Genomic DNA, 56,379 nt, shown 5'->3' with positions numbered 1-56,379 from the left:
ACGAAAACATTCTCATTTACTTATACCATCCATTAAAATACTATAATATTCATAGTTTCATCAATGGGGTGGAATTTGATAGTAATGGTAATATCGCTTTGGATAAGTTGTGGTGGTGAATACAAAAAAGAGCACTTTCTTAAAACCAAGAAAGTGCTCTAATTTCATTATTTAATATTAATTTTCTCAATCACAACGTCATTCACTGGTTTGTCTTGCATGCCAGTTGGTAGGTTGGCGATTTCGTCTACTACGTCCATGCCTTCGATTACGTGACCGAAAACTGTGTGGCGTCCGTCTAACCATGGTGTTCCGCCTTGTTTGTAGGCTTCGATAACTTCTACTGGGAAGCCAGCTTGTTCCATTTGGCCAAGCATGTCAGCAGGCATATCTGGTTTTTGAACGATGAAGAATTGGCTGCCGTTTGTGTTTGGACCGGCGTTTGCCATGGATAAAGCTCCGCGTAGGTTGAAAGCTTCTGTAGAGAATTCATCTTCAAAAGATTCGCCCCAAATGCTTTCGCCGCCAGTGCCGCGGCCGTCTGGGTCGCCACCTTGGATCATGAATTCAGGAATAACACGGTGGAAAATAAGGCCATCGTAATAGCCGTTTTTGGAGTGTGTAACAAAGTTTTCTACTGTTTTTGGTGCAATTTCAGGGAACAGTTTGATGCGGATAGTTCCTCGGTTTGTAATCATTTCTGCTTCGATTTCGTTAGGTGCCACTTCTTTTGATAATTGTGGGTAAGTCATATTGTAAAAACTCCTTCTTTTGTTTAAATTTATTGTTTACTAACGTAGCCAAATAATAAGCAAATTAACAACGACAGCAATCAGATACAGTACTAGTATAACAGCTGAAACCCAAATGACAATTTTTTTAACCAAAAATGCACATCCTTCACTTTATTTTTCATTCGCTACCTTTTATTCTATAATGAAAAGGATAGTTTTAACAATAATACGAATAGAGATGATTCTTTTATGACAACTCGAACACGGAATTTGTACATCTTAATGCTGGCAAACTTGTTGATGTCAGCCAGTATGACAATGATTATGCCGTTTTTATCTCTCTACATCGAAACTTTTGGTGATTACAGCAATGCGTATGTGCAAAGATGGGCCGGTTATATTTTTGGCGTAACATTTTTGATTGCCTTTATCTTTTCGCCGATTTGGGGGCGGATTGGTGATAAGCATGGTTATAAAGGGATTTTGATTCTGACTTCAGTCGGTTTATCAATTTGTATTTTTTTGATGGGATTTGCGCATTCTGTCACTTACTTGCTAATTTTGCGGATTTTCATGGGGGTTGTAACTGGTTTTATTGGTGTGAGTAATGCCTTTATTGCGCGACAAACGCCTCGGAATGAAGCTGGGAAAGTTCTCGGTACGCTTCAACTAGGCGGTGTGACTGGTATGCTTTTTGGTCCGCTGATTGGTGGTGCGATGGCGGATTTATTTGGTTTTAAAGATACCTTTACGATTACTGGGATTGCAATGATGGTTGCGGCCTTGATTGTCGCTTTTGGTGTCAAAGAAATTCGGACAGAGGAACAAAAAGAAGCTGCCAAAGTGGTCTATTCTCGTCGTGCGGTATTGAAACAAATTTTCACGCTGCGAGTTCTGTTTACGGTCATGGTCATTACTGCGTTGATCCAAATTGCTAACTTTAGTGTTCAACCATTACTTGCGCTTTACGTTGGTGATATGACAAAATCGGATAATATTGCGTTCTTGTCGGGGTTGGCGTTTTCTGCAACTGGATTTGGGAATTTAGTGATGACACGGAAATGGGGGCAGCTCGGCGACAAATATGGGTATGAGAAAATACTGAATATCTTATTGATTATGGCGGCAGTTTTCGTTATTCCACAGGCATTCGCGACCAATCTTTGGGTATTTATCTTCTTCCGCTTTTTATTCGGGATTGCGATTGGCGGGATGGTGCCTTGTACGACGGCGTATATCCGGCTTGCGGCACCTGGAGTTATGCAAGGTGAGATGCTTGGTTACAATCAAAGTGCTCGTTTTCTCGGAAATGTGATTGGGCCAATTCTTGGTGGGACGCTTGCTGGTTTTACTGGCATTCCAAGCGTTTTCTTATTTATGAGTTTTATGTTTCTCCTTGCGTTTTTCATTTTGCTTTATGCGCTTCGTTCCGACCGAAAGCGACATGTTAACGTCGATTAAACTTTCTCAAACCCGAGATTTTTCTTGGGTTTGTTTTTTTGTTCTTCCTATTTAATTGTTTTTTAAATTTCCGTAAATTGATTTATAAAGTTAAGTTTCCTGCCTTTTTTTCAGATAAAAAAGTATGTTATAATAAAAAATATAAAAGTACGGCGTTTATTTGGGTACTCGTGAATAGTAAGGTTGTTGAATTTTGATGATTTAGCCTGATTTTCTAGAATTTTAGTTATGGCTATGTTTCATTAAATGTAAGTACTTGCTTAAAAAATAATGGTTTCCTGTTTTTATTTTCACATTTCCGGGATGAGTTTCCGTATAAAAATTCTTCGAGGAGGAGCCGATTTTGTCATTTCTTCATCTAGCAATTGTTCTGCCATTTATTGTGGCACTGCTAATTCCACTTTTTTACCGGTGGACTAAACAAGTTCATACTGGCTGGTTAGTACTTCCGATTCCAGTGATTTTGTTTATTTACTTCTTAACATTTATTCCAAAAACGATGGACGGGGCTACAATTGTTTCGATGCCTTGGATTCCGCGACTTGGGATTAATTTTACAGTAGTGGTCGATGGGCTAAGTTTGCTGTTTGCGCTACTTATTACTGGGATTGGTTCACTCGTTACCTTTTACTCTATTTATTATTTAGGGAAAAAGAAAGAACGACTTAGCAATTTCTATACATTTTTATTTATTTTTATGACGGCAATGCTTGGGGTTGTCTTGAGTGATAACTTGATTGTACTGTACCTGTTCTGGGAGCTGACTTCGATTAGTTCGTTCTTATTGATTGGGTATTGGTATCACCGGGAGCGTTCGCGTTACGGAGCTCGTAAGTCAATGATGATTACGGTTTTCGGTGGATTAATGATGCTTGGTGGATTTATTTTGCTTCATATTATGAGTGATTCATTTTCGATTCGAGCGATTATTCGTGATGCGGATGTAATTAGTAATAATAGCTTATTCATTCCCGCGATGATTCTTGTCTTGCTTGGTGCGTTCACGAAATCTGCGCAAGTTCCGTTTCATATTTGGCTGCCGGATGCGATGGAAGCACCTACTCCGGTTAGTGCCTATCTTCACTCGGCTACGATGGTTAAAGCTGGGATTTATATTGTGGCTCGGTTTACGCCACTGTTCGCGAGTTCGGGTGTCTGGTTTTGGACGGTATCACTCGTGGGGATTACGACTCTTTTCTGGGGTTCACTTAATGCCACGAAGAAAAATGATTTAAAAGCGATTTTGGCTTACTCAACGATTAGTCAGCTTGGCCTCATCATGGCGCTTCTTGGTGTCGGGGCTGCCTCGCTTCACTTTGATACGCTCAGTGATGATATTTATGTGATGGCGATTGTCGCGGCTGTGTTCCACCTATTTAATCACGCAACATTTAAAGGTAGCTTGTTTATGATGGTTGGGATTGTCGATCACGAAACTGGTACGCGGGATATTAGGCGACTTGGCGGTTTGATGCGAATTATGCCAATTACGGCGACGATTGCGTTTATCGGAACGTTCGCGATGGCTGGGATTCCACCTTTTAACGGCTTTTTAAGTAAAGAAATGTTTTTTGAAAGCATGGTAAATATTACGCAATTACAGTTGTTTGATGCGAGCACTTGGGGAGTTCTGCTTCCTGTTGTAGCTTGGGTTGCCAGTGTGTTTACGTTTGTTTACAGCATGATTATTTTCTTCAAAACATTTACTGGAAAAGTGAAACCTTACTTATTACCGAAAAAACCACATGAAGCGCCATTTGGGCTGCTTTTACCGCCGATTATTTTATCGATTTTTGTGGTTGGGATTGGTCTCTTCCCTAATTTAATTGCAGAGCCGATTTTGGAACCTGCTGTAAGAGCGATTGTTCCTGGACTTTCTACTGATTTTTCGATTCATATTAGTTTATGGCACGGATTTACGCCAGCCCTATTAATGACGTTTGGCGTTGTGGCGGTTGGGATTGTCTTGTTCCTTACACATAAATACTGGAAACCTTGGATTACAACACGTGTTCCAAAAGCACTTCGAATTGGAAAAACGTATGATAATGGGATGTATTATTTAGAACAAGGTTCCTACCGGATGACGATGTTTATTATGACTGGTTGGCTTAGAACTTACTTGAATTACATGTTATCTGCCTTTATTTTAATGATGGCTTCGGTCATGATTTTCACGCAAGCACTTGATTTCAATTTTTCAAGTATGACAAAAGTGACGGTTGTTGATTTTGTTTTAGCGGCAGTAATTTTAGTGACGTTGGTTGGGATTGTCTTTTCCAAGTCGCGGATTACTTCGATTATTTTATTGGGAGCTATGGGTTACACGATTAGTATTTTCTTCGTTATCTCCAGAGCGCCTGACCTTGCTTTGACACAGCTTATTATTGAAACTATTTCAGTTGTGCTTTATCTACTTGTGTTTTATCACCTTCCTCAGTTTAGTAATATTGAGGAAAAGCCGAAATGGTTATCAATGAAGACATTTTTAAGTATCGGGGTTGGTGTGATTATCACGCTTGTCTCTCTTTCAGCGTATAATACAACTTTTTACGATTCGATTTCGAAATACTATGTGGATAATGCTTACGTGGAAGCGGCGGGACGAAATATTGTTAATGTTATCTTAGTTGACTTCCGTGGTTTTGATACGATGTTTGAAACAGCTGTACTTTCGATTGCGGCGATTGGGATTTACGCGATGATTAAATTACGACTGACGAAACGAGGTGAGAATGATGAAAACGAATGACGTTCTACTGAGAAATGTAACGAAAGTAGTAGCTTTCATTATTTTCTTATTCTCGCTCCATTTATTCTTTGCAGGACATTATAATCCTGGTGGCGGGTTTGTGGCCGGACTTACAACGGCTGGCGCGATTACGCTAACATTACTTGCTTATGATACAAAAACGGTGGCTAGTATGCTTAATATTAATACGATTATGCTCACTGGGGTTGGTCTTGTTTTTGCTCTAGGTACTGGGATGATTGGGATTTTCACGGGAGATCCTTTCTTAACACATAAATTTGGTCATGTTGATTTGCCCATTTTAGGAGATACCGCGTTACACACGGCGACTTTGTTTGACCTTGGGGTTTACTTAGTTGTTGTCGGTGTAACACTTACGATAATTCAAACGATTGGGGAGAGTGACTGATGGAACTATTAATGTCTATTTTAATCGGCTTGATTTTTGCCGCTGCTGTCTACTTAATTCTCTCTAAAAGTTTGCTACGGATTATTATTGGAACAGCTGTCCTAAGTCACGGCGTCAATTTGCTTGTGCTTACGATGGGTGGACTGAAAAAAGGTCGCGTGCCAATTCTTGGTACACCTGGAGCGGGAACGTATAACGATCCCCTTCCACAAGCACTTATTTTGACTGCGATTGTTATAAGCTTTGGTGTAACTGCCTTTTTCCTTGTTCTTGCTTATAGAGCGTATCAGGAGCTTGATAGCGAGAGTGTATCCAAGACGAGAGGACATGAAGCCGATGATGAATAATTTAATTTTAATGCCGATATTGATTCCTTTCCTTGGAGCAATTACGTTAATGCTACTGCCAAAACGAGTGATTGTTCAACGGGTATTCGCCCTTATTTTTAGTGGTATCTTGGTTGTAGCGAGCCTTTTCCTTGTATTTTATATTCGCGAAAATGGGATTACAACCTTGAATATTGGTAACTGGGCGGCTCCTTTTGGGATTACGATGGTTGGCGATATGTTAGCTGTCTTGCTTACGGCAACGACGAGTATTGTTTTATTCTGTGTGGTACTTTATTCCTTTTATACGATTGGGAAGCCACGGGAGAAATTTTTATATTATCCAGCGATTCTCTTTATGATTGTTGGGGTTAATGGTTCGTTCTTAACTGGTGATATTTTTAATATGTTTGTGTTCTTTGAAGTTATGTTGATGGCGTCTTATGTGTTGCTTGTCATTGGTGGGACGCAGGTTCAACTTAAAGCGACGATTAAATATTTGCTGATTAATGTGGTTGGTTCTGGATTTTTCGTTGTAGCGATTGCGCTGCTTTACTCGATGATTGGAACGCTTAACATGGCGGATATTTCGCAAAAAATCACGGACTTAAATGGTGCAAATACAGGAATGATAAGCGTTGTCGCGGTTCTGTTCTTGTTTGTATTCGGTCTGAAAGCAGGTCTTTTCCCGCTTTACTTCTGGCTTCCAGGGTCCTACTTCGCTCCACCGATTCCGGTGCTTGCTTTGTTCGGCGGACTTTTGACGAAGGTTGGGGTTTACGCGATTATTCGGACGTACACGCTCTTCTTTAGTTCACTGACTGACTTTGTTGTTCCGCTGCTTGGGATTCTCGCGATTGTGACGATTATTCTTGGGGTTATTGGGGCAATTAGTTACTATGATATGAAAACGATTGTGATTTATAATATTATGATTGCGATTGGTGTTATTTTATTCAGTGTTTCGATTATGACACGCGAATCGATGACTGGCGCTGTGTTTTACTTAATTCACGATATGATTATCAAAGCCGCCCTATTCCTTATTGTTGGGATTGTGATGGCGATTACTGGATACTCTAGCGTGAAAAAATTCAGCGGCTTAATGAGCGTGAAACCGTCACTTGGTTGGATTTTCTTTATTGCCACACTTGGCCTTGCTGGAATCCCGCCACTTAGCGGATTTATCGGAAAACTGCTCATTGTTGAAGGAGCATTCTCTGCTGGCCAAATCGTTGGCGGGATTATCATTTTACTTTCGAGTTTATTCGTTCTTATGTCTTTAATCAAAGTCTTTACAAAAGGCTTTTGGGGCGAGAAAAAAGGCGTATTCAATTTACAAATTCCGTATAAAAAAATGCTTGTACCGGTAGTTATTCTACTTGCAATTTCGATTGGTTATGGTGTGTTTAGTAACGCAATTTATCCGTTTATTGAACAGGCGGTTGACCCTCTTGTTGACCCTTCTGTTTATATCCATGCGGTGATAAAGGAGTGATAAAAGATGGCTTTTCAACTTATTCTTAATATAATACTTGCTTGTTTGTGGATGTTTCTTGAGTCATCGTTTAGTTTTGCGACATTTATCATTGGCTTTATCATTGGGATATTCTTGCTGTTCTTTATGCGGCGGTTCCTTGGTTCGAGATTTTACCTTTTCCGCTTATTTGCCCTTATCAAACTGGTTTTCCGCTTTTTACATGATTTAATTGTTTCTACGGTTCATGTAAGTCGGATTGTTTTAAAGAAAGATATGAACATTCGACCGGGGATTTTCAGATATGATACGACGCTTGAAACAGACTGGGAAGTAACGATGCTCGCTTTACTCATTACGTTAACACCCGGGACGCTTTCGATTGATATTTCGGATGATTATAAAGCAATTTATGTTCATTCGCTTCATGTCCCGAATATTGAAGAAGAAATTGCGACCATCCGTAAGTCTTACGAAGGTGCGATTATGGAGGTGTTCCACGGATGATTATTCAAATTGCTTTATCCATTGGTTTACTTCTCTATTCGATTTCGACCTTCTTATATCTTTACCGTATTTTAAAAGGACCGACAACTTCTGACAAAGTGGTGGCGCTGGATTCTATCGGAATGAACTTGGTGGCAATTGTTGCCCTACTTTCGATGTTTTATGATACGCATGCCTTTTTAGATGTTATTTTACTCATTGCCCTTCTTGCTTTTATTGGAACGGTTTCCTTTGCCAAATTTATTGAGAAAGGAAAGGTGATTGACCGTGAACGTGATAATTGAGATTATTATTTCTGTGATGATTTTAATCGGCGGTTTGCTAAGTATTCTTGCGGCAATTGGTGTTATTAGGCTACCAGATGTTTACACAAGAACGCATGCGGCTGGGATTAGTAATACATTTGGCGTTAGTTTACTTCTATTTGCAACGGTTGGTTACTTTTTCCACTCAGGTGAAGGTTTTAATGCGCGAGTACTTCTGGCCGTCTTGTTTATTTTCTTAACAACGCCAGTGGCTTCTCACCTTATTAACCGGGCCGCTTATGATACGGGTGTTCCGCTTGCGATTCGAATTCGTGACCAATTGCGTTCAGTGAAAAAAGACGATATCAAGAAAAAGAAAAGTCTTATTATTCGCCAAGAACAAATTGAAAAAGCGCGTCAAGAGCGCGAAGAATTGGAAGAACGAATGGAATGGGAACGACGCGAAGAAAAGATTGATGAGCGTGAAGATCAAGAAGAACAAGAACGTGAACGCGAGGAGCAAACGATTGAAGAACAGTCGGATGATTCCGAGCATGAAATCATCGAACAAGATGAAAGTGAAACAGAATCAGACGACGATAAAACAGAGAAATAAAAGAAGCATGGCGCGAGTTCATATACTGAGCTCTGCCATGCTTTTTATTTTCGTTTCTTTTTAACTGCAATGGTACATCTGCTGATACAGATTAATCTATCGTTTTCATCAGTTATATTGATTTCCCATACTTGCGTGCTTTTGCCAAGATGGACTGCTTCTGCGGTTGCAGTCACGAGTCCCGCTTGTTTCGATGCTAGATGGTTGGCGTTAATTTCTAAACCAAAGACGATTTCATCAGCTTCAATTGAATTTGCAGCACCAATACTAGCGGCATGTTCTGCTAAAGCAACGGAAACTCCACCGTGCAAATAGCCAAATGGTTGATGCACTTTTTCGGTTATTTCTAATTGGATGACGGCTTTTCCTTTTTCTACTGAAATAATTTCAATACCAATAGTTTCTTGAAATCCCATAAGTTCCCTTCTTCCCGAATTTGATTTATACTTTATTATATAAGAGTTAGAAGAAAAACTCTAGAAAAGGTTTTTAACAAGCTCATTGTGGTAAAATAAGAGTAGACTTTTTGACAGGGGAGATTTGATGTCGATATTTACGAATACACCATTAATTGCATCTATTATTGCGATAGTTTTTGCCCAGGTGGTAAAGGTTCCGATCCATATTTTAGTTTACCGGAAGTTCAATGTCGGATTAATGTTTTCCACTGGCGGCATGCCTAGTTCTCACTCGGCTGCTGTTACTGCCTTAATGACTACCCTCGCAATTGAATACGGACTGGATTCGCCTTATTTCGCGATTGCTGTTGTATTTGGTATCATTGTGATGTTTGATGCGACTGGCGTTAGAAGACAAGCTGGCGAACAGGCTGTTGTTTTAAACAAATTAGTAACGGATTTTCAAGACTTCGTGGAACATGCCAAAGGACTTGCGGCACCTGAACAAGAAGAAAAAACGAAGCATTTAAAAGAATTACTTGGTCATAAACCAATGGAAGTTTTCTTTGGAGCATTGACTGGGATTGCGATTGGATTTATTTTAGAAATATTTATGTGATCGAAAAGCTGGCTCATTGTAGTCGGCTTTTTTTGCATCTGATGGTTGTTTATACCTTGATGTTAAAGGGAAAATCATGATATCAATGGATTTTTACAAAGGGGTTGGAATGGTTGAAAAAGTTAACACTGGTATTTGTCGTTTATACTTTTATCCTTGGAATTTTAGTGGGCGTTATCGCGGCATTATTTTTAGCAGTCGTTCACTTTGCCACGACATTTTTATGGGATTACCTTCCTAATCAGTTTAATTTTTCATGGTATTATCCTCTACTTATTGGCTTGATTGGTAGTTTTTTTGTAGGGATGGTTCAGCTCAAACTTGGGGACTATCCGCGTTCAATGCATGATAATATTGCCGAAGCGAAAAAAACTGGACGGATTGAATACCGCAAAGTTCTGCTTCCAACAATACTCAGTGCTTGGATTATTTTAACTTTCGGAGCGAGCGTTGGTCCGGAAGCTGCTTTAGTTGGTATTGTTGGTGGTGCGACAACTTGGATTATCGACCATTTAAAACTATCTATGGCGCATAAAGAAGAGCTTGTTAGTTTAAGTGTTGGCGCGATTATTTCTAGTATTTTCCATGCGCCGTTTAGTGGATTGGCAGAGGAAATCGATGAAAGTAGCCAAACGAAGAAAATTCCTAAAAACTCTAAATTAGTATTGTCACTTATTATCTCTTTTAGCGCGCTCGGGTCCTTCCTTTGGCTGAAATCCTTTTTAAAAATGCCGGCGAGTATTTTTGCGATTCGGTTACCTGATATGGGATGGTCTTGGTGGTTTATTTTACTTTTTATCCCGACGATTATTCTTGGTTGGCTCTTTAGCGTTTATTTTCAGCAGCTGCAAATTTATATCGCCAAAGCGGCTTCTGTGATTAAAAATAAAATGGTCGCGGCTATTATCGGCGGTCTAAGCATTGGCTTGTTTGGAATTATTTCTTCATTCATGTTATTTTCCGGCGAACATCAGCTAATTGAATTAACGACTACTGTGCAAAATTATTCGATTCCCTTTTTACTTATCATCGCACTGTTAAAACCTGTTTTAGTTGCTATTTGTTTAGCAACTGGCTGGAATGGTGGCGCGATTTTCCCAGCAATTTTTACAAGTACCGTGATGGGATACATAGCAACATATTGGATTGATGGATCGACTGGATTTTTAATTACTGTTTTTGTGACTGCTTGTTGCACGAAAATCGTTGGCAAACCTGTTCTAACTGCATCGATCCTATTGTTTATTTTCCCGCTACAATTCTTCCCGTTTATTCTTCTGACTGCGTTTATCGTCAATAAAAATTGGTGGACAAGTATTAGAAAAGTTGTTCGGGCATAAAAAAGCAGAAATTCGTAATGAATTTCTGCTTCTCGTCAAGAACAATCCCAGTTATACAGAATGTTGGAAAAGTCTCGGTTGATTAAATCTTGCTTGTTGATGAAGAAGTTGCCGACACCGCAGTCGCCCCACATAATCGCCATTCTACTTTCATCAAAATCCTCAGATGCCAATTGGAATAAAAGCGTGTCATGGTGTGGATTTTCTGAATACATCCGCGGGTCTTCTTGGGTGAAAAATGGATAGCCACCTAGTTGACTGCAGTCTTTTCCAAGTTGGTATAACGCTTCAGATTTATCTTCATCTTCCGCAAAAATTTGGTCTGCTAACTCATAAAAAGTGCTTCCAAATTCATTTTCGAAATCAAAGCTATCTTGTAATAATATTTGGTCCGACACTAGGCCAGTAATTTTAAACTCGCCGTTTACCACTGGGTAAAAATCACTTTTTGCCACATCTTCAAAAAAGGCATCTTGTTCTTCTGCAGTCAAACTTTCGCTTCCTAGATCATCAAAGAAAAACACCCGAAAACCTTCTTGACTCGTTGGGTTTTCAAAATTAAGTCCGTACAAATCATCTTGATAATCCACATAAAAAGCAAGCAAACCAAATTCCGGATAATTTTCCATTTGTGGCATTTCCGAAAAATTAATTTGTGCTAATAGCGAAAGAGGCTTACCTTCTTCGGTCACTGGATAACCTTGCTCTCTCGGCAAGTAACCGCGCCCACCAGCTTTACTTTGAAGCAACGACAGCGTCCCCATATCTTTAAATTGCAATTCTATCCGCTCTTTTTCTGTTTCTAAAAATCGTTCTGCCCATTCACTAGGAAGTATATCAAAAAGTTCTTCCATGATTAACCTTCTTTCTTTTTTGTAACGTAGCACGGTTTTTTAACAATCCCAGTTATAAATAACATTCGAAAAATCACGATTGATTAAATCCTGTTTATTAATAAAGAAGTTGCCGACTCCGCTCATGCCCCACATTATATTTATTTTGGCACCTGGCTCTTCGCTATACACGCTAGCTAGTTGAAACAGCAACGTGTCATGATACGAATTTTCTGTACGCATACGCGGATCTTCTTGCATGAAGAACGGATAACCACCAAGTTGACTACCATCTATTGCAAGGTTAAACAGCTCATCCGCTTTATCTTCATCTTCACCAAAAATTTGCTCCATTACGTCATAAAAATCACTACCAAATTCTTTTTCAAACTCTTGGATGTCATTCAGCAAAAGTTCTTTCGATACTCGCCCAGCAATCTTATACTCCCCTTTGACTACTGTATAAAGGTCCGATTTATCAATACCTTCAAAATAAACATCTTGCTCTTCCGCAGTCATGCTCTCTTTTTCTAAATCCTCAAAGAAAAATACACGGAAACCATTTTGTTCTGCTTGATTATCAAAATTAAGACCATATAAGTCATTTTGATAATTAACATAAAAAGCGAGCAAGCCAGACTCTGGATAATGTTCCATTTTTGGCATTTCCGCAAAATTTATTTGTGCTAAAAAGGAGAGTGCCTTGCCTTCTTCATTCACTGGATAGCCCTGTTCTTTCGGCAAATAGCCACGTCCACCAGCTTTACTTTGCACTAAAGAGATTGCGTCTTCATTTGTAAAGCTCAACTCAATACGTTCTTTCATTGTATTTAAAAACTTCTCTGCCCATTCATTAGGAAGTATCTCAAAAAGTTGTTTCATGGACGTACCTTCTTTCAGTTTTTCTTCATTATAACATAACAAAAAAGCAATATCTGCATTCACAGATATTGCTTTTAGAAACCTTATTTATAAAATTTAAACTTACCTTTACTTGCCAGAACGCCTGAACCACCAATAAGTAGTAGCGCGCGGTCATCAATGACTTTTTTCATGACGGAAGCTGGATAGCCTTTAAGATTTTTACCGAAAACAACACCAATTGCGTCGTTATCTCCTAGAGAGCATACAGTTCCTTTTTCATGATAAACAAAGTCTTGTAGGTCTGTTTCGCCTTGAACTAATTTAGCTAAGTTCACTGCAGCCACATCGGCTTGTTGCATGGCGATTTGGGCAGTTGGCGGGAATGGACGGTCGTTTGCTGGGTTGATGATAAGTGAGCAGTCACCAACAATTAAAATTTCTTCGTTACCTGGAACGGTTAAATTGTTGTTTACTTTCACACGACCACGGCCAGCTTCAAAACCAGACGCTTCGATAACGCTATTTCCGCGAACACCAGCAGCCCAAATAATCGTTGCCGCTTTGATTTCGCGAACTTCATTTTCACTTTCGGCATATTTTACGCCGTCAGCTGTAGCTTCTTTGACTGGTTTACCAACATGGAATTCTACGCCGCGATCTTCCAGTACACCCACACCATAATCAACTAATTTAGCATCAAATTGTGGTAATACTTTTGGAGCAGCTTCCATGCAGTAAATGCGAACTTTTTCGCGTGGTACATCATATTGTTTCACTAGTTCTGGAATGCGATTAGTTAATTCCCCAAGAAACTCAATTCCAGTAAAACCAGCGCCACCAACGATAATTGTTAGTAATTCATCGCGTGGATCTGTTTTCCATTTAGCAAATTGCGCTTCAATGTGCGCACGGATTTTTTTGACGGATTCTACACTTGTAATAGTGAAGGCATATTCTTTCAAACCACTGATGCCAAATGTTTCTGCTTCTGATCCAAGTCCAATTAATAAATAATCATAGCTGATATCGCCATTTGCATCTAGTGTGACTGTTTTTTCATCTTTATTAATTTTTACTACTGTATCTTGGATAAATGTCGTTTTCGTATCGTTAACGACTTTGTCTAATGGATACATTAATTTTTCTGGTTCAATTGTTCCAGCTGCTGCTTCATGTAACCAAGTCGTTTCGTGGTGATAGTCATTCTTATTCACTAGAACGATTTCGGCTTCCAAGTTTCTTTGTTGTAGCTTGCGTAATGTTTTTAGTCCCCCGTATCCTGCTCCGAGAATGACAATTTTTGGTTTACTCATCTGTTATCACATCTACTTTCCCTTATATTTTTCTTCACAAAAAAAATTGCATTAAGAATTTCTTACTGCACCTATGTAGATTGCGCTAAAAATCTACCGTAACCAATAAAAAAGCGAAACTGGTAAGTACCAATATATTCCCTATTTCACTGCTTACAAACTATATCATAGACTTTTTAACTTTCATTTTCAAGGAAGCGAACTCAAGGGTTTAAGCTTCTTTGGAGCATGGTTCGAGTGGTATACGATTTTTTTCACAATAAAGCTCTGAGATGACTTGGCTTTCGCAAAAATCTGTTATTTCATTAGCAATTGGTCTAGTTCATTTTTCTGATTTTTTCATTCCCGCAATCCCGTAAACATTCTTTTTCAACAATATATGCTAAAATATGCTTATTGCAACTTTAGCGATTTCATAGGGGAATTAGGAACTAGGGGGTGATGTATTTTGGATGAAAAAACAAAAATTTATGATATCACGATCATTGGTGGTGGACCGGTTGGGCTATTTGCTGCTTTTTATGCCGGAATGCGCAATGCGAGTGTGAAAATAATAGAAAGTTTACCGCAATTGGGTGGACAACTTTCTACGCTTTATCCTGAGAAATATATTTATGATATTCCAGGCTATCCTTCTGTTCGCGCACAGGAACTTGTTAACAATTTGATTCAGCAAATGAAACCATTTGACCCAACAATTGCACTAGGAGAAGCTGTCCAAAGCGTGGAAAAACAGGTCGACGGCACATTTGAAATCATCACGAAGAAAGATACACATTATAGTAAGGCGATTATTATTACTGCTGGGAACGGCGCATTTGAACCAAGACGTCTGGATCTGCCAGAAGCAGAACAATACGAAGGCAAGAATATTCATTACTTCATTAATGACCTTAGCCGCTTTTCTGGTCGCCGCGTTGCTGTTTGTGGTGGTGGAGATTCTGCGGTCGACTGGGCGCTCATGCTTGAAAAAGTGGCAAGTTCTGTCGCAATCGTTCACCGTCGTAGTGCTTTCCGTGCGCACGAGCATAGCGTGAACAATTTAGAAAAATCATCTATTGCGATTAAAACACCATTTATCCCAACCGAAGTGCTCGGTAACGGCGATAAATTAACGCATATTACATTGCAAGAAGTCAAAGGCGATACCACGGAAACGCTCGAGATTGACGATTTCATCATTAACTACGGTTTTGTTTCTTCACTTGGCCCGATTAAAAATTGGGGCTTAGAGCTAGAGCGCAACTCGATTATCGTTAATTCGAAAATGGAAACGAGTATCCCGGGTATTTACTGTGCGGGTGATATTTGCACTTACGAGGGTAAAGTAAAACTAATTGCAACCGGTTTTGGTGAAGCTCCAACTGCCGTCAATAATGCGATGAATTTCATTGATCCAAAAACACGCGTGCAACCAATGCACTCCACATCTTTATTCGAATAACAACCGAAACCACGAGGCGACTTGTGGTTTTATTTTTTACTCACCGGGAAAAGTTCTTTGTAGATATTTTTTAGGAGGAGATTAGCAATGAATGTACTCGTAATTGGCGCAAATGGCAAAATCGGCCGTCTTTTAGTCGAAAAACTTGCAATGGAAAAAGGCTTCTTCGTCCGAGCAATGGTTAGAAAAGCTGAACAAGTAAGCGAGCTTGAAAAACTTGGCGCAAAACCGATTATCGCCGATTTAAAAAAAGATTTCCATTATGCTTATGATGAAATTGAAGCCGTCATTTTCACAGCTGGCTCTGGTGGTCACACGCCCGCTTCCGAAACTATTAACATTGACCAAAATGGCGCGATTAAAGCAATTGAAACCGCCAAAGAAAAGGGTGTGCGCCGTTTTATCATTGTTAGTTCATATGGCGCCGACAACCCAGAAAATGGCCCCGAATCACTCGTCCATTATTTAAAAGCCAAACAAGCAGCCGATGAAGCATTGAAACAAAGCGGCCTTGATTACACAATCATCCGCCCAGTCGGCCTTTCTGATGACCCAGCCACTGGCAAAATCGCCGAAGTCTCCGGAAAACCTAAGACAAACATCCCGCGAGCTGACGTTGCCAATTTTATCAGTGAAGTTTTAACGGAAAAAGCTAGTTTCTACAAAACCTATACTATCGAAAGTGGCGACACACCAATCAAGCAATTTTTTAACTAATAAAAAGCGATGAGCCCAATTTTGAGCTCATCGCTTTTTTCTATATTAAAACGGATTTTCTTCCAAAAATGTATATATATTCGCAACCAATTCCTCCGCCGTTTCCCCGCGAACCACTTCCCCGTCCACTAAAGCAAACAAACTCGTCGCGCATAAATCACAATATGTCAGACAATCATATTCAATCACGTCTAAATTATCATCCGCATCTAATTTCGCAAACGCAGCATCTGCCCCACTCGCCAAATTATTCACGCAAAATTCCACAATCGGATTCATTTCCCCTTGCCTCCTAGACTGTTACATTGTTGCCAAGTAACCACGGTCGGTCATTACTTGATAAATATCTTTCAACCGAGGATTGCCTTCAGCGATAATTTCACCGTCAACCACAATCACTGGATACATATAATCTTCATCGACAATTTTATTTGCCATATCCGCTAAAGCTACTTCATTCGGCGGATTAAAAATATCGACATACTCCACCACAAACGGCTGCCCAGAAAACTTCCGACCAATCGCAGCTCGAAGCCATTCCTCTGTTTCCTTCGAGGATGGCGCTCCGACACAACTAGCACAAATTGTCGTTGAACCATACACATATAATTTCGCTTCATTTACCATCACGCTTCACCTCACTATCATTGTACAAAACCCTCCTCCAAAAAGCGACTAAGCTGTTTCATTTAGTATAACTATTAAACTTTATGAATTTTTATAAAGATATGAATTGACACAAATTTCAAGATATATTATAATATTTCCAATACATTGCAAATCTTTAAAGCAGTAGTGTATTAACATGATAAACCATCTATTGGTTGTACCCGTGATTTCACGGTCAACATATAAGTAACACTCCCTTTAACAATCGGGCGCGCAACCCGATTGTCTTTCAACCTTACCAGTTGAAAGAGCACGTTCCTTTCTGAGCCTTAGGAACGTGTTTTTATTTGGGCCGTTCGAAGTGCAACGAGTTACGGCCCAAATATGCATGCGAGCGCAGCGATCATGTAATCCTTCCTGTAAAGTGCGCCCTCCACACAAACAGAACTCCCCCATCACAATCCATCCACCATCAATCGAAAATCCGCATTCCCATTCGCCCGTTCGAAGTATAACGAGTTACGGCCCAAATATGCATGCGAGCGCAGCGATCATGTAATCCTTCCAGTAAACTGCGCCCACCACACAAACTATCATCCTCCATCACAATCCATCCACCACCTACCGAAAACCCACATCCCCATTCGCCCGTTCGAAGCAAAGCGAATTACATCCCAAATATACATACAAAAAAACTCACCTTTCAATATTTTCAAAAAATTTTAAAACCTAACAACTAATTTATATGCTCTATATATTCAAAAACCCCCTCTCCACACCGCTCATCAAAACCAAACCCTCTCTCCCGCCTACATTCCCACCCTAAAAAACCCTCAAAAACAAATATGTCCAATTTTTGAACTTCACTCTATTTCCAATAAATTTCTTTTAAAAAACCCATGATTTCTCGAGAACCCACATGATATTATAACGTTGTTTAGAGATGTATTCGTTTCAAACTACATTTCCCAACTAATTTTTGTTGCTGAAATAGTCCGTTTTAACGAATAACTAATTACGAATACATTCAAAAAAAAGGAGGAAATTAGACATATGCAAAAAGCAATAAAAATAATGTTAGTTTTATTTTTAATCACAACCGTATTTTTACCTTTTAGTAATGTACGAGCAGCATCAACTGATGTAGTAAATATCCCGGATTCATATTTAAAAGAAGGTCTTAAAAATATCGTAGGAAATCCGTTCTTAACAGAATTGACTGAAGCAAACCTTGAGACGATTACTATAGCGGATATTTCCTATATGTATAGTTCACCTGGGTATCCTGTCACTGGATTAATTAGAGATTTAACTGGACTCGAAAAAGCAGTCAACATGACCAATTTATATTTTTCAAACCAAACAGAAATCACCAATTTAAATCAGATTAAAAACTTACCTAATCTGAAAAAAATCGTTGGTGTTACTACTGGATTGAATGACATTAAAGCTCTTGGCGAAATGCCAGCACTCGAGGAAGTAGAACTAGGCGGGGATTATATCACTGATTTCACTCCCTTACTTGAAAAAGAAAACTTAAAATCATTTTCTTATAACTCGTATGCTTGGTTAGATCCAGCATATCACCAAATCAATAATGAAGAATTCACAAAATTTGCAAACCTCAAATCACTTGAGAAATTAGATGTAACTTGGAATAATATTAGCGATTTAGCAGCATTAACTGCAAATGATCACATTACAAACTTAAATCTAAGTTACAACAAGTTCACTAATGTAGCTCCAATTGCTACGATGAAAAAACTTAAAGTCCTTTATTTAAACAATAACAACCTTACTTCAATTGATTCGTTAAATACACTAAGAGGATTATCTATTGCTTACGCTGATAATAATAACATTACTGATTTAAGTAAGTTAAAAGATTTTTTTGAAGGCATGGATGTCGTTGGAGATTATAAAGGTTTACAAGTTAATAGCCAAACTATCACACTTCCAACTATTAATATTAAAGAAGGGGCAACAGCTATTTCAAATAACCCTACTTTAGATATTGATGGCAAAAAAATGCCTGTTTCTAGTATTTCTGACGGTGGAACAGTATCGGCTGATAATAAAACAGTCTCTTTCTCTAACTTACCAATTGGAACGAAGACTGTGACTTACAATGCGACATTCACAGCTACTTCCGCTAAAGGAGTACCGCTTAGTTACTCTCTTAAAGTATCACAACCAATTACGGTATCCGAAAAAACCAATTCATCTGTAAACGTATTTTACAAAGATGAAAATGGCAATGAAATAGCTACAAGCGAAACAATTTCTGGTAAATCCGGAGAAAATTATCAAACAACAGAAAAAACAATTACTAACTACAAATTAAAAGAAATTGAAGGCCCACCTTCAGGACAATTTGGCGATAGTGATACAGCAGTCACTTACGTTTACGAAAAAGCGGATGGTGCACCCGTTACCGTGAAATATGTCGATGGCAATGGCAACGAACTAGCTACTTCTGACACACTGAACGGCAAAATCGATGCTCCTTACCAATCTACAGCTAAAAGTATCACTGGTTGGGCAGTTAATACTACACCTACCAACGCTACTGGCGTATTTACAAACGCTAATCAAACAGTCACTTACGTTTATGAAAAAGCAGACGGCGCTCCCGTTACTGTGAAATATGTCGATGGTGATGGCAACGAATTAGCTACTCCTGATACATTGAACGGTAAAATCGATGCTCCTTACCAATCTACAGCCAAAAGTCTTTCTGGTTGGACAGTCAAAACTACTCCTGCCAATGCTAATGGCGTATTTACAGACACTAACCAAACAGTCACTTATGTATACGAAAAAGCAGATGGCGCTCCCGTTACTGTGAAATATCTTGACGGCGATGGCAACGAACTAGCTACTTCTGACACACTGAACGGCAAAATTGACGCACCTTACCAATCTACAGCTAAAAGTCTTTCTGGTTGGGTAGTCAAAACTACTCCTGCCAACGCTAATGGCGTATTTACGAACACTAATCAAACAGTCACTTATGTTTACGAAAAAGCGGATGGCGCTCCCGTTACCGTAAAATATGTCGACGCGGACGGCAACGAATTAGCTACTCCAGATACATTGAACGGTAAACTAGATACATCTTACGCGGCAACAGCTAAAAACTTGAGTGGTTGGAAGCTAACAGCCACACCAGCCAACGCTAATGGTGTATTTACAACGGATGCTCAAACAGTCACCTTTGTATATGTTAAACAAGAAAACGATCCTAAAAAAGAGGATAAAACACCTATTAAAATTAGCGAAAACAAACCAACAGCAAATAAAGTAACTACAATCAAAAAACAAACAAAATTACCGAAAACCGGCGATAATCAACAAGATAATATATTGTTCGGATTAGTTGGTACATGTTTCGTTCTCTTAGGAATTTACTCTATCTCTAAGAAAAACAGCTAAAATAAACAGCGAAAACTCTCTTATTAATTGAATAAGAGAGTTTTTGTTTGGTAATTACTTCATATTGGACTTCTTTCGACCTTAGAAAAACCCAATTTAATTCCTTTAAATTTCCCCATATCCTGTTATAATAGAAAATATAACAATGCCTCACGAAAGGAGAACTATACCCCATGGAAGAAATTAGTTACGCCGAAGTTGATAAAGCTTTAAAAAAGTTCCGTCCATTTTTAGTTCGTGATGGCGGGGACTATGAACTTGTAGAAGTCACGCAAGATGGTATCGTAAAAATTAAACTACTTGGTGCATGCGAAACTTGCCCCAGTTCTGATATGACTTTAAAAATGGGAATTGAATTAACTTTAGCAGAAAAAATCATCGGCTTTAAAGAAGTTGTTCAGGTTTTTTAAAACAAATATTTTGGCGGCCAAACTATCGGTCGCTATTTTTGTATAAAAAGGTTTAGAAATCCTGTAAACGTCTATCATACAATATACATACAGTTTTAAGGAGGTAAGAAAAATGGTAGAAAAACAAAGTGCTTTGGAATCAAAAGCGCGCAGTTGGCTCATCGAACGTGGCGTAGAAATTGACGATATCGCCGAACTCGTATTATTTTTACAACAAAAATACCATCCCGGGTTAGAATTAGAAATCTGCCGTCAAAATGTCGAGCATGTGCTTCGCAAACGGGAAGTTCAAAATGCTGTTTTAACCGGTATACAGCTTGATGTCATGGCCGAAAAAGGCGAACTCGTCCAACCACTGCAAAATATCATTAGCGCCGATGAAGGTCTGTACGGAGTCGATGAGATTCTCGCACTTTCCATCGTCAATGTATATGGCTCGATTGGATTTACCAACTACGGCTATATCGATAAAGTAAAACCTGGAATTCTCGCAAAACTAAATGAACACGATGGTATCGCCGTTCACACATTCCTTGATGACATTGTCGGCGCCATCGCTGCGGCTGCCGCAAGTCGTCTCGCTCATAGTTATCACGACGACATCGTAAATTAAACAAAAACCAGTAAAACTAGAGGTCATTCCTCCGATTTTACTGGTTTTTGTTTGCTTAATTTCACTTCCACTTGGCGAATCGAGTTTTTATTCATCGAGCGTACAATAAAGCGATATCCTTCATGCTCAATCTCGTCGCCCGCCTCTAGATCAAACCGTCCGAGCAACATCCACCCCGATAACGTATGAACACCCGGCCCTTCAATCGGAACCCCAAGCGCTTCCTCCACTTCAAGGAGCGGCTCAGACCCTTCAATAATAAAATGATTTAAAGCGACTTTGCGAATCCCTTTTGGCCCTTTTGCTTCTTCCATATCACCAACAATCACTTCCATCACATCTTCCAGCGTTACAATCCCGGAAGTCCCGCCATATTCATCCGTCAAAACAACAAACGGCTCACTTTCTTGCTGCATTTTCACAAGTAATTCTTCTAAAATCGTCCCTTCAAATACCTCTAAAACTGGCGTAATAAAAGGTTTAATCGACTGCGTGACAATCGCTTCATCTTTACCAAGCCCAGCCATCACTGCGCTGACCCGGAGCATCCCAATAATATGATCCTTGTCTTCATCTTCAGTTACTGGAAAAATATGATATGTATGCTCAGACGTTAATTTCAACAAATCTCGCACTGTCGCCGTTTGGTCAATCGCAATCACCGACATTCGCGGTATCATCACTTCTTTCGCCGGCACATCGCCAAGTTTAAAAATATTTTTCATATAGCGAAATTCTTGTGGATTTAAAAGCCCTTGTCTATAGCTATCTTCAAAAATGATTTTAAGTTCAGTCGGTGTCATTTGGTCCGCATCAATCGTTTGCTTTACCCCAAACATCCGCGTAATTAAATTCGCCGAGTTATTTAACAGCCAATTGAGCGGAAAAGTCAGACGGTACCAATAAACAAGCGGACGTGCGATAAACAGCGCTACTTTTTCCGTGCTTTGAATTGTAAAAGTTTTTGGCGCAAGTTCCCCGAGAACGACATTTAAAAAAGTAATTAAAATGAATGAAACAAAAATCGAAATCGGCTTTTCAACTGATTCTGGCACTGGCAACATTAAAAATAATGGCTCCAACCAACCACGCATCGTTGCCTCACCAACCCACCCCATAGCAAGCGCGGCGAGTGTATTCCCTAACTGACAGGCAGCCAAATAATCATTCATATTAGAAGTAACTTTTTTTACATATTTCGCTCGCGGGTCCTCTGAGGCTACTAGCTGGAGGACAGTAGGTTTCCGAATTGCGACAATAGCAAATTCACTTGCCACAAAAAACGCCGTCGCTGCAATTAAGAATATCACAAAAAAATCATTAAATACGTCCATTCTGCATCCTCCTTGTCCTCATTCTATACCCGTTTTTAGCGTTTGAACCACAAGTCGGCAACTGCCTCCCCGTCGATAATTTCATCTGTTTTCTCAAAACCATATTTCGCATAAAATTTCTCCGCAACATGGTTATCTGGCTCATACGATAAACGCAGTCGCGCTGGCTTTTCTGGTAAGTTTTTCACCATCTCGATAATTTGCTCTAACGCATCCCCGCCGTAGCACTTACCTTGATGCTCTTTGCCAGTCATAAAACGCACCAGCCAAAACTCGCCGTCTTCCGTATCTTTTCCGTACATCGCATAACCTACGGGCGTATTGTCCGCATAAATAACAAGCGAATGATACGTTTCTTCAAAACTTGCTTCAATAATGGAATACCAGTTTTCTGCGACAAATGTTTTTTGATGCGGATGCACTTGTAATTTCGCCGTTTCGTGAAAATTGTCTTTGGTTACTTTTTGAATTGAGACCATTTCCTAACCTCCCACTTATTAAAAAAAGAGCAGAAAAATTCCGCTCTTCTAGTTAAATTTCCAATCTGTTAGCTTTGTTACAGCATATGTAGGCTGGATTTCTTTTGTAAGTAGTGCTTCTTTGGAGGTAAAGCCGGTGTGGACGATTAATGTGTCCATGCCATAATTGATTCCCGCCATAATATCCGTTTCGTAGTTGTCGCCAACCATGATTGCTTCGTCTTTTTGGACACCGAGTTTCGCAAGTGCCTGCTCCATAATGATCGATTCAGGCTTCCCAATAAAAATTGGTGCGGTTTCTGTGGCCACGGAAACAACCGATGTAATCGAACCATTTCCCGGAAGCAAACCGCGTTCAGTTGGAATGGCTGCATCACCATTCGTCGAAATAAACATTGCGCCACCACGAACCGCAAGTGCTGCCTTCGAAAATTTCTCATAATCAACTTCTCGGTCAAGTCCCACAACAACAAACGCCGGATTACTAGAAGTTATTTCAAATCCATTATCCGTTAGTTCTTGTTTTATTCCACGTTCACCGATAACGTAAACCGATTTTTCGCGTTTTTGTTCTAACATAAATTGTACGGTTGCTTGGGAAGTCGTGAAAACATCGTCACTTACAGCTTGAATTCCCATGCCAGTTAAATGTTCTGCTACTTGCCCAGGTGTTTTTGTTGAATTGTTTGTTACAAATAAATACGGAAGCCCCGCACGTTTTAAGTTTTCGATAAAAATGATCGCCTCAGGAATAACTTCTGCCCCGCGATACATCGTGCCATCTAAATCAATTAAATACGCTTTATAATTCTTCAATTCCAAACTACCTCATTTACTATTTTACTTTTTTAATAACAAAATAAGCACAACCAAAATTGCAGTATTCATAAATATATTCTTTTAACGTGCTAATCTTGTTATCGTATGCGGCTTTGCGATTGTCGTCTTCGAAAAAACCTTTCAGCCGAAGTTGATCGTAACCCCAGTCGCCCACTATATAATCATAGCGCCCAAGAATATCGCTAAACCGTTCGTTTAACTTTTCCTCGTCAAAAGCATCGCGATAATTGGTGATAATCTCGTAGTTTAAATCTTGAATCGTAATCGTCACTTGTCTTCCTCCTGTCCGTACATTTTTTTGAGTTTCCATTTTAAAATATCTCGGAGTAATTCCGGTGTATATACTTCTTTTCGTTTAATTTGCTTCACTATCGGAAAAAATGGCGCGAATACAAACGTATCATGCGTCGCAATTCGGTATTCCCGTGTTTTATCAATCGGTTTATTATCAAAAAGAGCCACTTGATTTTCCGCGTCAAAACCAGCTCGGTCCATCAAAACGGTACCAAAATACTCGCCGCGGAAGCCGAATCCTCTAAGCGGAATATCTTGCAGTTCCGCTTTTTTTCGGTAAATGCCGTCAATAAGTATCTCGAGCTCCTCGCCAGTCATCGTTAAAGCAATCGCGTTGAGCGGATGAGGTAACATTTGGTGAATATCAAAATCCGTTACAATTCCCGCTTCAAAATCTGTCATAAAAATGCCCGCGTTCATCACAAACGTTCCCGAACCAGTCCATTCACAAACAGCCTCGTTCAAAATGTGCGCAATTTCGGAGTCATCAAACCAATTATGCGCTAACTTCCCGGGAATCGCAACTACTTTTTCAGAGAGTTCGGCGCGCCCTTTATCAAAGAAACCTTGAATTTCACTAGCTTCATTCGGAGCAGCAGGCAAATCTTCTGTTTTAAATGTGGTTGCCGTTTTTGAGATAAACTGATTATTGTCATCTAGCTCAATATCAATTTGCCCGATATGTTCGCCCCATCTTCCCGCCGCAGCAAGTAACGCGTTCCCCTCCACTTTCCCAGTTTCAAGTAAATGATGCGTATGTCCGCCCAAAATCACATCAATTTCAGGGATCTCAAGTGCAATTCGTTCATCCGTCGGCAAACCGAGATGGCTAAGCAAAATGACCAAGTTCGTATCTGCTTCCAAACCAGCCATTTGTTTTTTTATCGAGCTGATTGGTTCTTCAACACCCCAGCCCATTGCCTCATAATATTCCCGAAATGGCGCCGTCGCACCAATAATAGCAATTTTAATTTGATCTATTTCTTTATAAACAATCGACTTCACCCAGTCTGGCTGCTTTGTTCGTTCTTTATCCGCATAAAAATTACAGCAAACCACCGGAAACGCCGCATGCTTATATAAATTTTCCAAATCTTCATGTGCCAAAGTCGTTCCTTCATTATTACCAAAAGTCACCGCATCATACGGCAACTGGTTGAGTAAGTCCGTATTCGCAAGCCCGTTCGTTCCTTCAGTAAGCGGATGAACCCGGTCCATAAAATCACCAATATCAAAAAAGAGCGCCGACTTATTTTCTTTCTCTGCAGTCGTCCTTTTCTCTTTTAAGAAATTAAAAATACGTGGCCAATGTTCCAAGTGACTATGAACATCATTCGTATGCCATAAAGTTAAATGTTTCATTAATCCATCCACTCCTCACTTATAACTATTGTAGCTTAAAATAACTTTTTTTACACGCACTAGGACTGGATGAATTGTTCCCTTTTCATTTTATGTTATGATAGGATATATTGTTTTAAAAGGGATGTGATTTTTTTGGATATTACGCAAACAGTCGAAATTCTTCTAATCTCTGTTTTTGCAGGGGTTGTAGGCTCTTTGCTCGGTCTTGGTGGCGGAATTATCGTGACACCTGCCTTGACACTTATTTTCGGGATTGATATTCAGTATGCGATTGGTGCGAGTATTATTTCGGTTATCGCAACAAGTAGTGGCTCCGCAATTGCTTATATCAAAGACGGCATTACGAACCTACGCGTTGGTATGTTTCTCGAAATCGCCACAACAATCGGTGCAATCACCGGGGCTTTCGTCAGCGGACTGCTCTCGGCCACGGCACTCTACATCATCTTCGGACTTTTACTTCTTTATTCTGCGTTCAACATGATTAAAAAGGTCGGTACAGAATTTCCTACCAATGTGAAACCAGACCCGCTCGCTACAAAACTAAACTTACATGATTCTTATTACGATAAATCTTTACGGCAAAATGTTGACTATCAAGTTGCAAACGTCCCGGCTGGTTTTGGTGTGATGTATGGCGCCGGAATCGCGAGCGGCTTACTTGGCATCGGTAGTGGTGCTTTTAAAGTCATGGCTCTTGACGTCTTTATGAAAATGCCGCTTAAAGTGAGTAGTGCGACGAGTAATTTAATGATGGGTGTAACCGCGGCGGCCAGTGCGACTGTTTATCTTTTCCAAGGTGACATTCAACCTGCAATTGCTGCTCCAGTTGCGATTGGCGTTCTTGTCGGTGCAACACTTGGAACACGCATCATGCAACGTTTAAAAAGCAAAGTCATTCGGATTATTTTTATTCCCGTCATCTTATATGTTGCCTTCCAAATGATTTTAGAAGGATTGGGGTGGATTTAAATGGCCGAGAAAAAAGAAGAAATGTACCGCGTGGAGCTAATTGTTAGCGCGCTGTTACGAATTGGCGTTGTCCTCAGTGCAATCATTATCGTTTTCGGACTCGTTATGCTATTTATCACCGGCGAAAGTGGCTATCCGGGGGAAACTTACCCGACTTCACTTACGGCGATTTTCAGCGGGCTAGGGACGCTTAAACCATATGCGATTATGATGTTTGGCCTCTTTTGCTTAATTTTAACGCCCGTCCTTCGTGTCGTTGTATCGTTATTTACTTTTTTGAAGGAAAAAGATTACTTGTACGTTGGGATAACTGGGATTGTATTGATTATTTTAGTTATCAGCTTTTTCATTGGGATAAAAGCATAAAAAAGATGGCGCTTCGCTGGCGCCATCTTTTTTTATTCCGCAAATAAATCCATTTGCATCGGAGCCAAGCCTTGAAACTCGACTTGGAGTGCCTTTTGTAAATGTTTCGCATTATCAGCCGCATCCCCGCCGCTGTTATTATTAAAAATCACGACAACTTCTTTGGACAACTTTTGCAAATGTTCCACGTATTTAACCCATTCGTTAATTTCCTCTTCATTGTAACGGTAAAGCGTGCGAACCTCGCGCCACTCAGGACTGTTAGCTTTCATCCAGCCATACTGATTTCGACCGTGAAGCCTTACTAATGTCATATCACTATTCGTCTCGCGAAGCACAATCGGCACACTGCCCGCCCCGACTTGCGGCTCATCGACAACTGTATGAATAAAGCCTAATTCGCGCAACAAATCCAGCGTCTTTTCGGTATTTTGCTCGTTGTACCAAGAATTATGGCGAAACTCAACCGCTAGTGGCAAATCGCCCATTTTCGACGAAATATATCTTAAATAAGTCACATTTTCTTTCGTACAATTAAAATACGGCGGAAATTGAAATAAAATCGCCTGTAGTTTACCCGTTTCACTTATCGGCGCAATCATATCCATATAAGCCGTATACATTCCATTTTCACTATCAAAATACTGCGACCATTCCTTGTGTTTCGTCATCGCCGAAAAAGCCTTAATCACAAACCGAAAATCATCCGGAGTTTGCGCCGCCCAGTTCGCTGTTGTTCGCGGAGAAGGAATCGCATAAAAACTCGTATCAACCTCCACCACAGGAAAATGTGCCGCATAATCAGCCAAAGTTAATTTTTTCGTTTGCAACAAAGAATCATGATCACTCCACCCAGTTAACCCGATTGTAACCATCAACCGCCACCCTCTCTATCGTTATGATTTATGTTTATTATAACGCAAAAAGGTGGGAGAAGCCTTTAATTTGGTCCTCGTTTTGGCTTGGATATAACAAAAAAACTTCAACCGTCTAGCAGTTGAAGTTTCTATCATAATTACCACTCGCGCTCTCTAAGTAGTTCTTCAATATCGATATCTACCTTATAATGAGCTAAAATCGGGATGATTGTTTCAGCAATTGAGTCTCTTGCTCCTGTTTCTAATTCACTCTCGTTTTCATAAAACTCATCTTGCAACGCATTAATCGCTAAAGTCATTTCATCAAATTTAGCTTGAATTGCTTCTGTATCATGATTACCTTCTCCTAAAAATTGAACCTTATCTAAAATAAGTTGCTTAATTTTATCTACTAGAAACGGTGGAAAGAATGGATCTTGATACATTCCCTCTAAATATTTAAATTCTGCCATGGTTATCAGTCCTTTACTAAGTTGTTAAGGAAAATATATCATTTCGTTCATAAAAATACAAGCCAGATTTGTTCCCTGCCATTTTTGGATTTCATCAAAAAAAGACGAACTAAAAAAGTTCGTCTTCTGCTTTATTTAACCAATCGAGCCTTCCATTTCAAACTTAATCAAACGGTTCATCTCAACGGCATATTCCATTGGTAATTCTTTCGTAAATGGTTCAATGAAGCCCATAACGATCATTTCTGTCGCTTCTTCTTCGCTTAAACCACGGCTCATTAGATAGAAAAGTTGTTCCTCGGATACTTTGGAAACCTTAGCTTCGTGTTCTAATGAGATATTGCTGTTTAGAATTTCGTTGTACGGGATTGTGTCAGATGTGGAAAGGTTATCCATAATTAGCGTATCACATTCGATATTCGAACGTGCACCGTCTGCATTACGGCCAAAATGAACAATTCCGCGGTACGTTACGTTTCCGCCTTGTTTCGAAATCGACTTCGATACAATCGTAGAGGACGTATTCGGCGCATAGTGCATCATTTTTGCTCCGGCATCTTGACGTTGACCTTTACCAGCAATCGCGATAGAAAGCGTTGTTCCGCGTGCTCCTTCGCCTCGTAAATGTACTGCTGGGTATTTCATCGTTAATTTCGAACCAATGTTACCATCAATCCATTCCATAGTCGCATTTTCTTCACAGAAAGTACGTTTTGTTACTAGGTTATAAACGTTATTTGCCCAGTTTTGGATGGTTGTGTAACGGCAGTAAGCGCCTGGTTTTACAATGATTTCCACGACAGCTGAGTGAAGGGAATTCGTTGTATAAACGGGAGCCGTACAGCCTTCCACGTAGTTGACGCTGGCATTTTCGTCGACGATAATTAATGTCCGTTCAAATTGCCCCATGTTTTCCGAGTTAATGCGGAAATAGGCTTGAAGCGGCGTATCGACTTTGATACCTGGTGGTACGTAGATGAATGATCCACCAGACCAAACAGCTGAGTTTAGCGCTGCGAATTTGTTGTCGCTTGGTGGAATTACTTTTGCGAAGTATTCTTTGAAAATATCTTCGTTTTCTTTTAAAGCTGAATCGGTATCTTTGAAGACAATTCCTAAATCTTCTAGGTCTTGCTTCATATTGTGATAAACAACTTCGGATTCATACTGCGCAGATGCCCCAGCTAAATATTTTTGTTCAGCTTCAGGGATACCCAGTTTGTCAAAAGTACGCTTAATTTCTTCTGGAACTTCATCCCAAGAACGTACGGTTTGTTCGGACGGTTTCACGTAGTAAGTGATGTCTTCAAACTTCAGTTCTGACAGGTCGCCACCCCAAGTCGGCATTGGCATTTTATAAAATTGCTCTAAAGACTTCAAACGGAATTCTAGCATCCATTCTGGTTCTTCTTTAATATTCGAAATTTCTCTTACTACTTTTTCTGTTAATCCGCGTTCTGTACGGAACACAGAGGTATCTTTGTCATGGAATCCATATTGGTATTCGCCAATTTCTGGAATTTCAGTCATGTCGTATCCTCCTTTTCGCTACTTATTTTGTTCCTTCTTTTTCAAAAATCGCTCTCTCCATTGCTTTCCAAGAAAGAGTCGCACATTTGATTCTTGCTGGGAATTTTGCAACTCCGGCAAGTGCCTCGACGTCGCCGTGTTCATCAATTGTTTCATGGTCGTGACCTTGAACCATTTCTGAAAATTCGCGGGACATTTTTAGTGCTTCTTTCTCGGTTTTCCCGATAATGCTTTGCGTCATCATCGAAGCAGAGGCCATCGAAATCGAACAGCCGCTACCAGTGAATTTTGCCGCAACGATTTTGTCACCATCCATTTTTAAATGAAGATGAATTTGATCACCACATGTCGGGTTGTTGAGGTCGATTGTTACATCGCTATCTGAGAGCTCTCCATTATTGCGCGGATTTTTATAGTGATCCATAATGACTTGTCTATAAAGCTGATCTAATTTCCGGCTTGTCATAATCCAAAATACTCCTTTGTTAACTTGAGGCCATCTATAAGCGCATCAATTTCTTCTTTTGTATTATAAATATAAAAGCTTGCGCGAGCTGTGGAAGAAACATCAAGCCATTTCATCAACGGTTGTGCACAGTGATGACCAGCTCGAATCGCAACACCGTCTTCGTCCAAAATAGTCGCAATATCGTGTGGGTGAGCGCCTTCTAAATTAAAAGTCACCAAACCACAACGTTTACTCGCATCTTTCGGCCCGTAAATGGTAATGCCTTCGATTTTGCTCATTTCTTCTATCGCGTAGCTGGCTAATGCTTGTTCATGTGCATGAATGTTTTCGAGTCCGACTTCTGCCAAGTAATCAATAGCCGCACCTAGCGCAATTGCTCCGCCAATAATCGGTGTTCCGGCTTCAAATTTCCAAGGTAGTTCTTTCCAAGTCGAATCGTATAATTCAACAAAATCAATCATTTCTCCGCCAAATTCGGTAGGTTCCATCGCATCAAGCAATTCACGTTTGCCATACAAAGCGCCAATGCCAGTAGGAGCCATCATTTTATGCCCTGAAAAAGCATAAAAGTCAGCATCTAAATCTACCACATTTACTTCCATGTGCGGCACAGCTTGCGCGCCGTCAACGAGAATCACTGCTCCAAATTTATGAGCCAGTGCTGCGATTTCCTTAATTGGCGTGATTGTCCCTAGAACATTAGAAACATGTGCTAGCGCAACGATTTTCGTTTTCTCGCCAATCGCTTTTTTCGCTTGATCAACAGAAATCGTTCCATCTTCTTCTAGCTCGATATATTTCAAAACCGCGCCTTTGCGTTTAGCTAGTTGCTGCCACGGAATCAAATTAGAATGATGCTCTAAATAAGAAATAACAATCTCATCGCCAGCTTCAATATTTGCTTCACCGTAACTGTCTGCAACTAAATTAATCGCCGAAGTAGTACCTCTTGTGAAAATAATTTCCGCTACTTCACGCGCATGAATAAACTTGGCTACTTTAGAACGAGCTGATTCATAAGCATCTGTCGCTCTAGCCGCAAGTGTATGCACACCGCGGTGAACATTAGCATTATCAAACTGATAGTAATGTGTTAAAGCTTCGATAACTTGTTTTGGCTTTTGTGAAGTGGCAGCATTATCTAAATAAGCTAGCGGTTTTTCATTTATTTCTTGATCTAAAATTGGAAAATCCGCCCGAATTTTTTGGATATCAATCATTTAACGCACTTTCCCTTCGATTACTTCACGAAGCATCGTTTTTACGCTTTCGATTGGTAACTGACGAACAACAGGATCTAAGAAGCCATGAATAACTAGTCTTTCTGCTTCTTTTTGAGAAATCCCGCGACTCATCAAATAGAATAATTGTAACGGATCAACACGTCCAACAGAAGCCGCATGTCCTGCTACTACGTCATTTTCATCAATTAATAAAATTGGGTTCGCATCACCGCGCGCTTCTGGGCTAAGCATGAGTACACGTGATTCTTGTTGTGCATCAGACTTAGAAGCGCCATGTTTAATGTGGCCAATTCCGTTAAAAATAGTTGTCGCTCTTTCTTTCATAACACCATGAGATAAAATTGTACCGTTTGAAGCTTTACCGTAATGTGTCACGCGCGTTGTTACATTTTGCGTTTGCTTACCGCGACCAACAGTCACCGTTTTCACATCGGCAGAAGAGCCATCTCCCATTAGGTTTGTTACGTTCTCATTAATTGTATCGCCATCGTTCATTAGACCAAGCGCCCATTCAATTTGGCTATCTGTTCCAATGTGTCCACGACGATTCACATAAGCAGTAACTTCACTTGCAAGATTATCCACACCACCAAAAGTAATCCGCGCATTTTTCTCAGCAATGACTTCTTCGACAATGCTAACAATCCCTTTAGGCTCGTTATTAACAGTGACATAGTTTTCCACATAAGTGACTGCACTATTGTCATCCGCCACAAGCAACACGTGATTAACTAGTGGAGATTCTGCTTTGTCTTGAACGAAAACAGCTTGAATTGGTGCTTTCACTTCAACATTTTTAGGAACGTAAAGGAAAATCCCGCCGTTCACTAAAGCCGCATGAAAAGCAGTCAATTTGTGTTCGTTCACTTGTACTGCATCTTTCATGAAGTATTTTTTCACAAGTTCAGGATGGTTTTTCACAGCCGAAATAATATCTGTAAAAATAACGCCTTGGTCGACTAGTTCTTTCTGCAACTGAAGTCTCGCAGGTCTTTCATCCATTTGAACGTAAAAATTGGCTTCTTTATTATCTAAATCAACTAAATTCGCTACTTTTTCCGGTAAAGTTTCATTCGTTACGCCCTCTTTAAAAGGTATAAATGTCTCAAACTTCGTGAAATTCCAGCGAGTAATTTTTGTTTTATCCACAAAAGGCAAGTCCAGTTCCCCGTAAGCTTTAAAAGCATTGCGACGGATTTCTAAAAACCAATCCGGTTCGTTCGCATTACTTGAAAAAGCGTGGATAAAATCATCTTTAATTGTCATATTTTGTGCCATGATTTTAACCTCACTTCCTTATTGTTGGTCTACTGCTTCTTCTTCCTCAAGTTCAATACCAAGCTCTTGCTTAATCCAGTCGTAACCTTCTGCTTCTAAACGTTTCGCAAGCTCAGGTCCACCTTCTTTAACTACTTTACCTTGCATCATTACGTGAACAAAGTCAGGCGTAATGTAGTTCAGTAAACGTTGGTAATGGGTTATGATTAAGCAGCCGAATCCTTCACCGCGCATTTCATTTACACCTTTAGAAACAACTTTAAGCGCATCGATATCAAGACCAGAGTCAATTTCATCTAAAATCGCTAATTTTGGCTCAATCATTAATAATTGCAAGATTTCATTACGTTTTTTCTCTCCGCCTGAAAATCCTTCATTTAAATAACGTTCTGCCATTTCTTCAGCCATATCTAAAATTTCCATTTTTGCATCTAATTTACGAATAAATTGCATAACTGGAATTTCGTCGCCTTCTTCGCGACGGCTGTTGATTGCTGCACGAATGAATTCAGCGTTTGTAACACCGCTAATTTCACTTGGATATTGCATCGCTAAGAAAAGACCAGCACGAGCGCGTTCGTCTACTTCCATTTCGAGTACATCTTCCCCATCAAGCGTGATTGTTCCTTGTGTTACTTCATATTTTGGATGCCCCATAATAGCTGAGGACAACGTAGATTTACCTGTTCCATTTGGTCCCATGATAGCATGGATTTCGCCAGTTGAAATTTCAAGGTTAACGCCCTTCAAAATTTCTTTCCCTTCTATTTCAACGTGTAAATCTTGAATCTTTAAAGTTGCCATAAAAAAAGTCCTCCCTAGTGTAAAATTTGCATAATCCTAGTTTAGTATAATTCTAATCTGATTACAACTATAAAAACCAGTCTTCTTCGCATTCTCCCCTTCATTCTACTATTAATAAGGGTTTTTTTCCAGTTTTCTCGCATTATCATTATTTCTATTTTATTTGAGAATCGATAACAAAAAAGTTACATCGCATAACAGCAATATAAGACAGGCCTTTTTCACCATAAAAAAGGGATTGTATATCTTATTTATATATGGTATTGTTGTAACGTAACAAAATTGAAACATAATAACTTTTTTGTAATAAACGATTAATTATTGAAGGAGAATTTAAAATATGAAGAAAGCAATAATGGCTGCGACCATCTTTGTATTGCTTTTAGCCACTTTATCTGGGTGTAGCTCCCCTAAGTCCGACTTCACTGCTGCCTTACAAAAAACAGCTGAAAATCGACAATATACAACGAACGTAACATTCCAAGTGAACGACCTTTCTGAGGATTACGTAGAACAACTTGGACCTAAAATCGACTTAAACCAACTTAAAAAATCAAACATTCAATATAAAATTTCCGTTGATAGCGATTCCGCCTCTTCATATAGTGCATACACGCTCCACTGGAAAGGCGAACAGCCTCTTGACTTAACTGTACACGCATTGCAAAACAGCGATGACGGTAAAGCATATATTCCAGTAGCGGATATCTATGACGATTCTGATAGCGTATCGAATTTGCTACCAGACTCCGCAGCGAAAATTTTCAATCAAGTGCTTGAACAAAACAAAGACTTAAAACCAAAATACTTAAATTTATTCGAAACGATTCAAAACTTTTCCAATCAAACAATTGATACCGAAACAGTAGACCGCCAAGCAAAAGAATTGAAGAAAATTGAAGAAGATGCCGGCATTGCGATTTATACTTACTTAAATGACCTAGACGATCAGCATTTCACTTCTAAAGATAACGGCGATGTTGTTCTAAAATTATCTAAAAATGAAATCAGCGACTTAATCAATGCCGTTTTCTCAGAGCTTAATGATAACGGAAATATTGTCGCACTAATTTCAGAAATTAATGGCAGCACGCAAAAAGCAGCACAGAAAAAATGGAATGCGGCACAAAAAAGCATTCAAACATCCTTAAAAGAACTAACAGACAACAAAGCACAAACATTAGATTTCAATTTAACATTAACGCCTGACAGCAAAAAAGGCTTTAGTAAAGCGACTATCACCACTAAATTTGAAGATACTAAAACAAAAGACTTAATGAACTTCACCACAACGGTTGATATGCTCGACTACGAAAAAGTTCCTCCAATGCCAGAAGGAAAAGACATTGTTTCCAAAAAAGAACTAGATAAAGCCATTTCAGATGGCCTAAAATTATATTTAAGTAGCGCACAATAAAAAAAACCATTTACCAACTCGGTAAATGGTTTTTTTCTATTTTATTTATCAACAGGAACAACAGCGCCGTCCCATTCTTTCGTAATATAATCTTGAATTTCTTTCGAGTGTAGTACTTTCACTAGCTCTTTAATGTTTTTATCATCTTTTTTCTTCTCAGTAGTTACAACGATATTCGCGTATGGAGAGTCTTTGCTTTCGATTGCAATAGCATCTTTAGAAGGGTTTAAGCCTTGGTCTACAACAAAGTTCGAGTTAATAGCTACAACATCGCCTTCTTCGTTATTATAAGCAGTCATCAAGTAAGCTGGGTCAAAATCGTATTTGAATTTCAGATTTTTCGGATTGTCTTTAATATCATCAAATGTCGCATCTTGTGGTTTCACGCCATCTTTCAGTGTTAAAAGTCCGTTATCCACAAAAATTCCAATTACACGAGGCCAGTCAGATTTCGAGTTAGAAAGCAATACTTGCGCGCCGTCTTTTAGATCTTTAATATTTTTTACTTTTTTAGAATAAAGGCCCATTGGTTCGATGTGAATTGCTCCAACATCAGCAAATTTGTAACCTTTTTCTTTTTCTTCTAGTTCAAGATATGGTTTATGTTGGAAGTAGTTAGCATCTAAATCGCCTTCGTCTAGGGCTTTATTAGGCATAACGTAGTCTGTATATTTAACAATTTTCAAGTCAATTCCTTTTTCTTTCAAAATCGGTTTTGCTTGTTCTAAAATTTGGGCATGTGGTGTATTCGAAGCTCCCACTACCAATTTGTTATCGTCTTCTTTGCTAGATGAAGCTTTATCTGAGGAGCTGCCGCAAGCTGTAAGTACTAAAACTAAACTTAATGTGAAAATGAAACCAAGAACCTTTTTCATGAAATTCTCTCCTTTTTTGCGGGGATTCCGCGTTTTTTTATATAAATTTCTTCATATACATTAGTTAGCGTTTGTCGGTTCGTTTTGTCAGGAAGTCGCCGATAAACTGGAAAATAAAGACGATAATTAAGATAATAATGGTCGCAAGTACGGTTACATCAGGTTGGCCACGTTGGAAGCCTTCTAGATACGCCGCATTTCCGAGACCACCAGCACCAATGACACCTGCCATGGCTGTGAAACCAACGAGCGAAATTGCTGTCACTGTAATACCAGAAATAATTGCTGGCAAAGCTTCTGGGATAAGCACTTTACCGATAATGGTAAACATGTTTGCACCCATCGATTTTGCTGCCTCGATAACCCCTTTATCTACTTCACGAAAGGCGATTTCTACCATCCGACCATAGAACGGAGCAGCCGAGATAATCAAAGCTGGTAGTGCTGCTTTTGGCCCGATTACCGTTCCGACAAGCGATTTTGTCATCGGTAAAAGTAGTACGATTAAAATAATAAAAGGGATTGAGCGGAACACATTGACTAATATTGCTGTTACCCAATAAAGAATGCGCGCTCCGGCATGTTTTTTGTTGTTTGTTAAAAATAGCAGTAAACCTAATACAATCCCTAGTAAGAAAACTGCAAACAATGAAGTTAGCGTCATATAAAGCGTTTCTTGGGTTGCGACCCACATCATTTGAAAATCAACATTTGGAAATAATTCTTGTAATTTGCTCATCGTTCTAACACTTCCGTTTCTACTTTAAGTTGACGTAGCTGTGTTAGACTCGCATTTATCGCATCATCTGTACCTAAAATCTGTACGTAAAGCGTTCCGTATGCGCCGTTTTGCGTTTGCGTTAAGTTGCCGTGAAGGACATTTAGCAACACATCATTTTCTTTTGCTACTTGGGATATGACTGGTTGGGTGGCATTTTCGCTCATAAAGAGTAGTTTGACGATTTTGCCTTCGGAGTAATTATCTAGGAGTAAGTGGATGAGTTCTTCGGTTTCGTCTGAGTCAGTAACTTGGCGAACGAAGCGCTGCGTTACTTTTTCTTGAGGGTGGCGGAAAACATCTAATACGTCGCCAAGTTCGACAACTTTTCCGTTTTCCATTACTGCGACGCGATTACAAATTTTTCGGATCACATGCATTTCATGGGTGATAACGATGATTGTTAAGTTGAGGCGTTTATTGATATCTAGGAGGAGTTCTAACACTTCATCGGTTGTTTGTGGATCGAGTGCGGACGTTGCTTCATCACAAAGCAACACTTTTGGGTTATTGGCAAGTGCTCTTGCAATGCCGACCCGTTGTTTTTGACCACCGCTTAGTTCCGCTGGATAGGCGTTTTCTTTACCTTCCAAGCCAACAAGACGGATGAGTTCATTTACACGGAAACGTCTTTTTTCACCGCGCACACCTGCGATTTCTAGTGGAAAAGCAATATTTTCTGCAACGGTTCGTGACCATAATAAATTAAAATGTTGGAAAATCATCCCGATTTGTTGACGAGCTTTTCTTAGCTTTCCGCCGCGAATTTGGCTAATCAGTAGATTGTCGACTTCGACCGTTCCTTCTGTCGGTAGTTCCAGCCCATTAAACATCCGAATAAGCGTACTTTTTCCCGCTCCGGAATAACCAACTACACCAAAAATCTCGCCTTGTTCAATTTCTAAATCGACATGGTCGACTGCGAGAACTTTGTTGTTTCTAGACGCATATTCTTTTACAACGTTCTGTAACGTAATCATCTCTATCACCTTTTCTACATTCTGATATACAAAAAAGCCTCTCTGCTGATGAGCAGAAAGGCAGCATTTTTTCAAATGGACTAGCTTCCTTCTCATCTTTCAGAACAACTCGCTGTTCTGCATGACTTAGCACCTTAAACACATAATGAATTACTGTTTAGGTTGCTGGGTTTCATAGGGCATTTCCCTCCACCACTCTGGATAAGATTTCTACATATTATTAAATCACTTCATTTGTGACTATAGTGACGTTTCTTGTTTTTTCATATTACCTTGTCTAGTAAACTTTGTCAATAACTTTTTTACTTATATTGATTTATTTGTAAGTTATTTCACTAACTATACAACTATTTCCCAATTCATCTTCACTAGCCATTTGAGAGGCTATTTTGATTTGGGCTCTATTTTGATATTTTAATTCGCTATTATTCACTTGAACTATGTACATAAATACCGCAATCACCGTGATGCAAGCAACAACAATTAAAACAATATGTTTTTTCATTTTCCTCTCCTCCGTGATTTATATTCTACCGAAAGAACATAAATCACGAGGAAAGAAACATTTAAGAATTGTTAAAGATTAAATCAGTGGCAATTTGACGATAAAACTGGTTTTGCGGTGTTTACTTTCTGCAGTAACAATCCCACCATGTTTTTCGACGATAGACTTAGCAATCGCAAGCCCTAAGCCCGTGCCAGTTGTGGTCCGGTTTTTATCTACTTTATAAAAACGTTCGAACAAGTATGGTAAATCAACATTCGGTATTTCTTCGCCGTAGTTCGTCACGCGAATAACCGCCATATTATCTTCTTTTTTGGCACTTACATCAATTTGCTTATTGCCTTCTCCGTATCTAAGGGCATTCGAAAATAAGTTCTCAAATAAGCGCATGATTTGGTTGCCATCGCCGCCGATAATTAATTTGTTGGCATCAAAATGTTCGACAATCTGCATATTCCGTTCTGCTGCTCGACCATCGTATTCCGCCACTAACTGTCTGAGTAATTCAACAATATCCAACTCATCTTTCTTCAATCGGTATTCCACGCTATCAAGCCGCGTATAAGAAAATAAATCATCAATCAATTTATGCAAATGGCGCGCTTTTCCGTAAACAAGTTCTGTATAATAACGCAGCTCAATTTCATCACGATAACGATCTTCATGAATATAACTTAAATAGCCTAAAATCGAAGTAAGCGGCGTCCGCAAATCATGGGAAACATTCGTAATTAAGTCATTCCTAGCTTGCTGAGCTTGCTCTTCTTGCTGCATTAATTTTTTCTGGCGTTCTCGCATATTTTCAATGTTGCGTTCAAGTTCTTGGATTTCCGGCACAAAGCTCTCGGTATCGACCGGTTTTCCGTCATTTAGTGCAAAATTGATTGTCCGTAATTGTTTTTTCAAGATTCTTTGACGCATGAAACGATAGAAAAAGGAAAAGAACAAACAAGCAATTAAAAAGATAATCAAAAATTTCAGCGATAGCATCCAAAAAGATTGCATGATTCGCGTATATTTATTCGTTCCAAATAATTGCACGATTGCTTGTGATACTTCCCGTAAAAAAAGTGAATCATCACGGATGGAAATGCTCCATAAGTAGATAGTTTGGATAGTAAGCAAAGCCAAAACCCAAGAAATAACTGCAAAAAAAGTCGCCTGCCAAATATTCATCACATGGCTAATTTTCGTAAACAACATTTCCAGTTTAGATTTCAATTTTGTACCCTACTCCCCAAATGGTCTTAATCACATTTTCGCCGCCCATCGCCTCTCGCAATTTATCGCGCAAATTACTGATATGAACCATGACCGTTTTACTTGCCCCAAGTGCTTTTTCTTGCCAAATTTTCTCAAAGATATATTCCGAACTAAAGACGCGACCAGGTTCACTTGCTAGTAAAAATAAAATATCAAATTCCGAAGTCGTCAAATGTAGTTCTTTTCCGCTAACGGTTACCACATGTAGGCCACGATCAACCACAATAGGTCCGATAATGACTTTATCTTGGCTAACTGGCTCCACTTGGCTCATTTGCTGCATTCGTCTTAGAATCGCTTTTACGCGTACAGAAAGCTCTAATGGGTTGAACGGTTTGACCATATAATCATCCGCTCCTGTTAATAGCCCCATAATTTTATCGTTGTCTTCTGCTTTGGCACTCAGCATTAAAATGGGCGTTAAAATCCCATTATCTCTCATTAATCGGCATACTTCTAAGCCGTTCATTTCAGGCATCATTATATCTAATATCACTAAAGTTGGCTGTTTTTCTTGCACTAAACGCCATACTTCCGCACCATCGTACGCTTGATAAATCGTATATCCTTCATTTTGTAAATATAATTTCACTAAATCAACAATTTCTTTATCATCATCCGCAATTAAAATAGAAGTTGTCATACTCATTGTCCTTTCCATTCTTATTTCTACCTATTGTAACACTTTAGCAACAAATCGAATAGAAAGAGCTTGTATCAAACTCTAGTAAAAACGCGTTCTTCTTCTGGCTCTAGGTGGATAAGAACCTCCGCTTTCGCATAAAAATCCATAATCTCTGCCTCAATTTCATCACAAAGCGAATGCGCACTTTCGATTGTCATCGTGGAAGATACGACTAAATGAAAATCAATATATTCCTCTGCTCCTGCCCGTCTTGAGCGAAAATCATGAAATTCAATAAATTTTGTTTTATGCGCTAAAATAATCTGCTTAATAGCTTCTTCTTCGTCCACAGATAAGCGTTTATCCATTAATGGCGGGAAAGACTCTTTTAACAGTTTATACGCCTCGTACATAATGTAAAACGCCGTTAAAATCGCAATGACCGGATCTATCCAGAGCCAGCCAGTTATGTATACAAGGAATAAACTAATCGCAATACCAAGCGATGTAAAAACATCAGTATATAAATGTAGCGCATTGGATTTCATCGCAACCGAATTCGCTTCATCCGCAGCTTTTTTAATCACACGTGACACAATAATATTAATAATAGCACCAAATAGCATCACCATAATACCAAGCGCCGGAAAACGAATTTCGTGTGGATTTACTAGTTTATTAACGGATTCAATAATAATCCAAATACCCGCCACGAAAATCAGTAAAGTTTCAATTGTCCCCGCAATATTTTCTGCTTTTCCATGTCCATATGGATGATCTTCATCAGCCGGTTGATTAGAAATCCGGATGGAGAAGAAAGTAATGATTGACGCAAATAAGTCCATGGACGAGTGAATCCCCTCAGAAATCACTGCCACTGAACCCGTGAAAAAGCCGACAATCAGTTTAAGTACAACAATAACAAAATTACTACACACAGATAAAATAGTAAGATTAGAATGGTTCATAGAAAAAGCCTCCGATATATTATGTTTCACTAAAAATCTCTCTTTATAAAACACGTAATTTAACAACTTGAACATCTTACCACAAGCAGCAGAATTGTGTCTATAGCAATGTTTTTAGCTAAATACAGGTCTATATCGGTTGCGAAACTTTTTTGCGTAAGGGCAAATTTTAACACAGAAAAAATTCCTGTATTACTTGCTATACAGGAATTCAAAAATAGCAGTTGCATCGTGCAATTGATAGCTCAAATCTGCTGGCTGACCGTTCTTGAATTTGACCAGCGCCGGGACAGAAGTGATTTCAAGGGTTTGCGCAATATCAGGCACGTAATTTAAATCAACTTTTGCGACTTCATAATTTATCCCATCTGCCTCCAAAACTACGTCCACCAACCGACTTGCTATCTGGCAGCTGCCACACATCGGCGTAAAAAAGAAAACGACAAAGTCCGCGCCATTTTTTTGCGCTGTTCTCAAAGTTTCTTTTTCCCAAATTTCCAGAAAGAACGCCTCCTATCAAAAAAGGCCAGCTTCGGTTATCCCAAGCCGGCCTCCTAAAAATTAATCTAATACTTTTTCGTAATCATCACTTGATAAAAGAGCCGTTACGTCAGCTTCTTCTACTTCCTCAAGTTTTAAAATCCAGCCTGTGTCGTATGGATTGCTATTAATTAATTCTGGCTCATCTTCTAACGTTTCATTAACAGCAACTACTTTACCAGTTACTGGTGCGTAAAAATCAGATACTGTTTTTACAGATTCAATGCTCCCAATCGAGTCGCCTTTTGCTACAGTATCGCCAACTTCTGGCAATTCAACAAACACGATATCCCCTAATTGATCTTGAGCAAAGTCAGTAATCCCAATAACATAACTACCATCGTCCGCTTTCACCCATTCATGTTCTTCTGTGTACAATAAGTCTTTTGGTAAACTCATTCTCAAAACTCCTCCTTTTTCGTGCGATTATCTATATTGACTATTTCCAAGTTGCTTCAAAATCTTCTTCTTTAAAACCAAGCGTCACTTCTTTGCCATTCGTTGTTAGTGGTCGTTTGATTAGCATACCATCTGAAGCAAGCAATTCATAAGCTTCTTCCGGCGAAAGTGTATCGAGTTTATCTTTCAAGCCAAGTTCACGATATTTAATCCCACTTGTATTAAAGAAACGACGGATTGGAAGGCCGCTAGCTTCATGCCATTGTTGTAATTCCTTGGCAGTCGGGGTTTCTGTTTTAATGTCTACTTCTTTAAAATCAACATGTTCATTCTCAAGCCATGCTTTTGCTTTCTTGCAGGTGCTACATTTTGGATACCAATAAAAATTAATCATTTTGTCTCTCCCTCCGATTGCATTCTATTACTATCATAGTGCATTTTTTCGGAAAGTACAAATAGCAACACTTAGAAAAAACCAGATGACTTGGAAGCGCATTCATTTGACTTTCAAAAAATACAAAAGCCATTTTCGACTTCTGTATTTTTACTTCTATGATACTTGATTTTCTTGTTTCACTTCGAACATTGATTTCTTAAAGTTAAACCTTATCCCGAGCACGAGCCCGACTGCCATCATATTCCCGAGCAGGGCACTACCACCGTAACTAATAAATGGAAGTGGAATACCAGTAATCGGAAGCAAGCCAATATTCATCCCAACATTTTCCAGTACGTGAAACATCAGCATCATAACAACACCCGTACAAATATAAGAATAAAATGGTACAGCGACATCGAGTGCGACACGAATAATTTGGTAAATGAGCAAGAAATAAATTGCCAGTAAAATACTAGCGCCAATAAAGCCATAATCGCCGGCTACAATCGTGAAAATAAAGTCATTGTGGTTTTCCGGGATAGCGATTGCGTCATATCCCGCACCGTTTCCAGAAATCTGTCCGGAACCAATTGCCGTCATCGCTCGCAGCACCTGATAGCCCCCGCCTTGAGGGTCATTTTCCGGATTGATCCACGTCGTAATCCGCTCAAATTGATACGGTTTGAAACCAAGACTCGTCAGCCAATTTTGATGATAAATAACCATCCAAATCAGCGCCGTCCCAATCGCCGCAATCGAACCAAACAGCGGCACGATAATTTTCCAAGTAATCCCAGAAATAAGTATCATTCCCGACATAATTGCAATAAACACGAGCGCCGTCCCTAAATCGGGTTGCAACATAATAAGAATAAGTGGAACCAGTGTAAACACGCCGATTTTTGTTAGTAACCAAGCATCCAATTTAAAATTATGAACCTTATACGTCCGGTTATGATCCCAAATAACTTTCGCTAAAACGACAATCAAGATAACTTTTACAACCTCAGATGGCTGAATGTTCCCTAAAAACGGAATAACAATCCAGCTTTTCGCACCTTTTACTTCCTTCCCAAAAAGCAACACAAATACAAGTAAAAATAGACCTAGTCCATAAAAGTAATAAGCCCATTTCGTAAGCCGGTCATAATCTAGTTGCATCACGACAATAATCGCAAAGGTCGAAACCACGAACCACATACCTTGCTTAACAACAAAGTTTGCGTCGTATTGATTATTTGTTAATTGCGCACTATAAATGGACACCAAACTGATTATCATAAGTAACATCATCGATAAAACAATCCCGTAATCAATGCGTCCAGCTAGTTTATTTTGTTGATTCATTATTTAATTACTCCTTACTGGTTGGTTTGATAAACAAAACTAACTCTTTCTCCCAAACAGTTTAAAAAAGAAAATCACATAAAACGATTTACTTTCCCTAAGTTAACTTCTGGAGCATTATATCTCGCCGATAACACGAGCCCAAGTGCCATAAACGCGCCAAGAAGTGAGCTTCCCCCATAACTGACAAAAAGTAGTGGAATACCGGTGATTGGAAGAAGACCAATCGTCATCCCGATATTTTCTAAAACGTGAAATAAAATCATCGAGCTAACACCCGTACAAATATACGAGTAAAAAGGAATATTTATATCTAAAGCCACTCGAATTATTTGGTAAATCAGTAAAAAGTATAACATAATAAGTACACAGCCACCAATGAAACCGAAATTCCCACCAACAATGGAGAAAATAAAGTCATTATGGTTTTCCGGAATCGCAATCGCCTGATTACCAATCCCATTCCCTTGCAGTTGCCCCGAACCAATCGCTTGCATCGAACGCAGCAGCTGCATCCCATCACCAAGCGGATCCTCTTCCGGCCTTAACCAAGAAGTGATACGTTTAAATTGGTACGGTTTGAAGCCTAATTTTTGTAAGAATCCAGGGTTGTACATAACTAAATAGATTAAAGTTCCGCCAATAACAGCAATAGAACTAAAAACTGGTAATAATATTTTCCAAGTCACACCACTGATAAATACCATACCAACAATAATCGCAATAAAAACTAAAATTGTTCCAAGGTCCGGTTGAAGTGCTACAAGACCAAGCGGAAGAATAGAAACAATACCTATTTTTAAAAGTAATTGCATATCTAAACTTACGGTATGTAATTTATATTTTTTATTATGGTCCCAAATTACTTTTGCAAGTGCTAAAATCAAAAAACTTTTCATTAATTCTGATGGTTGCAGACTTCCAAGCGATCCGATACTGATCCAACTCTTAGAACCTTTTCGCTCGTCACCAACAATTAGTACAAGTACAAGCAGTAAGTTACCAATTCCATAAAGATAGTACGCCGCCCATTGCAGCTTATCATAGTCGAAAAAAAGTACAATAACAACAACTACTCCAGTAGAAATAACAATCCAAATAGACTGTTGCAATAAGAAATTATTTGTATATTGGTCGTTTACTAACCCCGCAACATAAATCGCTACAAGACCAATGACACAAAGCAACATCATTAAAAATATAATCGAATAATCTACTCGAACCGCCTTTTTTCTATTTCTAGCCATTGTTTTCCGCCCTTTTATGTTTAAATTTAAATGTAAAGAGGCTGCTATTCTTAAAAAGAGCAACAGCCTTCATCTATTATAATAAAGTTTACCTTGGATAGGAAGCTTTTTCACCAAATTCTAATCTTCTTTCTGTTTTCTTTAATATTCAAATCGGGTCGAAGCAAGCGGATGAATATGCTGTTTACCGTCTTTTTCGGTAATATCCGCAGTAATATGGAAAACATCACGAAGCAGTTCGGTAGTGAAAACCTCTCTAGGCCTCCCATTTTTGACTAATTGTCCATTTTCACACACAAAAACATAATCACTGTAAATCGCCGCTTGATTTAAATCATGTAAAACGAGCACGATAGTTAAATTATATTCTTTATTTAAATGCACGAGTAAGTCTAACAATTCCAGTTGGTGCGCAATATCCAAGTAAGTAGTTGGTTCATCTAGTAGCAAAATTGGTGTTTTTTGTGCGAGCGCCATTGCTAGCCAAGCGCGTTGACGTTCCCCGCCTGACAATGAATGTAGCGGTCGATAAGCCAGCTCTTCTAAATTACACACCTTAATTGCCCACTGAATTACAGCCTCATCCTCTTCTTGCAAAGTGGACAACCAACTCCGGTGTGGCAAGCGACCGTAAGCAACCAAATCATGCACCATCACATCGACTAAACCTTCTGGCGCCTGTGATAGCATCGTCATTTTCTTCGCTAAGTCTTTGGAAGGTATCTCAGTAATATTTTTTTCATCCAGTAAAACTTCTCCACTATCTGGTTTCAAAAGGTGCATCATTAAACGAAGCATAGTCGATTTCCCCGAGCCATTTGGACCGATAAGTGTGGTTATTTTACCTTCTGGAATGCGAGCACTTACATCTTTCATTTCAAAATCTCGTTTACGTGCGAAAGAGACATTTTTCAGTTCTAATGCTGGTTTCATGAAGCAACCCTCCCTCTTTGAAGTAAGAATAAGAAGAATGGTGCGCCAATCATCGCTAGCAAGATTCCCACTGGCAGCTCAATCGAACCAAACCAACTTCTCGCCGCTGTGTCAGCAAAACCAACTAACAACGCCCCGCCGAGTGCCGATAGTGGCAGTAAATACTTGTAGTCATTACCGATAATCAGACGGAAAATATGCGGCACTACTAGTCCAACAAAGCCAATCAACCCGGCTACGCTGACCGCAACCCCACTTAGAAAAGCCGCTAACATAATAATGAAAAAGCGATGTCGTTCTACAGAAAAGCCAAGCAATTTCGCTGCATCGTCCCCAAGTAACAACACATTAGAAGAACGAATCGCAAAACCACTTAAAACAAATCCAACCAACATATACGGCCAAATCATATCCAAATGATACCAACTTTTTCCAGAAAGCGTCCCCGTCATCCATGAAATAACACTTTGGACCCGATTACTATAAAGCACCATTACGCCAGACGTCATCGCCCCAATAAAGGCATTAATCGCCACACCGGACAAAATGACACGTAACGGCGAAACACCGCGATCCCACGCTAGTAAATAAATCAAAATCGCCGTACCAAATGCTCCTAAAAACGCCCCAATTGGAACAAAAGAAGCTAATGCTGGAAATGCTAGCGTCATCAAAATCGCTACAAATCCACCGCCCGCTGAAACCCCAATTACACCCGGGTCAGCTAACGGATTTCGCATGACACCTTGCAGCAAGCAACCAGCAATCGCCAGCGCCGCCCCTACTAAGAAAGCAATTAATAACCGAGGCAAACGCAAATTCCAAATCAATTGATTAGCTAAATCACTTCCGCCACCAGTCAAAGTTTGCCAAGCGTCACTATATGTAACTTTCACGGACCCAGTTGTCAGTCCGTAGAAAAAAGCTAAAATAAGTAAAACAATTACTACAATAAAAGTTATCCGTCTACGTTTTCGCCGCGGATCGTGCGCCTTCACAGTTGTCATTAGTTATCCACCTTATTTATTTCATCTGTCATATAATCCAATGCTTGATCAATTTTTATACCAGGATTTGTTCCGAAAAGTTCGGCCGGAAGTACGACAATATGATCATTTTTAACGGCGCTTGTTGAGTTCCAAGCTTGGTTTTGTTTCATTTCTTTCTTAAATGCGGCTTCTGTTTCTTTTTCGTCCCCGCCGTGAATCATTAAGAAAATCACTTCTGGGTCAGCTGCAACAATTTTTTCCACATTTATAGAAGCATATTGCGGAAAGTTTTCCACGCCTTTAAAATCTTTCGCGACGTTTTCTCCACCAGCAATTTCTAACACATTTCCGCTTAACGAAGATGGAAGTGCGGCGTAATTACTTCCGGGAGCTCCAAGAACAAGAAGCGCGCGTACTTTTTTACCTTGTTGCTTTTGCTTCACTTCTGCTACCTTTTGATCAATACTCGCTTCTAACTCTTTGGCTTTCGTTTCTTTGCCTAAAAGTTCGCCAAGTACGGCTGTTTGTTTTTTAATTTCGTCAATTGAGTTTGCTCCAGTTAATACGACTTTCGGGCCGACGCCTTCCATCGCGGGAACATCTTTTAAATTTTGCTCGGAACTTGCTACAATCGCATCTGCACCAAGAGCGGCAATTTTTTCTAAGTTTAAATCATGGGTATTGCCCACTTCTGTAGCCTTTTTCGCACCATCAGGAACACCGCTTGCGTCCGTCGTTTGGCGACCAACCACCGTTCCACCTAATGCATAGATAATATTCATATCGGCATTCGTCAGCGCAATAATTCGTTCTGGTTTTTTATCAAAAGAAACATCGCGACCAGTCATATCTGTTATCGATAGAGCCGCTTTCGCTTTTGTTTCGTTTTTGGTCGTTTCATTATTTGTATCCGTTGCAGTATCATTTCCACACGAAGCAAGGAGTAGTGCGGCTGTTATACTTAACGTCAATATAGTAATTTTCTTCATAATTCCCCTCCACAATACTGTCCTTTTCATTTTACTAAATTATAACACGATATTCAAAAAGACGAACCCCTAATTGAGAATTATTTTCATCTATGTCCAAATAGTCGATATTTTCCAGCCGATACTTTATAATTAACTTAAGGAGGCGATGAAAAATGACCGACAATCTTTTTCCTAATCTATCGCATGAAAATTGCAAAGAAACTATGCCCCCAGTCACAACAGAACAATTCAAAGAAGCAGCCATTCTCGAAAAGAATCGCAAGCTCGAAGAAATTTTAAACATCGTTGATAAAAAGAAACCAAGTATTAAAAAATAACGAGGACCTGTTCGCGCAGGTTCTTTATTTTGCGTTTAATTCCGAGTTAACTCATAAGATAAGTTATATTTATTTTATTTCGCTTAAAAATCATGTATACTAGAAAAAAAGACACGTCAGGAGGCTCCTACATTGGCTATTTTAGAACTAAATTTCAAATCAGAATGTTTAGCTATGCAAACAAGTGTAACGGTGATTTTGCCCGAAACAGAAACACTTTACCATGGCTCGATTTCTAAATATAAAACATTATATATTCTTCACGGCTTATCTAATAACCACACAACTTATGTACGTAATACAAATATCGAGCGCTATGCTACGGAAAAAGGACTCGCTGTCATCATGCCCGCAGCAGACCATAGTTTCTATTCTAACATGGTTCACGGCCGCGACTTTTTTGAGTTTGTTAGCACAGAGCTTCCACATGTAATGAAAAACTGGCTACCCATTTCCGATAAACGGGAAGACACTTTCATCGCTGGGCATTCAATGGGAGGGTACGGTGCGTTCAAAGTTGCACTTACTTTCCCAGAAAATTTCCAAGCCGCGGCAAGTATGTCCGGGGTCATGGATATTAATTATATCATTAAAGAAGACTGCTTCGAAAATTTCAGCACGCGCGCCATCACCGGCGAAATGACCAGCCAAACTGGTACGGAAAACGATCTCTTTCATTTATTAGAAACCAACCTAAACAACCAAATCGAATTACCAGCCCTTTTCCAAAATTGCGGCACAGAGGATTTCCTTTATGAAGATAATATTCGTTTCCGCGATTTCGCCCTTGAGAGAAATGCGCCGCTAGAATACCGCGAAGGCCCCGGCGACCATGATTGGGAATTTTGGGATAAGAGCATCAAAGAAATTATTGATTGGCTCCCACTTTAATAGAAAGAAGACTTGGACACGCATCCAAGTCTTCTTTTTTAATGCGTAAATCCGTAAGAATCATTGCGTCCTTTGTCATGATAAAGCACTCTGGCATGCTCTAAATTATGAAGCGCATCTCTGAAATCAGCGGCAAATTCTTCCGCTACATTATGCCCCAAATCCGCCCGACAAACAAAACGTTGAATAATGGTATCACTTAAATCAGCCGGTAGTGGATACGCCGGAACTTGCCATCCTTTCATCAAAAGCTGGTCAGCAAGATCGTACAAAGTCCACTCCACATCAAGGTCGTCCTTCATCTTATAACAAACAATCGGCAAATTAGCGCCATCATTTATAATTTCAAAATAGCCACTTTTTTCTACTGTTTTTGTGAGGTAAAGCGCCGTTTTCTTTGTTTTTTCGTGAATTTCTCGGTAGCCTTCAAAGCCATAACGCAAGAAATTATAATATTGACCGATAATTTGGCTCGCACTACGGGAAAAGTTAATTGCCATCGTCGGCATCGAACCACCTAAATAACTCACTTCGAAAATAAGCTCTTTTGGTAAATATTCCTTATCTTTCCATAAAATCCAGCCAACACCGGGATAGACTAAACCATATTTATGACCCGAAGTGTTTATCGAAACTACATTTTTAAGTCGGAAATCCCAAGGTAGTTCTGGATTTACAAATGGCGTAAACATCGCGCCACTCGCTCCGTCAATATGAATAACTAACTGATGCTCATTTGTTTCATTATAAATTTCTACTTTTTCGTCTAACAAAGCAATATCGTCAAATTTGCCAGTATAAGTAATGCCTAAAATCCCAACTATCCCAATTGTGTACTCGTCAACAAAATCAAACACCTTGTCCACATCGATGCTAAGATGCTCTTTATCCATTGGTACAACACGCATATCTACATCCCAGTATACGCAAAACTTTTCCCAGCACACTTGGTAGCCCGAGGAAATAATTAAGTTAGGCCGTTTTGCCTGAATATCTAATCCGCGTTTTTCCGCATTATTACGCCAGCGAAACTTCATCGCCAAACCGCCAAGCATACACGCTTCCGATGAACCCACTGTGGAAGTTCCTAGATAAGACATATCTTTTGGCGCATTCCATAAATCCGCTAAAATATTGACACAGCGATTTTCCAGTTCTGCCGTTTGCGGATACTCGGATTTATCAATCGCATTTTTCGCAAGTGTTTCCGACATCAGTATTTCTGCTTCTTTTTCCATATACGTCTGGCAAAAAGTCGCCAAGTTCTGCCGCGCATTTCCTTCATCCATCAGCTGATCTTTCACAAGTTGATAAGCAATTCGCGGTTCCATTGGTTCCTTTTTCAATACATATTTCGGAATACTAGTACTTTCTTCCTCAGATCCAAAGAGCGGGATTCGATAACTTTCATGTTTTCGCTTGTCGTTTTCACTATAAAGCATCTTTCTTCCTCCTTTTAAATAGCTGATCATCTTCACTCACCAATACCCTTAAACCAAAGGGCCAAACCGTTCAATTTTTCACAATAATTTGTTATACTACGATGGTACCTAAAAGGAGGTTCGTTATGTTTGATTTAATTTTTCCACTTTTGCTCATTATTCTTGGTATTATCTACCGGGTCAATCCGCCTAAAAATAAAGAAAGTCGCTTTAGTTACCGAACGAAAGCTTCTTTAAAAAATGAAACTTCTTGGCAAAAAGCACATCAATTGCTCGGGAAATTCTGGATAATTATTGGTATTTTACTTCTAGTTCTATCGCTCGTGTTAGCTTTTATCCCAATGCACGCCTTTGTACGCAGCTCTGTTTTATTAACTACAAGTATTTTCGCCGTGCTATTTTCCGTCATTTTAGTTGAGAAAAAATTACAATAAAAAAAGCACCGCTCTAGGCAGTACTTTTCTGTAATCCATTACATATAAGTCCAAAAAAATTTAGTCTTCCTTTTTAATTATCGTATTACGTTCTGTGACGCGATAAATATGAATTGTAAGATAGACACGTTCGTCTCTCGTTAATTCGGTATGATGCGTATTAATTAAATAAGCATCAATTTTTTTCGTGCATTTAAAAGCTTCTGGGTATTTAATTTGCACTTGTTCGTATAAAAAGTCATCGCCGGAATCGACAATTTCTTTTCGAAGTAAACGTTGAGCGAAATACTGTAAATGTGTAATAAAGCGTGTATAGTTCAGTGAAGTTTCATCTAAAACCATGCCATAGTGATAAGTGACGATACTTAAAATATCTTGAACAATTTGGGTCATTGCTACTGTCATGTGCATTTGTTGTCCATCTTGTCTAGCATTTACAATGTGAAGTGCGATAAAACCTGCCTCATCTTCATCCAAGCGAATGCCAACTTCTTGTTCGATAAAATCTAATGCCTTCATGCCAACTAAATATTCCGCATGATAAAATCGTTTTATTTCCCATAATAGTGCGTTTTTCAAATTAATACCTTGATTATACCGTGACACTGCGAAGTTAATATGGTCCGTGAGAGTCAAATAAATATTGTCACTTAAATCTGTTTCCAGCGTTTCTTGCGCATACTGGACAACATCATCCGCAACACGTAAATGTTTCAGTGGTATCTCGCTAAGTAATTCAGAGAGCTTTTCTGAAAGTTCATGTGTTTCCATTACGAATGTTTTCTCAATATTGGCTACCTCCACCTCATCGCCAATCTTCTTTTGAAAAGCAAGACCACGGCCCATCACGACAGACTCCTTGCCACTTTTACCCTCGGCGATTACAACATTGTTATTCAGTATTTTTTTGATAATCATGCATTTTCACCTCTTTCAAAAGAAAAAAACCCAAACTAATTCCAACGCTATTGATACCAAAATAGCACTTGAATTAATTCAGGTTTTGCCTGCCTTAGCAGTAACAATCCTATGCTTTTCTCTAACATTATAGTACAAAAAGAAACCGATTACAAGTGGTTTTTTGATATTCAATTTTAGATTACTTTATATCTTCCCTACTTTACCATAACTTATTCATTGACATGTAGTTTTCTGCATGCTATTTTTGGCTGGAGGTGATAAATTATGGCAACACGCTCGGAACAAATTTTTATTAATTTGCCTGTAAAAGATTTACAAGCAACCGTCGCTTTTTTCACAGAACTTGGCTACGAATTTAATCCGCAATTCACAGACGAAAATGCTACCCAAATGCTCATCGGAGACAATATTTTCGCCATGCTCTTGAAAGAAGATTTCTTCCAGACTTTCCATAAAGAAGGCATCGCTGACACAACAAAAGCACGCGAAGTCCTCATCACCATCACCCAAGATAGCCGCCAAGCCGTCGACAAACTCGTTGACCGTGCTTTTGAAATTGGCGCCAAACAAGCAGGCGAAACACAAGACTACGACTTCATGTATAGTAGAAGTTTTCTTGATTTAGACAACCATCTATGGGAAATTGCTTATTTAGACGAATCCGCTTTAAAATAATTACAAAAAAAGCCGTTGGAATTCATTTGATTCCAGTGGCTTTTTTAAATTTCCGTATTTTTTTCATAGCCCAATCATAATGGCTCGATGTGCTTGAAATAAAAATAGCTCCAAGCGAAGTTGTATTCGTCCATTTATAATATTTCTTTGTAAATAATTCCTCGTCCGAATGGCCAGCAATTAAAATCATTTCTTTATTATGCGTTTCATCCAGCAATTCTCGCGAACGCGCCAAATCCGTCGTTTGGTACTTCTGCCAAATAACCAAATTCAGTTCCGGTGTCGTTTTCCACGTATAACCTTCTGCCGGCATAAATGGCTTCTCGCCGCTCATGCCAATCCGGTACCAACCAAGCGCCATCCTATGCCATTCATGCAGATGTACTAAAACATCACGAATATTTTTATCCCGGTCCTCAAAAGGAAACGCGAGCTGCTGGGATTCCGTTGGGATAGAGTCAATTAAATCATTCAACTGTTGATATTTTTCTGTACTTTGTTGAAGCAATTCCGCTTTATTCTTTGGTCTAACCATCAAAACATGACCCCTTTCTAACAAATATGTAAGTTTAAATACTCATTTCGTCGCCTTACACGAGGGATTAAAACACCATTTCCCTATAAAATGAAAGATAACACTCAGCAAAGGATGATGGACATGAAAAAAACCGTTATAATTATTATGAGCTTATTAATACTTGCTGGAATCGGATTCGGAGCATATTACTTTAAAAATGCCAACCGCCTAGGAGCAGATGTTTCCTATGTAAAAATTACCAAAGACGGTGAAATGGGCAAAAAAGTAAGCTTCAACTATTCCTATACACTTCCGGCATATGATGAAACTGGTAAAGAAACAGAAGTGACCCTTTCTGCAGACAAAAATTTACGCAAAGGCGCTTATTTAAAACTTTACATTAAAGAAGACAAAGGCGTAACTTCATTTGAAGAAGTCCCAGAAAAAGAAGTTCCCGCTAAAGCAGCTGAAAACCTAAAATAACAACGAAATCTCCTCCTTGCGAGGGGATTTTTTATATCGAAATGTATACCTCTATCTTCCCATTAGTATGATACCACTCAAAATCCGTTCTATACGCACGCTTTAATTCACTATCCCGCGACCAAATCTCCTGCCAAGCTTCCTCCACACCTTTATGATTGGCATTATCGACCTCAAACACCAAGTACTCCCCTGCTGCGATTACCGCGCTGTTCTCTTTATTCCAGTCTTTTGTCCCAACCAATAAATCATAGTCACCCTTATAATCACTTGCATAATTACTATACACCGCAAAAATATCTCCAGCAGGCTTATCTACCATCACTTCACCCCAAAGCTCTGCAATCGGACTAAAATTCTCATTATTTGCACGTATCTTTTTCCCAAAAATTTCTTTATTCTCTTCTAAAATCATTATTTGCCGCCTCCTTTAAAATCATTATAGCGAACAAAACCTGACAACTATCTGTCAACAATTCAAATTAAAATAAAGTTTTTCTACTTCCGCTTTATATTCTTTTTGAAGCGATGCCGGTTCTATAATTTTCACAGCACTTCCAAACATCAATAAAAATGGAATTATCTGCCGCTCCAAATCATAGAGAAAAGTCACACGTACAAAATCTTCCTCAATTTCCATTTCTTCCCACAAAAAATAATCCAATAATTTCCCGAGCTGATTTTTCGGGAATTCTAAGATAATCCGTTCCATTTCCCCAGGCCCATACTTTGTTTCTGCAATTTCCATAATCGCTTTATCGTTTTCTTTCAAAGCAGTTATCCGGGTTAGTTTAAAATGGCGCATCGCTGCTCTTTTGTGGCAATAAGCTTCTAAATACCAACTGCCATCCATTAAATTTAGCTTCTGCGGTGAAATTTCGCGCTCTGTTTCTGCCCCATCCATGGCGATATAACTAATTTCTAGTTGTTTATTAGTTGTAAAAGCTTTTTGGATGTAGGCGATTTTCCGTTTCACTTCTGCTTCGATTTGGCGGCGATGTTGCGTCGCAGAATCAAAGAAAATATGGTTACTTGCCGGTTTTTCTGTTTGCAACAAGGTGATTTTTTCTCGCAAAGTTTCTTGGCTATCATTCAACATAAATTCCGACCGCGCCTCTAACGCTTCAAGCAAAATCTGTTTTTCTGCCTCCGAAAAAGTAAATGTCGCTAATTTATACGTATCAAGCATCGTAAACCCGCCATTTTTGCCCGGCAAAGAAACGACTGGAAATCCCGCGTATAAAAGTGTATCCATATCGCGGTAAATCGTTCGCGTACTTACTTCAAATTTCTCAGCCAGCTCACTTGCCAGCACTTTTCGCTCCAAAATCATGACTAATATCGCTAAAATCCGCTCTAATTTCATCCCAAAACCCCCGCCTTCTTATCGATCAAAAACCCATGCATACGTGATGGATAAAGTTTCCCGCATCATTTTCTTATATTTGCCGGCTGATTGTGATTTCGCTGGAAGCCCTGACGCGTCAACACCTTGGCGCTTCGCTAACATTAACGCACGGTACATATGATAATCACTCGTTACAATCACCGTTTTCGCTAAATTAAATTTCCCCTTACTATATTTAAGATTTTCTTCCGTTCTTGTCGATTTATCTTCCACATTAATCCGACTTCTAGCAATTCCTTGATTAACTAAATATTCTTCCATGACCGACGCTTCCGAGGCACTTTCATCCTCGCCTTGCCCGCCGCTAACAATAACTTTCAACGTAGGATTTTCATTTAAATAAGTCACAGCAGTATCCAATCTTTCCTTTAGTACTGACGACGGTTCTGCCGGATCCCCGTTCACTCGCGCACCTAAAATAAGCACAGTATCCGTATTTTCATTCGGTTTTGCCCTCGTTCCACTAAACATAAATGCCGCTACAATTAACAAATATATAAATCCAATTACGATTAAAATAAGAAAAATTTTTCTAAGGCGTATCATCTAGCTCGTCCTCTCTTTAGTTCTTTAATTATAGTTTAGCAGAAGATTGTAAATAAAAGAGAAAGAAATGATCAAGTTAAGAGAAAATAAGGTAAGATACACAAAAACACCCTCTACTATTACAAAAAAACTCTTAGAAGGTGTTTTCTACATATTTTTTATTATTATAAAATCTTTTTCCTAAATGATTATATCCTGACAAATTATTTTTAAAAATACATTTTCATTACTTACCGTAAATATCTTAGCACAGATTTGTTTATCTACTTCTTCTATTATTACTTTAGTTATTGTGAATTGACTATAATTTAGCTCATAATTATTTATTTTATACATATCGTTATCTAAGCTATAATCAACAACTGTACAATTCTTGAATAATAAAACAATCTGTTCTTCCTCTTCCTCAGTATAATAATAGTCAATTGTTATTTTAAAATCCGTTAGCTGTTCAAAAGTAAGATTGTCTATAATACTATCTGTTAAATCAATATCATAGAATGTATCTTGAATTTTTACTACTCTATCACTAAATCCCAAAACTATCCCTCCTCATTTAGTTAAAATAAAAATGTGTTAAATCGCGTAACTCTTGCTTTGTTGCATTAGATGGAAATTGACCCGTATCATCTAAGTAATTGCCACCTTTATTTTGAACTCGAAAATAAGGTTTTTCATTTGAAGGCAACGCATGAATCCTTACTTTTTCGCCCGAAATAGGATTAGTCAAAATCGTTGCAGGTCCGCTTTTACTTCCACCTTTCTCAATTACTTTTATCCATCCTTGATGTTCTAATTGTGTAATGAATTCAACTGGAGTATAAGTTGCTCCTATTTCCGAAAAATTTTTACCTTTCCATCGAAGTTTTGGAATCTTTATAAACCTATTCTTGTTATTCCACACTTCTAGTTCTCTGTTAGAAATTATCAATTTTTTCCCTCTGTACCTTCCAGCTTTATAGTAAAAAACAAGTGAGGTTAAAATCCCAAAACTCTGCGCCTTACTTATTTCTTGACCAGTTATCGGATCTTTATTTTGCTTCAGTGATTCTAGTGTGGCTTTTAACAGCTCGCCTTCTTC

At 39.1% G+C, this 56,379-nt stretch carries 67 protein-coding genes, 1 pseudogene and 1 riboswitch (1 of these 69 only partly in view); of the genes and pseudogenes, 24 read left to right on the top strand and 44 right to left on the bottom strand.

Annotated elements, in window-relative coordinates; all coding sequences use genetic code 11:
- Positions 1-119, top strand: partial view of an ABC transporter substrate-binding protein gene (locus tag HCJ55_RS13745; protein WP_185518640.1) — the 3' portion only. 1,600 nt of this gene lie to the left of the window's left edge; only the last 119 of its 1,719 coding nucleotides appear in the window; its start codon lies off the left edge, out of view; its stop codon occupies positions 117-119.
- A gap of 48 nt (positions 120-167) precedes the next feature.
- Here HCJ55_RS13745 and HCJ55_RS13740 read toward each other — a convergent pair whose 3' ends face one another.
- On the bottom strand, positions 168-752 hold the full coding sequence (locus HCJ55_RS13740; protein WP_003722402.1) for a peptidylprolyl isomerase: 585 nt from the start codon (positions 750-752) through the stop codon (positions 168-170).
- Between the two features lie 162 nt (positions 753-914).
- On the opposite strand from HCJ55_RS13740, the gene HCJ55_RS13735 reads away from it, so the two are divergent.
- The 8 genes from HCJ55_RS13735 to mnhG all read left to right on the top strand — a co-directional run bounded on the left by HCJ55_RS13735 (position 915) and on the right by mnhG (position 8,527).
- Complete coding sequence (locus HCJ55_RS13735) at positions 915-2,195, top strand: lmo2377 family MFS transporter (protein ID WP_512698595.1); 1,281 nt, start codon at positions 915-917, stop codon at positions 2,193-2,195.
- Between the two features lie 343 nt (positions 2,196-2,538).
- Positions 2,539-4,947 carry a Na+/H+ antiporter subunit A gene (locus HCJ55_RS13730; RefSeq protein WP_008948634.1) on the top strand — a complete coding sequence of 803 codons (2,409 nt, stop codon included), beginning with the start codon at positions 2,539-2,541 and terminating at the stop codon, positions 4,945-4,947.
- Positions 4,931-5,356, top strand: a complete 426-nt coding sequence (locus tag HCJ55_RS13725) for a Na(+)/H(+) antiporter subunit B (protein ID WP_003769105.1) — start codon at positions 4,931-4,933, stop codon at positions 5,354-5,356. Before HCJ55_RS13730 ends, HCJ55_RS13725 begins: the two co-directional genes overlap by 17 nt.
- Complete coding sequence (locus HCJ55_RS13720; protein ID WP_003722406.1) at positions 5,356-5,703, top strand: Na(+)/H(+) antiporter subunit C; 348 nt, start codon at positions 5,356-5,358, stop codon at positions 5,701-5,703. Before HCJ55_RS13725 ends, HCJ55_RS13720 begins: the two co-directional genes overlap by 1 nt.
- Complete coding sequence (locus tag HCJ55_RS13715) at positions 5,696-7,180, top strand: Na+/H+ antiporter subunit D (protein ID WP_185503341.1); 1,485 nt, start codon at positions 5,696-5,698, stop codon at positions 7,178-7,180. The genes HCJ55_RS13720 and HCJ55_RS13715 overlap by 8 nt, the downstream gene beginning before the upstream one ends.
- Before the next feature lie 6 nt (positions 7,181-7,186).
- On the top strand, positions 7,187-7,666 hold the full coding sequence (locus tag HCJ55_RS13710; protein ID WP_003730417.1) for a Na+/H+ antiporter subunit E: 480 nt from the start codon (positions 7,187-7,189) through the stop codon (positions 7,664-7,666).
- Positions 7,663-7,950 (top strand): Na(+)/H(+) antiporter subunit F1, encoded by a 288-nt coding sequence (locus HCJ55_RS13705; RefSeq protein WP_003722409.1) that lies wholly within the window; start codon positions 7,663-7,665, stop codon positions 7,948-7,950. The genes HCJ55_RS13710 and HCJ55_RS13705 overlap by 4 nt, the downstream gene beginning before the upstream one ends.
- Positions 7,934-8,527 (top strand): monovalent cation/H(+) antiporter subunit G, encoded by a 594-nt coding sequence (gene mnhG / locus HCJ55_RS13700; protein ID WP_185392260.1) that lies wholly within the window; start codon positions 7,934-7,936, stop codon positions 8,525-8,527. Before HCJ55_RS13705 ends, mnhG begins: the two co-directional genes overlap by 17 nt.
- A gap of 44 nt (positions 8,528-8,571) precedes the next feature.
- On the opposite strand, the gene menI is transcribed toward mnhG, so the two are convergent.
- On the bottom strand, positions 8,572-8,943 hold the full coding sequence (gene menI, locus HCJ55_RS13695; RefSeq protein ID WP_008948638.1) for a 1,4-dihydroxy-2-naphthoyl-CoA hydrolase MenI: 372 nt from the start codon (positions 8,941-8,943) through the stop codon (positions 8,572-8,574).
- 127 nt (positions 8,944-9,070) lie between these two features.
- Here menI and HCJ55_RS13690 point away from each other — a divergent pair, with 127 nt between their 5' ends.
- Positions 9,071-9,544: a divergent PAP2 family protein gene (locus HCJ55_RS13690; protein WP_185503321.1), complete on the top strand. Its 474-nt coding sequence runs from the start codon at positions 9,071-9,073 to the stop codon at positions 9,542-9,544.
- Between the two features lie 113 nt (positions 9,545-9,657).
- Entirely contained in the window at positions 9,658-10,884 is a 1,227-nt protein-coding gene (locus HCJ55_RS13685; protein WP_185518636.1) for a chloride channel protein, read from the top strand.
- Positions 10,885-10,919: 35 nt separating this feature from the next.
- Here the strand turns inward: HCJ55_RS13685 and HCJ55_RS13680 are convergent, their stop codons facing one another.
- The 3 genes from HCJ55_RS13680 to HCJ55_RS13670 all read right to left on the bottom strand — a co-directional run bounded on the left by HCJ55_RS13680 (position 10,920) and on the right by HCJ55_RS13670 (position 13,894).
- Entirely contained in the window at positions 10,920-11,738 is an 819-nt protein-coding gene (locus HCJ55_RS13680) for a YwqG family protein (RefSeq protein WP_185506945.1), read from the bottom strand.
- A gap of 39 nt (positions 11,739-11,777) precedes the next feature.
- On the bottom strand, positions 11,778-12,599 hold the full coding sequence (locus tag HCJ55_RS13675; RefSeq protein ID WP_185518634.1) for a YwqG family protein: 822 nt from the start codon (positions 12,597-12,599) through the stop codon (positions 11,778-11,780).
- Positions 12,600-12,682: 83 nt separating this feature from the next.
- Complete coding sequence (locus tag HCJ55_RS13670; RefSeq protein WP_185503317.1) at positions 12,683-13,894, bottom strand: NAD(P)/FAD-dependent oxidoreductase; 1,212 nt, start codon at positions 13,892-13,894, stop codon at positions 12,683-12,685.
- Positions 13,895-14,342: 448 nt separating this feature from the next.
- Here HCJ55_RS13670 and HCJ55_RS13665 point away from each other — a divergent pair, with 448 nt between their 5' ends.
- Positions 14,343-15,338 carry an NAD(P)/FAD-dependent oxidoreductase gene (locus HCJ55_RS13665; RefSeq protein WP_185503316.1) on the top strand — a complete coding sequence of 332 codons (996 nt, stop codon included), beginning with the start codon at positions 14,343-14,345 and terminating at the stop codon, positions 15,336-15,338.
- An 87-nt stretch (positions 15,339-15,425) separates the two neighbouring features.
- Complete coding sequence (locus tag HCJ55_RS13660) at positions 15,426-16,055, top strand: SDR family oxidoreductase (RefSeq protein ID WP_185503315.1); 630 nt, start codon at positions 15,426-15,428, stop codon at positions 16,053-16,055.
- Positions 16,056-16,100: 45 nt separating this feature from the next.
- On the opposite strand, the gene HCJ55_RS13655 is transcribed toward HCJ55_RS13660, so the two are convergent.
- The 4 genes from HCJ55_RS13655 to HCJ55_RS13640 form a co-directional block, all read right to left on the bottom strand.
- On the bottom strand, positions 16,101-16,334 hold the full coding sequence (locus tag HCJ55_RS13655; RefSeq protein WP_003722418.1) for a YuzB family protein: 234 nt from the start codon (positions 16,332-16,334) through the stop codon (positions 16,101-16,103).
- Positions 16,335-16,355: 21 nt separating this feature from the next.
- Entirely contained in the window at positions 16,356-16,682 is a 327-nt protein-coding gene (locus HCJ55_RS13650) for a YuzD family protein (RefSeq protein ID WP_008948646.1), read from the bottom strand.
- Positions 16,683-16,922: 240 nt separating this feature from the next.
- The gene (locus tag HCJ55_RS13645) at positions 16,923-17,105 is read right to left on the bottom strand and encodes a hypothetical protein (RefSeq protein WP_185506955.1); all 183 of its coding nucleotides are present in this window, start codon (positions 17,103-17,105) and stop codon (positions 16,923-16,925) included.
- A gap of 31 nt (positions 17,106-17,136) precedes the next feature.
- Complete coding sequence (locus tag HCJ55_RS13640; protein WP_185506956.1) at positions 17,137-17,268, bottom strand: hypothetical protein; 132 nt, start codon at positions 17,266-17,268, stop codon at positions 17,137-17,139.
- A gap of 449 nt (positions 17,269-17,717) precedes the next feature.
- Between HCJ55_RS13640 and HCJ55_RS13635 the strand changes: the two genes are divergently transcribed.
- The 3 genes from HCJ55_RS13635 to HCJ55_RS13625 all read left to right on the top strand — a co-directional run bounded on the left by HCJ55_RS13635 (position 17,718) and on the right by HCJ55_RS13625 (position 21,122).
- A complete protein-coding gene (locus HCJ55_RS13635) occupies positions 17,718-20,099 on the top strand; it encodes a MucBP domain-containing protein (RefSeq protein ID WP_185518632.1) in 2,382 nt (793 codons plus the stop codon).
- 173 nt (positions 20,100-20,272) lie between these two features.
- A complete protein-coding gene (locus HCJ55_RS13630) occupies positions 20,273-20,509 on the top strand; it encodes a NifU family protein (protein ID WP_008948649.1) in 237 nt (78 codons plus the stop codon).
- Between the two features lie 112 nt (positions 20,510-20,621).
- Positions 20,622-21,122 (top strand): phosphatidylglycerophosphatase A family protein, encoded by a 501-nt coding sequence (locus HCJ55_RS13625; protein ID WP_003722422.1) that lies wholly within the window; start codon positions 20,622-20,624, stop codon positions 21,120-21,122.
- A gap of 23 nt (positions 21,123-21,145) precedes the next feature.
- On the opposite strand, the gene HCJ55_RS13620 is transcribed toward HCJ55_RS13625, so the two are convergent.
- From HCJ55_RS13620 to HCJ55_RS13600, 5 genes are read right to left on the bottom strand one after another with little or no spacing between them, the layout of a single operon-like run.
- On the bottom strand, positions 21,146-22,456 hold the full coding sequence (locus HCJ55_RS13620) for a hemolysin family protein (protein ID WP_185506943.1): 1,311 nt from the start codon (positions 22,454-22,456) through the stop codon (positions 21,146-21,148).
- Between the two features lie 35 nt (positions 22,457-22,491).
- Complete coding sequence (locus HCJ55_RS13615) at positions 22,492-22,935, bottom strand: GNAT family N-acetyltransferase (RefSeq protein ID WP_185518630.1); 444 nt, start codon at positions 22,933-22,935, stop codon at positions 22,492-22,494.
- A 48-nt stretch (positions 22,936-22,983) separates the two neighbouring features.
- Positions 22,984-23,751 (bottom strand): TIGR01457 family HAD-type hydrolase, encoded by a 768-nt coding sequence (locus tag HCJ55_RS13610; RefSeq protein ID WP_149043260.1) that lies wholly within the window; start codon positions 23,749-23,751, stop codon positions 22,984-22,986.
- A gap of 19 nt (positions 23,752-23,770) precedes the next feature.
- Complete coding sequence (locus tag HCJ55_RS13605) at positions 23,771-24,046, bottom strand: YutD family protein (protein WP_003722426.1); 276 nt, start codon at positions 24,044-24,046, stop codon at positions 23,771-23,773.
- Positions 24,043-25,431: a bifunctional metallophosphatase/5'-nucleotidase gene (locus HCJ55_RS13600; RefSeq protein WP_185518628.1), complete on the bottom strand. Its 1,389-nt coding sequence runs from the start codon at positions 25,429-25,431 to the stop codon at positions 24,043-24,045. Before HCJ55_RS13600 ends, HCJ55_RS13605 begins: the two co-directional genes overlap by 4 nt.
- Positions 25,432-25,566: 135 nt before the next feature.
- On the opposite strand from HCJ55_RS13600, the gene HCJ55_RS13595 reads away from it, so the two are divergent.
- Both HCJ55_RS13595 and HCJ55_RS13590 read left to right on the top strand, forming a co-directional pair.
- Positions 25,567-26,406, top strand: coding sequence for a sulfite exporter TauE/SafE family protein (locus tag HCJ55_RS13595; protein WP_008948654.1), 840 nt, complete (start codon positions 25,567-25,569; stop codon positions 26,404-26,406).
- Positions 26,407-26,772: a DUF1634 domain-containing protein gene (locus tag HCJ55_RS13590; RefSeq protein WP_008948655.1), complete on the top strand. Its 366-nt coding sequence runs from the start codon at positions 26,407-26,409 to the stop codon at positions 26,770-26,772.
- A 32-nt stretch (positions 26,773-26,804) separates the two neighbouring features.
- On the opposite strand, the gene HCJ55_RS13585 is transcribed toward HCJ55_RS13590, so the two are convergent.
- The 7 genes from HCJ55_RS13585 to sufC all read right to left on the bottom strand — a co-directional run bounded on the left by HCJ55_RS13585 (position 26,805) and on the right by sufC (position 33,427).
- Positions 26,805-27,647 carry a DUF72 domain-containing protein gene (locus tag HCJ55_RS13585; RefSeq protein ID WP_185518644.1) on the bottom strand — a complete coding sequence of 281 codons (843 nt, stop codon included), beginning with the start codon at positions 27,645-27,647 and terminating at the stop codon, positions 26,805-26,807.
- Between the two features lie 140 nt (positions 27,648-27,787).
- Positions 27,788-28,102 (bottom strand): DUF5713 family protein, encoded by a 315-nt coding sequence (locus tag HCJ55_RS13580; RefSeq protein WP_185518626.1) that lies wholly within the window; start codon positions 28,100-28,102, stop codon positions 27,788-27,790.
- A 135-nt stretch (positions 28,103-28,237) separates the two neighbouring features.
- Positions 28,238-29,632 (bottom strand): Fe-S cluster assembly protein SufB, encoded by a 1,395-nt coding sequence (sufB, locus tag HCJ55_RS13575; RefSeq protein ID WP_003722438.1) that lies wholly within the window; start codon positions 29,630-29,632, stop codon positions 28,238-28,240.
- A 22-nt stretch (positions 29,633-29,654) separates the two neighbouring features.
- On the bottom strand, positions 29,655-30,098 hold the full coding sequence (gene sufU / locus HCJ55_RS13570; RefSeq protein ID WP_185518624.1) for a Fe-S cluster assembly sulfur transfer protein SufU: 444 nt from the start codon (positions 30,096-30,098) through the stop codon (positions 29,655-29,657).
- On the bottom strand, positions 30,095-31,321 hold the full coding sequence (locus HCJ55_RS13565) for a cysteine desulfurase (protein WP_185504660.1): 1,227 nt from the start codon (positions 31,319-31,321) through the stop codon (positions 30,095-30,097). The genes sufU and HCJ55_RS13565 overlap by 4 nt, the downstream gene beginning before the upstream one ends.
- Positions 31,322-32,623 (bottom strand): Fe-S cluster assembly protein SufD, encoded by a 1,302-nt coding sequence (gene sufD / locus HCJ55_RS13560; RefSeq protein WP_185518622.1) that lies wholly within the window; start codon positions 32,621-32,623, stop codon positions 31,322-31,324.
- Between the two features lie 18 nt (positions 32,624-32,641).
- Positions 32,642-33,427, bottom strand: coding sequence for a Fe-S cluster assembly ATPase SufC (sufC, locus tag HCJ55_RS13555; protein WP_185503308.1), 786 nt, complete (start codon positions 33,425-33,427; stop codon positions 32,642-32,644).
- Between the two features lie 340 nt (positions 33,428-33,767).
- On the opposite strand from sufC, the gene HCJ55_RS13550 reads away from it, so the two are divergent.
- Entirely contained in the window at positions 33,768-34,844 is a 1,077-nt protein-coding gene (locus tag HCJ55_RS13550; protein WP_008948663.1) for an Lmo2079 family surface lipoprotein, read from the top strand.
- Positions 34,845-34,885: 41 nt separating this feature from the next.
- Here the strand turns inward: HCJ55_RS13550 and HCJ55_RS13545 are convergent, their stop codons facing one another.
- From HCJ55_RS13545 to HCJ55_RS13475, 15 genes are all read right to left on the bottom strand, one after another.
- A complete protein-coding gene (locus HCJ55_RS13545; RefSeq protein ID WP_008948664.1) occupies positions 34,886-35,719 on the bottom strand; it encodes a MetQ/NlpA family ABC transporter substrate-binding protein in 834 nt (277 codons plus the stop codon).
- 64 nt (positions 35,720-35,783) lie between these two features.
- The gene (locus tag HCJ55_RS13540) at positions 35,784-36,458 is read right to left on the bottom strand and encodes a methionine ABC transporter permease (protein ID WP_008948665.1); all 675 of its coding nucleotides are present in this window, start codon (positions 36,456-36,458) and stop codon (positions 35,784-35,786) included.
- Positions 36,455-37,477 (bottom strand): methionine ABC transporter ATP-binding protein, encoded by a 1,023-nt coding sequence (locus HCJ55_RS13535; protein WP_008948666.1) that lies wholly within the window; start codon positions 37,475-37,477, stop codon positions 36,455-36,457. Before HCJ55_RS13535 ends, HCJ55_RS13540 begins: the two co-directional genes overlap by 4 nt.
- Before the next feature lie 89 nt (positions 37,478-37,566).
- Positions 37,567-37,685: riboswitch (SAM riboswitch) on the bottom strand.
- A gap of 108 nt (positions 37,686-37,793) precedes the next feature.
- Entirely contained in the window at positions 37,794-37,982 is a 189-nt protein-coding gene (locus HCJ55_RS13530) for a hypothetical protein (protein ID WP_008948667.1), read from the bottom strand.
- A gap of 78 nt (positions 37,983-38,060) precedes the next feature.
- Positions 38,061-39,203, bottom strand: a complete 1,143-nt coding sequence (gene cesK, locus HCJ55_RS13525) for a histidine kinase CesK (protein ID WP_008948668.1) — start codon at positions 39,201-39,203, stop codon at positions 38,061-38,063.
- Positions 39,193-39,888 carry a response regulator CesR gene (cesR, locus tag HCJ55_RS13520; protein WP_185504673.1) on the bottom strand — a complete coding sequence of 232 codons (696 nt, stop codon included), beginning with the start codon at positions 39,886-39,888 and terminating at the stop codon, positions 39,193-39,195. Before cesR ends, cesK begins: the two co-directional genes overlap by 11 nt.
- Before the next feature lie 74 nt (positions 39,889-39,962).
- A complete protein-coding gene (locus HCJ55_RS13515; protein ID WP_185518620.1) occupies positions 39,963-40,838 on the bottom strand; it encodes a cation diffusion facilitator family transporter in 876 nt (291 codons plus the stop codon).
- Between the two features lie 192 nt (positions 40,839-41,030).
- On the bottom strand, positions 41,031-41,315 hold the full coding sequence (locus HCJ55_RS13510; protein ID WP_185503305.1) for a thioredoxin family protein: 285 nt from the start codon (positions 41,313-41,315) through the stop codon (positions 41,031-41,033).
- A gap of 84 nt (positions 41,316-41,399) precedes the next feature.
- On the bottom strand, positions 41,400-41,777 hold the full coding sequence (gene gcvH / locus HCJ55_RS13505; RefSeq protein WP_185503304.1) for a glycine cleavage system protein GcvH: 378 nt from the start codon (positions 41,775-41,777) through the stop codon (positions 41,400-41,402).
- Positions 41,778-41,817: 40 nt separating this feature from the next.
- Positions 41,818-42,171 (bottom strand): arsenate reductase family protein, encoded by a 354-nt coding sequence (locus tag HCJ55_RS13500; RefSeq protein WP_008948673.1) that lies wholly within the window; start codon positions 42,169-42,171, stop codon positions 41,818-41,820.
- A 156-nt stretch (positions 42,172-42,327) separates the two neighbouring features.
- Complete coding sequence (gene rodA, locus HCJ55_RS13495) at positions 42,328-43,503, bottom strand: rod shape-determining protein RodA (protein ID WP_185503303.1); 1,176 nt, start codon at positions 43,501-43,503, stop codon at positions 42,328-42,330.
- A gap of 74 nt (positions 43,504-43,577) precedes the next feature.
- The gene (gene rodA / locus HCJ55_RS13490) at positions 43,578-44,750 is read right to left on the bottom strand and encodes a rod shape-determining protein RodA (protein WP_185504658.1); all 1,173 of its coding nucleotides are present in this window, start codon (positions 44,748-44,750) and stop codon (positions 43,578-43,580) included.
- A gap of 141 nt (positions 44,751-44,891) precedes the next feature.
- A complete protein-coding gene (locus HCJ55_RS13485; RefSeq protein WP_185518618.1) occupies positions 44,892-45,683 on the bottom strand; it encodes an ABC transporter ATP-binding protein in 792 nt (263 codons plus the stop codon).
- Complete coding sequence (locus HCJ55_RS13480) at positions 45,680-46,690, bottom strand: FecCD family ABC transporter permease (protein ID WP_003732470.1); 1,011 nt, start codon at positions 46,688-46,690, stop codon at positions 45,680-45,682. The genes HCJ55_RS13485 and HCJ55_RS13480 overlap by 4 nt, the downstream gene beginning before the upstream one ends.
- Positions 46,690-47,661 (bottom strand): ABC transporter substrate-binding protein, encoded by a 972-nt coding sequence (locus tag HCJ55_RS13475; protein ID WP_185518616.1) that lies wholly within the window; start codon positions 47,659-47,661, stop codon positions 46,690-46,692. Before HCJ55_RS13475 ends, HCJ55_RS13480 begins: the two co-directional genes overlap by 1 nt.
- Before the next feature lie 155 nt (positions 47,662-47,816).
- Here HCJ55_RS13475 and HCJ55_RS13470 point away from each other — a divergent pair, with 155 nt between their 5' ends.
- Complete coding sequence (locus HCJ55_RS13470) at positions 47,817-47,981, top strand: hypothetical protein (RefSeq protein WP_008948678.1); 165 nt, start codon at positions 47,817-47,819, stop codon at positions 47,979-47,981.
- Between the two features lie 132 nt (positions 47,982-48,113).
- Positions 48,114-48,872, top strand: a complete 759-nt coding sequence (locus HCJ55_RS13465; RefSeq protein ID WP_008948679.1) for an alpha/beta hydrolase — start codon at positions 48,114-48,116, stop codon at positions 48,870-48,872.
- 38 nt (positions 48,873-48,910) lie between these two features.
- Here HCJ55_RS13465 and gad read toward each other — a convergent pair whose 3' ends face one another.
- Complete coding sequence (gene gad, locus HCJ55_RS13460; protein WP_185503298.1) at positions 48,911-50,314, bottom strand: glutamate decarboxylase; 1,404 nt, start codon at positions 50,312-50,314, stop codon at positions 48,911-48,913.
- A gap of 125 nt (positions 50,315-50,439) precedes the next feature.
- Between gad and HCJ55_RS13455 the strand changes: the two genes are divergently transcribed.
- Positions 50,440-50,748 (top strand): SdpI family protein, encoded by a 309-nt coding sequence (locus tag HCJ55_RS13455; RefSeq protein WP_185518614.1) that lies wholly within the window; start codon positions 50,440-50,442, stop codon positions 50,746-50,748.
- A 60-nt stretch (positions 50,749-50,808) separates the two neighbouring features.
- Here HCJ55_RS13455 and licT read toward each other — a convergent pair whose 3' ends face one another.
- The gene (gene licT / locus HCJ55_RS13450; RefSeq protein ID WP_008948682.1) at positions 50,809-51,666 is read right to left on the bottom strand and encodes a BglG family transcription antiterminator LicT; all 858 of its coding nucleotides are present in this window, start codon (positions 51,664-51,666) and stop codon (positions 50,809-50,811) included.
- 267 nt (positions 51,667-51,933) lie between these two features.
- Between licT and HCJ55_RS13445 the strand changes: the two genes are divergently transcribed.
- Complete coding sequence (locus HCJ55_RS13445; RefSeq protein ID WP_003723339.1) at positions 51,934-52,344, top strand: VOC family protein; 411 nt, start codon at positions 51,934-51,936, stop codon at positions 52,342-52,344.
- A gap of 22 nt (positions 52,345-52,366) precedes the next feature.
- Here the strand turns inward: HCJ55_RS13445 and HCJ55_RS13440 are convergent, their stop codons facing one another.
- Complete coding sequence (locus HCJ55_RS13440) at positions 52,367-52,879, bottom strand: ClbS/DfsB family four-helix bundle protein (RefSeq protein ID WP_185518612.1); 513 nt, start codon at positions 52,877-52,879, stop codon at positions 52,367-52,369.
- A gap of 123 nt (positions 52,880-53,002) precedes the next feature.
- Between HCJ55_RS13440 and HCJ55_RS13435 the strand changes: the two genes are divergently transcribed.
- The gene (locus tag HCJ55_RS13435; RefSeq protein ID WP_185503294.1) at positions 53,003-53,344 is read left to right on the top strand and encodes a YxeA family protein; all 342 of its coding nucleotides are present in this window, start codon (positions 53,003-53,005) and stop codon (positions 53,342-53,344) included.
- Positions 53,345-53,375: 31 nt separating this feature from the next.
- On the opposite strand, the gene HCJ55_RS13430 is transcribed toward HCJ55_RS13435, so the two are convergent.
- The 5 genes and pseudogenes from HCJ55_RS13430 to HCJ55_RS13410 form a co-directional block, all read right to left on the bottom strand.
- Positions 53,376-53,759 (bottom strand): GyrI-like domain-containing protein, encoded by a 384-nt coding sequence (locus HCJ55_RS13430; protein WP_185503293.1) that lies wholly within the window; start codon positions 53,757-53,759, stop codon positions 53,376-53,378.
- A 54-nt stretch (positions 53,760-53,813) separates the two neighbouring features.
- On the bottom strand, positions 53,814-54,710 hold the full coding sequence (locus tag HCJ55_RS13425; RefSeq protein WP_185518610.1) for a helix-turn-helix transcriptional regulator: 897 nt from the start codon (positions 54,708-54,710) through the stop codon (positions 53,814-53,816).
- Between the two features lie 18 nt (positions 54,711-54,728).
- The gene (locus HCJ55_RS13420) at positions 54,729-55,298 is read right to left on the bottom strand and encodes a YdcF family protein (protein ID WP_185518608.1); all 570 of its coding nucleotides are present in this window, start codon (positions 55,296-55,298) and stop codon (positions 54,729-54,731) included.
- Positions 55,299-55,478: 180 nt separating this feature from the next.
- Positions 55,479-55,838, bottom strand: a complete 360-nt coding sequence (locus HCJ55_RS13415; protein ID WP_185518606.1) for a hypothetical protein — start codon at positions 55,836-55,838, stop codon at positions 55,479-55,481.
- A gap of 16 nt (positions 55,839-55,854) precedes the next feature.
- A pseudogene (locus HCJ55_RS13410) lies at positions 55,855-56,379 on the bottom strand (hypothetical protein); the annotation flags it as partial.

The organism is Listeria marthii (genome assembly GCF_014227425.1).
Taxonomy (GTDB): Bacteria; Bacillota; Bacilli; order Lactobacillales; family Listeriaceae; genus Listeria; species Listeria marthii.
This window is presented reverse-complemented; position numbering and strand designations above follow the sequence as displayed.

Excerpts from the sequence above, each read along its gene's own strand:
- HCJ55_RS13740 (WP_003722402.1), bottom strand. The coding sequence starts at position 752 with ATGACTTACCCACAATTATCAAAAGAAGTGGCACCTAACGAAATCGAA.
- HCJ55_RS13725 (WP_003769105.1), top strand. The coding sequence starts at position 4,931 with ATGATGAAAACGAATGACGTTCTACTGAGAAATGTAACGAAAGTAGTA.
- HCJ55_RS13720 (WP_003722406.1), top strand. The coding sequence starts at position 5,356 with ATGGAACTATTAATGTCTATTTTAATCGGCTTGATTTTTGCCGCTGCT.
- HCJ55_RS13715 (WP_185503341.1), top strand. The coding sequence starts at position 5,696 with ATGAATAATTTAATTTTAATGCCGATATTGATTCCTTTCCTTGGAGCA.
- HCJ55_RS13710 (WP_003730417.1), top strand. The coding sequence starts at position 7,187 with ATGGCTTTTCAACTTATTCTTAATATAATACTTGCTTGTTTGTGGATG.
- HCJ55_RS13705 (WP_003722409.1), top strand. The coding sequence starts at position 7,663 with ATGATTATTCAAATTGCTTTATCCATTGGTTTACTTCTCTATTCGATT.
- menI (WP_008948638.1), bottom strand. The coding sequence starts at position 8,943 with ATGGGATTTCAAGAAACTATTGGTATTGAAATTATTTCAGTAGAAAAA.
- HCJ55_RS13690 (WP_185503321.1), top strand. The coding sequence starts at position 9,071 with ATGTCGATATTTACGAATACACCATTAATTGCATCTATTATTGCGATA.
- HCJ55_RS13680 (WP_185506945.1), bottom strand. The coding sequence starts at position 11,738 with ATGGAAGAACTTTTTGATATACTTCCTAGTGAATGGGCAGAACGATTT.
- HCJ55_RS13675 (WP_185518634.1), bottom strand. The coding sequence starts at position 12,599 with ATGAAACAACTTTTTGAGATACTTCCTAATGAATGGGCAGAGAAGTTT.
- HCJ55_RS13670 (WP_185503317.1), bottom strand. The coding sequence starts at position 13,894 with ATGAGTAAACCAAAAATTGTCATTCTCGGAGCAGGATACGGGGGACTA.
- HCJ55_RS13660 (WP_185503315.1), top strand. The coding sequence starts at position 15,426 with ATGAATGTACTCGTAATTGGCGCAAATGGCAAAATCGGCCGTCTTTTA.
- HCJ55_RS13655 (WP_003722418.1), bottom strand. The coding sequence starts at position 16,334 with ATGAATCCGATTGTGGAATTTTGCGTGAATAATTTGGCGAGTGGGGCA.
- HCJ55_RS13650 (WP_008948646.1), bottom strand. The coding sequence starts at position 16,682 with ATGGTAAATGAAGCGAAATTATATGTGTATGGTTCAACGACAATTTGT.
- HCJ55_RS13640 (WP_185506956.1), bottom strand. The coding sequence starts at position 17,268 with ATGGAGGATGATAGTTTGTGTGGTGGGCGCAGTTTACTGGAAGGATTA.
- HCJ55_RS13635 (WP_185518632.1), top strand. The coding sequence starts at position 17,718 with ATGCAAAAAGCAATAAAAATAATGTTAGTTTTATTTTTAATCACAACC.
- HCJ55_RS13630 (WP_008948649.1), top strand. The coding sequence starts at position 20,273 with ATGGAAGAAATTAGTTACGCCGAAGTTGATAAAGCTTTAAAAAAGTTC.
- HCJ55_RS13625 (WP_003722422.1), top strand. The coding sequence starts at position 20,622 with ATGGTAGAAAAACAAAGTGCTTTGGAATCAAAAGCGCGCAGTTGGCTC.
- HCJ55_RS13620 (WP_185506943.1), bottom strand. The coding sequence starts at position 22,456 with ATGGACGTATTTAATGATTTTTTTGTGATATTCTTAATTGCAGCGACG.
- HCJ55_RS13615 (WP_185518630.1), bottom strand. The coding sequence starts at position 22,935 with ATGGTCTCAATTCAAAAAGTAACCAAAGACAATTTTCACGAAACGGCG.
- HCJ55_RS13600 (WP_185518628.1), bottom strand. The coding sequence starts at position 25,431 with ATGAAACATTTAACTTTATGGCATACGAATGATGTTCATAGTCACTTG.
- HCJ55_RS13590 (WP_008948655.1), top strand. The coding sequence starts at position 26,407 with ATGGCCGAGAAAAAAGAAGAAATGTACCGCGTGGAGCTAATTGTTAGC.
- HCJ55_RS13585 (WP_185518644.1), bottom strand. The coding sequence starts at position 27,647 with ATGGTTACAATCGGGTTAACTGGGTGGAGTGATCATGATTCTTTGTTG.
- HCJ55_RS13580 (WP_185518626.1), bottom strand. The coding sequence starts at position 28,102 with ATGGCAGAATTTAAATATTTAGAGGGAATGTATCAAGATCCATTCTTT.
- sufB (WP_003722438.1), bottom strand. The coding sequence starts at position 29,632 with ATGACTGAAATTCCAGAAATTGGCGAATACCAATATGGATTCCATGAC.
- sufU (WP_185518624.1), bottom strand. The coding sequence starts at position 30,098 with ATGACAAGCCGGAAATTAGATCAGCTTTATAGACAAGTCATTATGGAT.
- HCJ55_RS13565 (WP_185504660.1), bottom strand. The coding sequence starts at position 31,321 with ATGATTGATATCCAAAAAATTCGGGCGGATTTTCCAATTTTAGATCAA.
- sufD (WP_185518622.1), bottom strand. The coding sequence starts at position 32,623 with ATGGCACAAAATATGACAATTAAAGATGATTTTATCCACGCTTTTTCA.
- sufC (WP_185503308.1), bottom strand. The coding sequence starts at position 33,427 with ATGGCAACTTTAAAGATTCAAGATTTACACGTTGAAATAGAAGGGAAA.
- HCJ55_RS13550 (WP_008948663.1), top strand. The coding sequence starts at position 33,768 with ATGAAGAAAGCAATAATGGCTGCGACCATCTTTGTATTGCTTTTAGCC.
- HCJ55_RS13545 (WP_008948664.1), bottom strand. The coding sequence starts at position 35,719 with ATGAAAAAGGTTCTTGGTTTCATTTTCACATTAAGTTTAGTTTTAGTA.
- HCJ55_RS13540 (WP_008948665.1), bottom strand. The coding sequence starts at position 36,458 with ATGAGCAAATTACAAGAATTATTTCCAAATGTTGATTTTCAAATGATG.
- HCJ55_RS13535 (WP_008948666.1), bottom strand. The coding sequence starts at position 37,477 with ATGATTACGTTACAGAACGTTGTAAAAGAATATGCGTCTAGAAACAAC.
- HCJ55_RS13530 (WP_008948667.1), bottom strand. The coding sequence starts at position 37,982 with ATGAAAAAACATATTGTTTTAATTGTTGTTGCTTGCATCACGGTGATT.
- cesR (WP_185504673.1), bottom strand. The coding sequence starts at position 39,888 with ATGACAACTTCTATTTTAATTGCGGATGATGATAAAGAAATTGTTGAT.
- HCJ55_RS13515 (WP_185518620.1), bottom strand. The coding sequence starts at position 40,838 with ATGAACCATTCTAATCTTACTATTTTATCTGTGTGTAGTAATTTTGTT.
- gcvH (WP_185503304.1), bottom strand. The coding sequence starts at position 41,777 with ATGAGTTTACCAAAAGACTTATTGTACACAGAAGAACATGAATGGGTG.
- HCJ55_RS13500 (WP_008948673.1), bottom strand. The coding sequence starts at position 42,171 with ATGATTAATTTTTATTGGTATCCAAAATGTAGCACCTGCAAGAAAGCA.
- rodA (WP_185503303.1), bottom strand. The coding sequence starts at position 43,503 with ATGAATCAACAAAATAAACTAGCTGGACGCATTGATTACGGGATTGTT.
- rodA (WP_185504658.1), bottom strand. The coding sequence starts at position 44,750 with ATGGCTAGAAATAGAAAAAAGGCGGTTCGAGTAGATTATTCGATTATA.
- HCJ55_RS13485 (WP_185518618.1), bottom strand. The coding sequence starts at position 45,683 with ATGAAACCAGCATTAGAACTGAAAAATGTCTCTTTCGCACGTAAACGA.
- HCJ55_RS13480 (WP_003732470.1), bottom strand. The coding sequence starts at position 46,690 with ATGACAACTGTGAAGGCGCACGATCCGCGGCGAAAACGTAGACGGATA.
- HCJ55_RS13475 (WP_185518616.1), bottom strand. The coding sequence starts at position 47,661 with ATGAAGAAAATTACTATATTGACGTTAAGTATAACAGCCGCACTACTC.
- HCJ55_RS13470 (WP_008948678.1), top strand. The coding sequence starts at position 47,817 with ATGACCGACAATCTTTTTCCTAATCTATCGCATGAAAATTGCAAAGAA.
- gad (WP_185503298.1), bottom strand. The coding sequence starts at position 50,314 with ATGCTTTATAGTGAAAACGACAAGCGAAAACATGAAAGTTATCGAATC.
- HCJ55_RS13455 (WP_185518614.1), top strand. The coding sequence starts at position 50,440 with ATGTTTGATTTAATTTTTCCACTTTTGCTCATTATTCTTGGTATTATC.
- licT (WP_008948682.1), bottom strand. The coding sequence starts at position 51,666 with ATGATTATCAAAAAAATACTGAATAACAATGTTGTAATCGCCGAGGGT.
- HCJ55_RS13445 (WP_003723339.1), top strand. The coding sequence starts at position 51,934 with ATGGCAACACGCTCGGAACAAATTTTTATTAATTTGCCTGTAAAAGAT.
- HCJ55_RS13440 (WP_185518612.1), bottom strand. The coding sequence starts at position 52,879 with ATGGTTAGACCAAAGAATAAAGCGGAATTGCTTCAACAAAGTACAGAA.
- HCJ55_RS13435 (WP_185503294.1), top strand. The coding sequence starts at position 53,003 with ATGAAAAAAACCGTTATAATTATTATGAGCTTATTAATACTTGCTGGA.
- HCJ55_RS13430 (WP_185503293.1), bottom strand. The coding sequence starts at position 53,759 with ATGATTTTAGAAGAGAATAAAGAAATTTTTGGGAAAAAGATACGTGCA.
- HCJ55_RS13425 (WP_185518610.1), bottom strand. The coding sequence starts at position 54,710 with ATGAAATTAGAGCGGATTTTAGCGATATTAGTCATGATTTTGGAGCGA.
- HCJ55_RS13420 (WP_185518608.1), bottom strand. The coding sequence starts at position 55,298 with ATGATACGCCTTAGAAAAATTTTTCTTATTTTAATCGTAATTGGATTT.